This window comes from Huijunlia imazamoxiresistens (assembly GCF_037132455.1).
GTDB classification, from domain to species: domain Bacteria; phylum Bacteroidota; class Bacteroidia; order Chitinophagales; family Chitinophagaceae; genus Flavisolibacter; species Flavisolibacter imazamoxiresistens.
The window spans coordinates 1-56,585 of the sequence record NZ_JBBBEI010000012.1; the positions used below are offsets into that span (position 1 = coordinate 1).

55 protein-coding genes (1 of these 55 running past the window's edge) are annotated in these 56,585 nt (G+C 55.4%); 19 read left to right on the forward strand and 36 right to left on the reverse strand.

Annotation, left to right across the window (positions count from 1 at the left end):
- The 3 genes from V9K67_RS15185 to V9K67_RS15195 form a co-directional block, all read right to left on the reverse strand.
- Positions 1-649: DUF1016 N-terminal domain-containing protein (locus V9K67_RS15185; protein WP_336723845.1), on the reverse strand; the 649-nt coding region annotated here is incomplete at its 3' end.
- Positions 650-1,353: 704 nt separating this feature from the next.
- A complete protein-coding gene (locus V9K67_RS15190) occupies positions 1,354-1,641 on the reverse strand; it encodes a hypothetical protein (RefSeq protein ID WP_336723847.1) in 288 nt (95 codons plus the stop codon).
- A gap of 634 nt (positions 1,642-2,275) precedes the next feature.
- Positions 2,276-2,617, reverse strand: coding sequence for a hypothetical protein (locus V9K67_RS15195; protein ID WP_336723849.1), 342 nt, complete (start codon positions 2,615-2,617; stop codon positions 2,276-2,278).
- 1,571 nt (positions 2,618-4,188) lie between these two features.
- On the opposite strand from V9K67_RS15195, the gene V9K67_RS15200 reads away from it, so the two are divergent.
- Complete coding sequence (locus V9K67_RS15200; protein ID WP_336723851.1) at positions 4,189-5,040, forward strand: universal stress protein; 852 nt, start codon at positions 4,189-4,191, stop codon at positions 5,038-5,040.
- A gap of 770 nt (positions 5,041-5,810) precedes the next feature.
- Here V9K67_RS15200 and V9K67_RS15205 read toward each other — a convergent pair.
- From V9K67_RS15205 to V9K67_RS15220, 4 genes are read right to left on the reverse strand one after another with little or no spacing between them, the layout of a single operon-like run.
- Positions 5,811-7,007: a DUF3570 domain-containing protein gene (locus V9K67_RS15205; protein ID WP_336723853.1), complete on the reverse strand. Its 1,197-nt coding sequence runs from the start codon at positions 7,005-7,007 to the stop codon at positions 5,811-5,813.
- A gap of 12 nt (positions 7,008-7,019) precedes the next feature.
- Entirely contained in the window at positions 7,020-7,244 is a 225-nt protein-coding gene (locus tag V9K67_RS15210) for a DUF4266 domain-containing protein (protein ID WP_336723855.1), read from the reverse strand.
- A complete protein-coding gene (locus V9K67_RS15215) occupies positions 7,245-8,219 on the reverse strand; it encodes an FAD:protein FMN transferase (RefSeq protein ID WP_336723857.1) in 975 nt (324 codons plus the stop codon). It abuts the gene before it with no gap.
- Entirely contained in the window at positions 8,185-8,628 is a 444-nt protein-coding gene (locus tag V9K67_RS15220) for a thioredoxin family protein (protein ID WP_336723858.1), read from the reverse strand. The genes V9K67_RS15215 and V9K67_RS15220 overlap by 35 nt, the downstream gene beginning before the upstream one ends.
- Positions 8,629-8,638: 10 nt before the next feature.
- On the opposite strand from V9K67_RS15220, the gene V9K67_RS15225 reads away from it, so the two are divergent.
- The 3 genes from V9K67_RS15225 to V9K67_RS15235 all read left to right on the forward strand — a co-directional run bounded on the left by V9K67_RS15225 (position 8,639) and on the right by V9K67_RS15235 (position 11,743).
- Positions 8,639-9,598, forward strand: coding sequence for a helix-turn-helix domain-containing protein (locus V9K67_RS15225; protein ID WP_336723860.1), 960 nt, complete (start codon positions 8,639-8,641; stop codon positions 9,596-9,598).
- 129 nt (positions 9,599-9,727) lie between these two features.
- On the forward strand, positions 9,728-10,111 hold the full coding sequence (locus V9K67_RS15230; RefSeq protein ID WP_336723862.1) for a hypothetical protein: 384 nt from the start codon (positions 9,728-9,730) through the stop codon (positions 10,109-10,111).
- A 387-nt stretch (positions 10,112-10,498) separates the two neighbouring features.
- Positions 10,499-11,743, forward strand: a complete 1,245-nt coding sequence (locus V9K67_RS15235; RefSeq protein ID WP_336723864.1) for a sensor histidine kinase — start codon at positions 10,499-10,501, stop codon at positions 11,741-11,743.
- Between the two features lie 89 nt (positions 11,744-11,832).
- Here V9K67_RS15235 and V9K67_RS15240 read toward each other — a convergent pair whose 3' ends face one another.
- The 3 genes from V9K67_RS15240 to V9K67_RS15250 form a co-directional block, all read right to left on the reverse strand.
- A complete protein-coding gene (locus tag V9K67_RS15240) occupies positions 11,833-12,387 on the reverse strand; it encodes a YceI family protein (protein ID WP_336723865.1) in 555 nt (184 codons plus the stop codon).
- A gap of 141 nt (positions 12,388-12,528) precedes the next feature.
- Positions 12,529-13,143, reverse strand: coding sequence for a hypothetical protein (locus tag V9K67_RS15245; protein WP_336723866.1), 615 nt, complete (start codon positions 13,141-13,143; stop codon positions 12,529-12,531).
- Between the two features lie 174 nt (positions 13,144-13,317).
- Positions 13,318-13,701 (reverse strand): hypothetical protein, encoded by a 384-nt coding sequence (locus V9K67_RS15250; RefSeq protein ID WP_336723867.1) that lies wholly within the window; start codon positions 13,699-13,701, stop codon positions 13,318-13,320.
- 1,198 nt (positions 13,702-14,899) lie between these two features.
- Here V9K67_RS15250 and V9K67_RS15255 point away from each other — a divergent pair.
- On the forward strand, positions 14,900-15,301 hold the full coding sequence (locus V9K67_RS15255) for a c-type cytochrome domain-containing protein (RefSeq protein WP_336723868.1): 402 nt from the start codon (positions 14,900-14,902) through the stop codon (positions 15,299-15,301).
- A gap of 251 nt (positions 15,302-15,552) precedes the next feature.
- On the opposite strand, the gene V9K67_RS15260 is transcribed toward V9K67_RS15255, so the two are convergent.
- Complete coding sequence (locus V9K67_RS15260) at positions 15,553-15,999, reverse strand: SBBP repeat-containing protein (RefSeq protein WP_336723869.1); 447 nt, start codon at positions 15,997-15,999, stop codon at positions 15,553-15,555.
- A gap of 113 nt (positions 16,000-16,112) precedes the next feature.
- The gene (locus tag V9K67_RS15265) at positions 16,113-16,502 is read right to left on the reverse strand and encodes an SBBP repeat-containing protein (RefSeq protein ID WP_336723871.1); all 390 of its coding nucleotides are present in this window, start codon (positions 16,500-16,502) and stop codon (positions 16,113-16,115) included.
- A 178-nt stretch (positions 16,503-16,680) separates the two neighbouring features.
- Here V9K67_RS15265 and V9K67_RS15270 point away from each other — a divergent pair, with 178 nt between their 5' ends.
- On the forward strand, positions 16,681-17,136 hold the full coding sequence (locus V9K67_RS15270; RefSeq protein ID WP_336723873.1) for a pyridoxamine 5'-phosphate oxidase family protein: 456 nt from the start codon (positions 16,681-16,683) through the stop codon (positions 17,134-17,136).
- 409 nt (positions 17,137-17,545) lie between these two features.
- The gene (locus V9K67_RS15275; RefSeq protein ID WP_336723874.1) at positions 17,546-18,841 is read left to right on the forward strand and encodes a PAS domain-containing sensor histidine kinase; all 1,296 of its coding nucleotides are present in this window, start codon (positions 17,546-17,548) and stop codon (positions 18,839-18,841) included.
- Here V9K67_RS15275 and V9K67_RS15280 read toward each other — a convergent pair.
- The 7 genes from V9K67_RS15280 to V9K67_RS15310 form a co-directional block, all read right to left on the reverse strand.
- Entirely contained in the window at positions 18,838-19,221 is a 384-nt protein-coding gene (locus V9K67_RS15280) for a hypothetical protein (RefSeq protein ID WP_336723875.1), read from the reverse strand. The two genes, V9K67_RS15275 and V9K67_RS15280, sit on opposite strands and share 4 nt — an antisense overlap.
- Before the next feature lie 184 nt (positions 19,222-19,405).
- A complete protein-coding gene (locus V9K67_RS15285; RefSeq protein ID WP_336723876.1) occupies positions 19,406-19,558 on the reverse strand; it encodes a hypothetical protein in 153 nt (50 codons plus the stop codon).
- Between the two features lie 121 nt (positions 19,559-19,679).
- Positions 19,680-20,510 carry a universal stress protein gene (locus tag V9K67_RS15290; protein ID WP_336723877.1) on the reverse strand — a complete coding sequence of 277 codons (831 nt, stop codon included), beginning with the start codon at positions 20,508-20,510 and terminating at the stop codon, positions 19,680-19,682.
- 80 nt (positions 20,511-20,590) lie between these two features.
- Positions 20,591-21,421, reverse strand: a complete 831-nt coding sequence (locus V9K67_RS15295; protein ID WP_336723878.1) for a universal stress protein — start codon at positions 21,419-21,421, stop codon at positions 20,591-20,593.
- Positions 21,422-21,522: 101 nt separating this feature from the next.
- Positions 21,523-24,063, reverse strand: coding sequence for a cation-translocating P-type ATPase (locus V9K67_RS15300; protein WP_336723879.1), 2,541 nt, complete (start codon positions 24,061-24,063; stop codon positions 21,523-21,525).
- A 40-nt stretch (positions 24,064-24,103) separates the two neighbouring features.
- Positions 24,104-25,240 (reverse strand): baeRF3 domain-containing protein, encoded by a 1,137-nt coding sequence (locus V9K67_RS15305; protein WP_336723880.1) that lies wholly within the window; start codon positions 25,238-25,240, stop codon positions 24,104-24,106.
- A gap of 26 nt (positions 25,241-25,266) precedes the next feature.
- Positions 25,267-25,392 carry a hypothetical protein gene (locus V9K67_RS15310; protein WP_336724050.1) on the reverse strand — a complete coding sequence of 42 codons (126 nt, stop codon included), beginning with the start codon at positions 25,390-25,392 and terminating at the stop codon, positions 25,267-25,269.
- A gap of 201 nt (positions 25,393-25,593) precedes the next feature.
- On the opposite strand from V9K67_RS15310, the gene V9K67_RS15315 reads away from it, so the two are divergent.
- Positions 25,594-26,265, forward strand: coding sequence for a BON domain-containing protein (locus tag V9K67_RS15315; protein WP_336723881.1), 672 nt, complete (start codon positions 25,594-25,596; stop codon positions 26,263-26,265).
- A gap of 139 nt (positions 26,266-26,404) precedes the next feature.
- Here V9K67_RS15315 and V9K67_RS15320 read toward each other — a convergent pair whose 3' ends face one another.
- The 9 genes from V9K67_RS15320 to V9K67_RS15360 form a co-directional block, all read right to left on the reverse strand.
- Positions 26,405-29,377, reverse strand: a complete 2,973-nt coding sequence (locus V9K67_RS15320) for a T9SS type A sorting domain-containing protein (protein WP_336723882.1) — start codon at positions 29,375-29,377, stop codon at positions 26,405-26,407.
- Positions 29,378-29,532: 155 nt separating this feature from the next.
- Complete coding sequence (locus V9K67_RS15325) at positions 29,533-32,463, reverse strand: SBBP repeat-containing protein (RefSeq protein WP_336723883.1); 2,931 nt, start codon at positions 32,461-32,463, stop codon at positions 29,533-29,535.
- A gap of 379 nt (positions 32,464-32,842) precedes the next feature.
- Positions 32,843-33,109 (reverse strand): cation transporting ATPase C-terminal domain-containing protein, encoded by a 267-nt coding sequence (locus tag V9K67_RS15330; protein WP_336723884.1) that lies wholly within the window; start codon positions 33,107-33,109, stop codon positions 32,843-32,845.
- A 28-nt stretch (positions 33,110-33,137) separates the two neighbouring features.
- Complete coding sequence (locus tag V9K67_RS15335; protein ID WP_336723885.1) at positions 33,138-33,485, reverse strand: hypothetical protein; 348 nt, start codon at positions 33,483-33,485, stop codon at positions 33,138-33,140.
- 25 nt (positions 33,486-33,510) lie between these two features.
- The gene (locus tag V9K67_RS15340; protein ID WP_336723886.1) at positions 33,511-33,897 is read right to left on the reverse strand and encodes a hypothetical protein; all 387 of its coding nucleotides are present in this window, start codon (positions 33,895-33,897) and stop codon (positions 33,511-33,513) included.
- Positions 33,898-34,459: 562 nt separating this feature from the next.
- Positions 34,460-34,879 carry a hypothetical protein gene (locus tag V9K67_RS15345; RefSeq protein WP_336723887.1) on the reverse strand — a complete coding sequence of 140 codons (420 nt, stop codon included), beginning with the start codon at positions 34,877-34,879 and terminating at the stop codon, positions 34,460-34,462.
- Complete coding sequence (locus tag V9K67_RS15350) at positions 34,866-36,551, reverse strand: L,D-transpeptidase family protein (RefSeq protein WP_336723889.1); 1,686 nt, start codon at positions 36,549-36,551, stop codon at positions 34,866-34,868. The genes V9K67_RS15345 and V9K67_RS15350 overlap by 14 nt, the downstream gene beginning before the upstream one ends.
- Before the next feature lie 77 nt (positions 36,552-36,628).
- A complete protein-coding gene (locus V9K67_RS15355; protein WP_336723891.1) occupies positions 36,629-37,072 on the reverse strand; it encodes an Hsp20/alpha crystallin family protein in 444 nt (147 codons plus the stop codon).
- Positions 37,073-37,202: 130 nt separating this feature from the next.
- Complete coding sequence (locus tag V9K67_RS15360) at positions 37,203-37,373, reverse strand: hypothetical protein (RefSeq protein ID WP_336723893.1); 171 nt, start codon at positions 37,371-37,373, stop codon at positions 37,203-37,205.
- A gap of 229 nt (positions 37,374-37,602) precedes the next feature.
- On the opposite strand from V9K67_RS15360, the gene V9K67_RS15365 reads away from it, so the two are divergent.
- From V9K67_RS15365 to V9K67_RS15395, 7 genes are all read left to right on the forward strand, one after another.
- Positions 37,603-38,097, forward strand: a complete 495-nt coding sequence (locus V9K67_RS15365; protein WP_336723895.1) for an RNA recognition motif domain-containing protein — start codon at positions 37,603-37,605, stop codon at positions 38,095-38,097.
- Between the two features lie 32 nt (positions 38,098-38,129).
- Positions 38,130-38,783 (forward strand): Crp/Fnr family transcriptional regulator, encoded by a 654-nt coding sequence (locus V9K67_RS15370; protein WP_336723896.1) that lies wholly within the window; start codon positions 38,130-38,132, stop codon positions 38,781-38,783.
- Positions 38,784-38,828: 45 nt separating this feature from the next.
- Positions 38,829-39,641 carry a sulfite exporter TauE/SafE family protein gene (locus V9K67_RS15375; RefSeq protein WP_336723897.1) on the forward strand — a complete coding sequence of 271 codons (813 nt, stop codon included), beginning with the start codon at positions 38,829-38,831 and terminating at the stop codon, positions 39,639-39,641.
- A gap of 103 nt (positions 39,642-39,744) precedes the next feature.
- Positions 39,745-41,166, forward strand: coding sequence for an MBL fold metallo-hydrolase (locus tag V9K67_RS15380; RefSeq protein WP_336723898.1), 1,422 nt, complete (start codon positions 39,745-39,747; stop codon positions 41,164-41,166).
- A 42-nt stretch (positions 41,167-41,208) separates the two neighbouring features.
- Positions 41,209-41,772: a YeeE/YedE family protein gene (locus V9K67_RS15385; RefSeq protein ID WP_336723899.1), complete on the forward strand. Its 564-nt coding sequence runs from the start codon at positions 41,209-41,211 to the stop codon at positions 41,770-41,772.
- A 61-nt stretch (positions 41,773-41,833) separates the two neighbouring features.
- Positions 41,834-42,373 carry a DUF6691 family protein gene (locus tag V9K67_RS15390; protein ID WP_336723900.1) on the forward strand — a complete coding sequence of 180 codons (540 nt, stop codon included), beginning with the start codon at positions 41,834-41,836 and terminating at the stop codon, positions 42,371-42,373.
- Positions 42,374-42,461: 88 nt separating this feature from the next.
- Positions 42,462-42,962: a sensor histidine kinase gene (locus V9K67_RS15395; RefSeq protein WP_336723902.1), complete on the forward strand. Its 501-nt coding sequence runs from the start codon at positions 42,462-42,464 to the stop codon at positions 42,960-42,962.
- Between the two features lie 240 nt (positions 42,963-43,202).
- Here V9K67_RS15395 and V9K67_RS15400 read toward each other — a convergent pair whose 3' ends face one another.
- A complete protein-coding gene (locus V9K67_RS15400; protein ID WP_336723904.1) occupies positions 43,203-44,615 on the reverse strand; it encodes a polysaccharide lyase family 20 protein in 1,413 nt (470 codons plus the stop codon).
- 487 nt (positions 44,616-45,102) lie between these two features.
- Between V9K67_RS15400 and V9K67_RS15405 the strand changes: the two genes are divergently transcribed.
- Together V9K67_RS15405 and chrA are read left to right on the forward strand one after the other, a co-directional pair.
- The gene (locus tag V9K67_RS15405; RefSeq protein WP_336723905.1) at positions 45,103-45,528 is read left to right on the forward strand and encodes a DoxX family protein; all 426 of its coding nucleotides are present in this window, start codon (positions 45,103-45,105) and stop codon (positions 45,526-45,528) included.
- Positions 45,525-46,646 (forward strand): chromate efflux transporter, encoded by a 1,122-nt coding sequence (chrA, locus tag V9K67_RS15410; protein ID WP_336723907.1) that lies wholly within the window; start codon positions 45,525-45,527, stop codon positions 46,644-46,646. Before V9K67_RS15405 ends, chrA begins: the two co-directional genes overlap by 4 nt.
- A gap of 193 nt (positions 46,647-46,839) precedes the next feature.
- On the opposite strand, the gene V9K67_RS15415 is transcribed toward chrA, so the two are convergent.
- From V9K67_RS15415 to V9K67_RS15445, 7 genes are all read right to left on the reverse strand, one after another.
- Entirely contained in the window at positions 46,840-47,226 is a 387-nt protein-coding gene (locus V9K67_RS15415; protein WP_336723908.1) for a hypothetical protein, read from the reverse strand.
- Between the two features lie 180 nt (positions 47,227-47,406).
- The gene (locus V9K67_RS15420) at positions 47,407-49,479 is read right to left on the reverse strand and encodes a heavy metal translocating P-type ATPase (protein ID WP_336723910.1); all 2,073 of its coding nucleotides are present in this window, start codon (positions 49,477-49,479) and stop codon (positions 47,407-47,409) included.
- Positions 49,480-49,620: 141 nt separating this feature from the next.
- Positions 49,621-52,212, reverse strand: coding sequence for a multicopper oxidase domain-containing protein (locus V9K67_RS15425; RefSeq protein WP_336723911.1), 2,592 nt, complete (start codon positions 52,210-52,212; stop codon positions 49,621-49,623).
- A 42-nt stretch (positions 52,213-52,254) separates the two neighbouring features.
- Positions 52,255-52,839, reverse strand: a complete 585-nt coding sequence (locus V9K67_RS15430) for a DUF3347 domain-containing protein (protein WP_336723912.1) — start codon at positions 52,837-52,839, stop codon at positions 52,255-52,257.
- An 84-nt stretch (positions 52,840-52,923) separates the two neighbouring features.
- A complete protein-coding gene (locus tag V9K67_RS15435) occupies positions 52,924-53,391 on the reverse strand; it encodes a DUF3347 domain-containing protein (RefSeq protein WP_336723913.1) in 468 nt (155 codons plus the stop codon).
- 70 nt (positions 53,392-53,461) lie between these two features.
- Entirely contained in the window at positions 53,462-53,956 is a 495-nt protein-coding gene (locus V9K67_RS15440; RefSeq protein WP_336723914.1) for a hypothetical protein, read from the reverse strand.
- Positions 53,957-54,077: 121 nt separating this feature from the next.
- On the reverse strand, positions 54,078-54,683 hold the full coding sequence (locus V9K67_RS15445) for a DUF305 domain-containing protein (RefSeq protein ID WP_336723916.1): 606 nt from the start codon (positions 54,681-54,683) through the stop codon (positions 54,078-54,080).
- Between the two features lie 338 nt (positions 54,684-55,021).
- Between V9K67_RS15445 and V9K67_RS27260 the strand changes: the two genes are divergently transcribed.
- Together V9K67_RS27260 and V9K67_RS15455 are read left to right on the forward strand one after the other, a co-directional pair.
- Positions 55,022-55,357 carry a four-helix bundle copper-binding protein gene (locus V9K67_RS27260; RefSeq protein WP_489753312.1) on the forward strand — a complete coding sequence of 112 codons (336 nt, stop codon included), beginning with the start codon at positions 55,022-55,024 and terminating at the stop codon, positions 55,355-55,357.
- 631 nt (positions 55,358-55,988) lie between these two features.
- On the forward strand, positions 55,989-56,585 hold the 5' portion of the coding sequence (locus tag V9K67_RS15455; protein ID WP_336723918.1) for a Fic family protein. The gene runs 126 nt beyond the window's last position; 597 of the gene's 723 nt are visible here — the first part of the coding sequence; the start codon lies at positions 55,989-55,991; its stop codon lies beyond the right edge, outside the window.

Sequence of the window (56,585 nt, forward strand, 5' to 3'; positions counted from 1 at the left end):
AATCAAACTTGTACGGGTCTTTTAAGAGTTCCCGGGCAAGGTCGCTTTGCGGGGCGGGAAGGGTTTGACCGAAATTGGTAACGGCTTTACCCTGTCGACGATACAGGTCGCTTTCGACCTGGTGAACCAGCACATTTCGGCTCCAGCCATGTTCTGCGGTTTTAGACACATAGAACAGGGCTTCTTCAACGCCTTTGCACTTCGTAATAATTTGCAGGTGGTGCCCCCAAGGAATCCGGGCAAGAAATTCCGGAATTTGGCGAACAGCGTCCTGACTATTTTGTTCCACGGACTGTGAGACAAACCCATTGTGATCCAGCAACTTTGGATCAGCAAATTGTGCAACAAGTTGTTGCACAATTTGCTGATCAGCCGTATAAAAGGCAACGAACTGACGGACATAAAACAAGTTTCGCTTGGAAAACCCCTTTATTTCTGGAAACTCAGTTATCAAGTCCTTGGCTAATTGCGGGATCAGTTTATCGCCCCATTCAGCAGCCTTTTCTTTCTCCAGAATTTCCTTTCCCAGCTCCCAATACAGGCCAATCAACTCGGCATTTACTTTAAGAGCCGCCTTGATCTGAGCCGAGCGAATACGCTGCTTGATTTCTGAAAGCCATTTCTTATAAGAAGAGTCTTGCAACTGCATTGAAAGTTTTTGGGTAATGGAAAAACAAATTTAGGAATTGTCAGAATACAGAAATCTGTCCTTAAATAGGACCTCCTTGATTACAATAGAGGCAGCCTATAATAAAGGAACGGGGCAGAGGTAGATTCTGCCCGTTACCAGTCGCACGGGCAGAGTTAGTCTTTTCGCTTACTTCCCTGCGCTGCCAAACTCTTAACACCATTTACCGAAGGAGTATCCATCTATAAAAGTCCGGCATTCACCGATTTGGGGCGAAAAAGCCTTCCGGACGACGGTATCTTTGACTTGTCAAACGATCCGATGACTGCTGAAAGCCTTTCAAAAAACAATATCCAAAGTTTAAACCGACCGATGCCATTATCCAGAAAAAGCCCGTTTTATCCGTAGTACCTTTTAAAAACGTCCAGATCCTGAAAAACCCAAGGCGTCCTTATCCTGACCAAACTAATCATCCAACGCCTTATAAAGTTGCCCCTCCTTCGCGAGGGGATTTTTATTTCTGAGGCAGACCTGAAGCAACAAACCGAACTTCAGAAAACATTGCAAACTTCAGAGGACACTACAGCGACAAAAAGACACTTCCAAAAGAAAAGGAAAAAAAAGACGCGAAGATAGCGGCCGGGCCTGCAAGAGCGAAAAGCTTTCTATATAACTAACTCCATGCGACCTCTTCAGAAGGAATTGCTCTGTTGGAACAACCTTAGTTATCGTTCTGGAAGCATTGACTCGTCAATATAGTTATTCCGGCATAAAGCTGAGGTATCAGTTTGGAGCATAATGTCCTGCACGGGCAGCACCAAAAGTTTGCGGCGGCATCCATCCACGGATTTATTCCTTTTCCATTTTGCCCTTTTGGCCCTGGGCCGCTGATCCCGGAGGCTTTCTTTTTTCCCTTTTTCTTCTGAAAAGGTCAATTTAAGAATGATGAGTAAGCTGAAGAGGTAACCTGGAATGTACCCCATTTTCATGGCTGTTTGCGCTTTATTTAGCATGGGGGTTTCTTTTGGGAAGTGTCTAATATCCCCTACCCTATTTATATAGAAATACTTCTTCGGGCGGATAACAAAATTGACTCCGTCGTCCTATCTTCTGGCAGATCGATAGGCGATTTGACTCTAAAGCCGTTCGCGGCGCTTGGACCAGACTTTTCTTTTCACCCATCCTTTGAACAGGTCGGGCTTAGAAACAAAAAAGTAAGAAACCGGTTGGATATAAAAGAGTGTTTAAGCTGAAGTTCAGCCTGGTAAAGGCTTTCAATAATGCTCATGTGTTTTTTGGGATCATGAAATGCCGGCAGTTTTGAACCCTTACAATGGGAGCCAATGGCTATGTTTGTATCAGCAAGCGAGCCGGAGATCAGGAAAGCAAAAAAAGAAGCACATAACTGGCAGTCGCTGCGCATCAGCAATTCGGGACTATTTCCAACTTTTTCATATGGCAAGCAATCGTTAGTCGCCCCTTGTTTCTACTCGGGGCTTTTTCATGCCCCATAATGGTTCCAGAACATTGCAGTTATGAAGTCGCGGACGGGCTTTAAATACGAACGCCCACCGGGGCGGGGAGGGTTCGTCTTAAATTTTATCCTTTTTATCCTAAATTTTTCATAGGGGTATTGAAGCAGCCTGATCATTGCTGTTCCCTCTTGCTGTTCATCTTCCTGTAGGAAGTGTTGTTGCTGTTATAAAACTTCTCGTTAACTCTCCGGATCTTCCGGTCCCGCTTTATTTCCAGGTTGCCCACCTGCCAGCCTTCATCCCTGCAGCTCAGCCCACGGCTGCTTTTTAACTCCCTGATGCCGTTCTCATAATCCCGACGGATAGTCAAGATCTGCTCGTCCCGCTCCCGTTCCGAAAAGGAGAAGGTACCGTGATCGGTGGCAATTATCTTTATCGGAGAGTTGGACGATTCCACAGCAAATACGGTAGTTAACGTGCTCAGTGCCAGTACGAGTGTCAAGATCTTTTTCATGGTTAGGTTATTTTGTTTTTCTGTATTAGCGGTTACGCATCTATGAGGCACAGAAGGCTGTAGTGTTTAAACACGGATTGTTAATTAAAGTGAAAGTCCGGAACAGGCCCCAATAGCCTTAACTCGAGCTCCTCCTAGCGGGAAAGCATAACGTATCAGTAACCAGTAGTTTAGGCGGAAGGTACAATCCGCTGGCGCCGGGCGCCTATGCCCGGCAATCAGCTCCCTACACCGGCTCACAGCCCTTTTGTAGGGCCGGTTAAGTGATCGAAGAGCAAATTCCTACCCAAGATCCCGGAAAGTAAGCACCCATAGCCTATGCCTGTATGGGATCACCGCCATGTAGGCGCCCTTTTTTCGGCAGATAAACAGGGCTTTACATAAGGCACCTCCAAAATCTTTAAAGCCCAAACGGCAGAAAGAAGGGTGGAACAAATTTTGCAGCTCATCAAATAGTTTTCATAGGGTACGGATTTAAAACGGGTTGGGGTTTCTACCCCGGACCCTTTTTTTGCAGCATACAGGAGCGGCTGCCAATTATGCAAAAGTGCAGGGGAGATCCAGGACAACGCCTTTACTAAAAGGTAAACCTGGTGCGCTTTTCTGTAAACTGCCCGGGAATTATATCCTGGCTTTAAGCTAAGGGCATCCGCATTTGGTTGCGGGCTAGCGAAGGACTTACAGTTGTGCTTGTTAAACGAAGGCGATCACGATACCTAATAGATGACCTGATCCCGCAGGATTCACCTACAAGGGCAAACCACTTTTTGTTTCAGGACGCCCTAAAAGACGACGAACCTGGAGCGGTACAATTCCCGGGCGCACTAAAGTTAACGCCCGGACAAAACCTTTACCGGGTGAAGTGCAGATTTTTTACCATTAGAATTGATGAGAAGCGCCTTGTAAAGGCAACATATCAAACAAGAACATAGGACCTAAGTGGGATGGCCGCATAGGTAAATTCCTGGTACCTGCCTGCAGCGTAAATGGTAGCAATGGTCCCTAAAAACATTCGACGGTGGTTGCGGCGGCTGAGCAGTTCCCATTGGGGCTCCGAGCCCTGATTGAGTCCGGCAGCCGGTACGAAACAATAAAGGAATACCGCAGCAGGTATTCCTTTATTGTTATAAAAGCACTTATGAAAAAGGTAGAAACAGGTCTAAGGTCGTCAATGCTGACCGTCCCGCCCTCAGCCTTCCTTCAACTTTAATTTGATTTTAATTTTCTCTTAAGAAAGGCTGGATGGGCCCCTGCCGGACGCTATGCCCCCGGTTGCCTGCACTTCCCTGCCTTATCGTTCATTTCCTGGCTTTCCGCCGAACAGGCTTTCCAAAGCGCCTAGCCCCAGACAGGTGGTGCACCTGCTGAAAACCATCTCTTCAAACCTTATTCATGGGTTCGATGAGCAAACGGAGCGCGGGCAACTGCGCTCTTTTTACAAGATTTACCTGGCCAAAAAAGACCAGGCTTCTGCAGTAGGTATGGTTGGGCTGCCAGGATCATATAAAGTGATGACTGTCATCAACTGTCTCCTAAAAGGATATTATTAGCTTAAGGGACAATTAAACAGCATGAAAAATATTTTGGTACCCACAGACTTCTCCCCCTGTGCGGATGCAGCCCTGAACTATGCATTGGAACTTGCTAAAAAAACAGACGCCGAAATCATTTTATTGCACTGTTGCGAACTGTTTGAGCCCGACTTTTCCAGTATCAAAGAATTAGTCAAAGAGCACAACGCGTCCCTGAAGAAAGAGCTTTATGGCCAGTTGAATTTTATAAAAGAGGGGATCACGAAAGCCTCCTCCCTGCAAGTAACCGCTTTGCTGTATGGCGGAGGCCAAAGCGTCCCGGATAGCATCCTCGAGGCAGCCCTGCATCATTCGGCAGACCTGATCATTATGGGCACAGAGGGCGCAACCGGGTTAACGAGGAGGCTGTTTGGCACCAAAACCGCAGCGGTGATCAACAACAGCCGCACTCCGGTTCTGACCATCCCACCTCATTGCAAGTGGTCTGAACCAAAAAGTATTTTACTGGCCATTGAGGAGCGCGAGCAGGCAAATGAAACACTGCAGCCTGTCTTTGAATTAGCCAGTTTATTTGGTGCAAATATATGCAGCGCCGTTTTTACGGAGGAAGACGCAGAGGTTTTCGAGGTATTGACCCATACCAGGAACCTTTATGTGACCCAGAAAAAATTGCAAAATTCCTTTGCAGGAACTCCTGTTGAGTTTATTCATCTTACAGGGAAAGACTTTCATGGGACCTTGCAGGAATTTGTGGCCGAAAGGCACATGGACATGCTGGCCATGATCACCCATAAAAGGAACTTCCTGCAAAATATCTTTAATAGCAGCAGGACGCAGAAAATGTCGTATCTGTCCAGAGTTCCTTTGCTGTCTTTACAGACCCGTCTGTAACGTCCCTCCCCAATAGTTTGTTGAAATAAAGAGCACCTACCCTAATTACCCTGAATGGAGAAAACAAGGATTCTTTTAGTCCTTTCTGCGAAACGCTGACAAGTATGTAGTGAATAAAACCGGAATATCATAACAGAAGCTTTATCGTTGCCATACAGCTACTCCTGACTCGAACTGATTAGAAGGATAGCGGGAAACCTTATTCGTATTTTCAAATTCCTATATTTATCTTCACTTTCGCGTAACACTTGATCTTCTAAACAAGTTAGTTTTAGTTGCGACTCCTGTTTCTACAGGAGTCTTTTGTGTATTGGGAACGGTCGCGGGGCCATCCTTTTCCATTTCATCCGGGACTTCTCGGTTGCCCGGATTGTTGCGACGGGTGCGGTGGTTTCAGAGGTCTCCTCAGGTATCTGTATTCATCCGTTACGATGTAGGCCGCGGCGATGGCGGGGCTGACTGTAATGCTGCGGGAAGTTTGGCTGGTCGATCAGTTATACCTGCCCTCCCGGGAAGCTTTCGGCTTAAAGGGGCCGGGCGGCAGGCAGGGATTTTTTTCTTATGGAAGCTGGACATGAAGATAACGCGGCCGGCAAGGGTGCTGTTCATACGCAGAAACCTCGCATGCAACCGGTTGGACTGTACTTTCAGGAACATGGATCCTCCTTCGGAAAAGACAAAGGCCGGGTCTTATGCAGAAGATCCGGCGATGCAACAGGGCCTTAAGTGCTCCAGGCTCTCGTAAAGGTCATGTATTAGCCATGCTTCTCTTATTTAAATTTGGCACTCAGCGATAAAATGTCCGATTGCAGCCCATCGCTACGCCTGTAGTGCCCATACCGCAGTTCCAGGCTGTTCCAGCGGTTGATGCCGAAAACGCCTTTGGGCGGCGACAGCCGTAGGCCTGTGCCGAAAAAATTACTGTTTACCTGGGACAGGTCGTAGTCGCTGGTGAAAAATGCTTCGGTGATCCGGTGGGCGTATTTGGGCGCAAAATAGTCCGCGGCGGTCTGCGAATAAAAGCGATAAAACGGGCTCAGCGAAACAAACGAGGTCAGCTTGACGGGGAGTTCCAGCTCCGCGGTATGGGCCCTTACGCCCCAGTCGTCCAGGTAGTAGCGGTAAAAAGAGCGCAGGATGAACCGGTCGCCCCAGAAGTAGTTGGCCCGCAGGCCCAGGGGCAGCTTCAGCCGGCTGCCGGGCAGCTCCTCCACACCCACGGCCGTGCCGGCAAAATACACTCTCTGGTACTTGGTGGCCAGCAGTCCTTCCTGGTAGGTGGGCTCGGCCAGCACCAGCACCTGCAGTTGCTCGTTGACCACCTGCGACAGGGAAAAGGAGGCACTGTAGGAGCGGCGGGGTTCGTGGGACCCTATTTTCGTTCCCGGCGCTCCGGTGGCCCCTCTCAATTCGATCGGCAGGATCACCTTCCAGCTGTCGAAGAACCCCTGCAGCTTAGCGGTGAATTCCCGGTTACGGTCTTTCGAGGTTTGGGTCACGTTCACCCCCGCCCCCAGGGAGTTGTAGTCGTACTCATTGGAAAAGGAGGCATTCAGGCCGAAGGCGAAGCCCCGCTTTTCGTTTTGCACGTTCCAGGAAAGGGAAGGATAGATGCGGTTATCGGAATAGGAAGGGGAAGTTACCTGGTAGGGGTCGATATTGTCCGAGGAGGCGGAGGTGTAATGGTCCACGCCCAGCTCGAAGGCCCAGTTGTGGCGGCGGTCGTGGCGGTCGTATTTCAGCAGCTTCAGCTCGATGGTAGTGGCCACGTCCGATAATTTTTCGGTCCCTTCACCGCCGGTAACGGCTGAATGGCTGCCGTCCTGGTGGTAATAGGCCGAAACGAAGTTGACCTCCTCCAACTTCAGCTTTCGGGGTTTGTAGGCCGCAGTGTCGGTGCTGTTTTGCGCAAATGCGCCGATCATGCCCAGGTACATTCCTAAAACAGACAGGTAGATTTTTTTCATAGATTGCTGCGTTTAGTTACACCCGCACCCGCCGCCGGTTTTGCCGCCGTTGGCCCCCGAGGCGCCCTCGCGGTACAATTGGAAACTTTGTTCGAACTTTTGGGTCTTACGGGCCGACAATTCCATTTCGGTATCATTGAGACGGTTCTTCTGGTATTCCTTCACCGCCTTGCAGGAGGGAAGCAGCAGGAGCAGTGGAACCACGGCAGGAAGTATAGAAGGAAGCCTCTTTTTCATTTATACCAGTTTAACGTTGTTGGAGGTAAACAGCCGGTCCTGGTCGTCAATGAGGATGCAGGCCAGGTGGTGCATCTGGTTGATCAGGTCCAGCCCGGCTTGTCGGCCCATCACCATCACCGGTGTGGTCAGGGCATCGGCAACTTCTGCATGGCTGCTGATGACTGTTACACTTTTAATGCCCGTTACCGGGTAACCGGTTTTCGGGTCGATGGTATGGGAATAGCGTTTGCCGCCGATGAGGGCAAACTTTTCGTAGTTGCCCGAGGTAGCGATGGCCTGGTTGCTGATATTGAGGTAAGAGAAGGGGTAGAGTTTGGCAGCCGGGTCGGCAATGGCCACTGTCCAGGGCTTGCCGCCCGGCTGTTCCCCCCAGGTGACGAGGTCGCCGGAGGCATTGACCACTCCCGAGGAAATGCCCCGTTGCTGCAACACTGCCTTAGCCCTATCTGCGGCATATCCTTTTCCGATGCCGCCAAATCCAATCCGCATGCCTTTTTCTTTTAAAAAAACAGTGCCAGCGGCGGCATCAAGGAGGATGTTGCGGTAATTGATGAGCCGGACCAGCTTGCGGGCAGTAGCCGGGTCGGGCAGGGAGGTCATGTTCGTGTCAAAGTTCCAGAGGCTTTTATCCAAAGAACCATAGCTGAGGTCAAAAGCCCCCTGGGTAAGGGCCGATATCTTCTGGGAGCGGTAAATCAGGTCAAATACTTCCGGATCCACCCGTACAGGGGCGATGCCGGCATTTTCGTTGATACGGGCGGTCTGACTGCTGTCGCTGAAAGTGGTCAGCAGCCTTTCGATGCGGCTGATCTCGGCCACGGCGGCATCGATGCAGGCACCCGCCTCTGCGGCATCGGTATGCACCACGCTGACCTCAAAACGGTTGCCCATCAGGCGCAGGCTGCGCTTATGCAGGGTGGGCGGCTGCCTATTGGCCTCAATGCCCGCTATGGAGGAGTGTGTTGATTTCATCTGCAAATTGCCGGGGAGTTTCTTCGGGATAACCTTCCCACTGCTTCAGGACCTTCCCGTTTTGATCCACCAGCACCGTTAACGGGAAAATGCCCTTGGGATTGTATTGGTCGGCCAACGCTTCGTTGCATTTTACCTGTTCCTTGGGCAACTGGTGCTTTTTAAGGCGCGGAAAGTCGGCGTTCACCAGTACCAGGTCTGCTGACGCCTCCTGTTCAAAAGCCCCGGATTCAAAAATTTCCTCGTGCATACGGATGCAGGGACCGCACCAGTCGGAACCCGAAAAATTGATCAGGATGGCCTTGTGCGACTTAGCCGCTTCTGTTTTCGCAAGGTTGAAGTCGGTCAGCCAGGGAGTGGTAGAGAGCAGGGAAAAAGCCGGATACAGAAGGAGCGCCAGTAATTTCATGGGATGTGGTTTGGCCGTAAATTACCCAAAACGGCGGAAAAGCATGCCAAAGAAAAGGTTATTTAACAGGATATCCATTCAGGAGCAGGCTGATTGGAATAAGGATTCCATCCTCTTTATCTTGGGGGTAAAATATGTTCTATCAATGCCTCAGCAAATCCCCATATACGACAAAAGCGAAACAGGACGCCTGATAAAAGTTGAGCCGTTTAAAAAAAGCATCCGGAAAACTACCCCCCATAAACACAATAAGTACCTGGAGATCATTTACCTCTCCCAGGGCAGCGGTATCCACTCTATTGATGGGGAGAATTATCCAGTCCAGCCCCCGGTAGTTTTTGTCGTCCGCCAGGACCAGGTACACTGCTGGGAACTCGAGGCAGAAGCGGAGGGTTATGTGGTCATCTTAAAAAAGGAATTTGTTGAAAAGGTCCTGGACAAAGAACTCAAATCATTGCTCGTTCACCTTTCTACGCGCTGCTGCCGGTCCTTAAAGAAGGCGGACCTCATCGAAATTGTGTTCCAGCTGCTGGCGGAGGAATCCAATACGGCCGGGGAACAGCCTTCACTCCTGCTGGAAGGCCTGCTAAAGGCCCTGCTGGCGAAAATGCTGGACATGGCAGAACCGCTTCTACCTTCGTCCGCTTCCCGGGAGGACCTTTATAATGCCTTTATCCAGCTACTCAACGCGGATGCCGGTATACAGAATAAAGTAGCCGTTTACGCTGAAAGGCTTCATACCTCTCCCCAGAACCTGAACGCGGCCTGCCGCAGGGCTGCCAACCAGTCTGCCCGGGAAGTGTTGTCCGGCTATGTGCTTAGCGAAGCCAAGCGCCTGCTACTCTACACAGGTAATACGGTTTCGGAGATCGCCGCCACCCTGGAATTTACCGATCCGTCCCATTTTGTAAAATTCTTCAAGCGCCTGACCGGAACAACGCCTCAACTCTACCGGACCGGAGGCGCCTGATACCATACTATTTTCAAAGATACCATGACGCCCGCAGCTTAATACTTAACTTTAGAAGCCCGGGTTCATGGATGTGCTATAAATACATGATCCTAAATTCTCCAAACGCTATATCCAGGAAAAAGAAAAGTGCAACGCAGGATCGCCATATTTCTTTTAGTCCTCCAGCTGCTGACCGGCATGGAGTTTTGCCAGTTTTTAAAGTTGCCGGTTTTAGTACAGCACTACCGCGAACATAAAAGGGGGGATAAGGACCTTTCTCTTCTTGCATTCCTGAAGACGCATTATTGCGTCGATGATTCAAAGAATGCGGACTACGCACGGGACCAGCAACTGCCCTTTAAAGCCGGTACCGCCATACAGGTCCTTATGCAACAGTCATCCCTTCCCGAGTCCCGTCTTGTCCTTGAGGTAACTTTCCTGGAAATAAATCAGGATCCGGTTCCCCGCTATACGGAAAACCTCCTTTCCGGCCTTCGAACCGAGATATTCCAGCCGCCCAAAGTTTGCTGATACTTCCTGGCCGCCTTACGGTGGATGGCCCGGGCTTACAGGCTCTCCCGGTTTCTTTTATAGAGATCGAGCACCCTTTTGCCCTGCTTACCAGGAGTCTTTTCTTATTTATCCGCAACCACTGCATTGCGCGGAGGGGCGCTTGTTCCCAGGGGAGGAGATGCCTGCAGCGCCGGAATCATCCTGATTCCGGGAAACGGAAGCAGGAGGATCGGATCCTTCCTTACCTGCCTTGCGGTTAAAGTTCTGTGGCCGGCTTCTTTTATGGAGCCAGAGCCTTCATTTTTCCTGCACTCCAGGATCGATTCGCCGTGGCAACTGCAGAAGGCAACCAGCCTTCAGCACGCTGCTGTACGGCCTGTTCTTTCACTATGTAAAACAAACAGCATGAAGCTTCTGGAACAATACAAGCGCCTGGCTTTTATGTCCGGACTCTCCGTGCTGCTGCTGGGCGCCCTAATTTATTATTTTGTCCTAAGGACCGCCCTGCTACAGCAGCTGGACCTGGCCCTGGAGGTAGAAAAGGAGGAAATTCTGGATGGGGTAAACAAGCGCCATACGCTGCCCGCCCCCAGCGTGTACCAGGACCAACGCATTTCCTTTGAAGCCGGCAGCGGCCTGTTTCCTGCGTATTTTATCTCTTGTCAGCTAACCCTGCCTGAAGAGCACCGGCAAGAGCTGAGCCGCCAGCTGGTGTTCCCGGTAACCCTAAACGGGCAGGTCTATAATGTAACGGTGAGCAAATCGCAGGAAGCGACCGAAGAGCTGGTACGCCTGCTGGTCGGCATTACGGCCGGCCTGGCATGTTTGATGGCCACAGTCCTGTACCTGGTGAACCGGCTGGTGCTGAAAACCTTGTGGAAACCCTTTTACAGCCTGCTGGAGGCCCTGAAAAATTTTGACCTGAATGCCCCGGCCCCTTTAGCGGCAGTAAAAACAAAGATTGTTGAATTCCGGGAGCTCCACGAAGGTTTGCGCCTGATGAGTGAAAAGGTGTTGAGCGATTACCGGGCGCTCAAGGAGTTCACGGATCATGCCTCCCATGAAATGAAAAATCCCCTGGCCCTCATCAATTCCAAACTGGACGTGTTCATCCAGGACCCGGCACTCAGCGAGGGGCAGTTACGGCAGGTGCAGGGCATTTATACAGCTGTGGGAAGCCTGTCGCGGATGAGCAACGCCCTGTTGTTGCTGGCCCGCATCGAGAACCGTCAATTTAAGACATTGCAGGAGGTGCACCTCAAAGCATTGGTACAAGACAAAATAGACGAACTGGACGAATGGATCCGGGCCAAAGCGGTAACCGTTACCCTGGACCTGCAAGAAGGAAGTCTATCCATGGACCGGGAACTGGCAGCCATCCTGGTCATCAACCTGGTCAGCAATGCCATCCGGCACAGCGAAAAAGGGGCGCAGGTCCGGATCGCATTGTCGGATCGGGAGCTAACGATCAGCAACCCGGGCCGCCAGGCGCTGGATGGACAACACCTCTTCGACCGCTTTTACCGGGCGCAGGGGTCAAAAGGCACTGGCTTGGGATTGGCTATTGCCAAACAGATCTGTGACCAATACGGCTATATGCTGCGCTATGATTTTAAGGAGCGGCGGCACCAGTTTACCCTGAAATTTTAGAAGGAACTTCAACGGAAGCACCTGCTGCCGGGCGGCGGCATGCCGGGAAACAGGTGCCCAAGGGTATTTGCCGGGATGGGCTCCTGCCGCTATTTGGCCTGCAGGGGAAAATCCATTTTGAAATCGACTTTCATTTCGTTGTCCACCGGCATCATCAGCAACGAGGGCCGGTCGATCTTGTGGTCGGTGAGCAGCACGGTAAAGCCTCCTGTTACAATGCGGTGGCCTTTGACATCCTGCTCGCTGGCGTCAAAGCTGATATTCTTTCCCACGCCGTGGAAGTTCAGTACGCCCTGAACGGTGAGGCGGTGGTTGGCTTCGGAAACGGAGGTGCTGGAAAAAGTGACATTGGGGTATTTGAGCGCCTCGGTGGCTTCCAGCATATGGGAGTCGCGGTTGGAGTTGTCGCTGTCGAAGCTCGACACCTTGGCCAGCACCGCCACCTTCCGGACGGCTCCGGCCCCTTCGTCGTACTCGATCACCGCATCCACGTTGCGGCTGGTCGCCTTGAAGCTATGCAGGGGATGGCTCATATGGTAGGTGATGGTGGAGGTTTTCTTATCTGCGCGGATCGTTTTTACGGCGGTGTCAGGCGCTGCGGAAAGGAGCAGGAGCACCGGGAAAAATATGGTTGCAGCATTCATGATGATTTGCTTTAAAAGGGTTTAATGAATTAGGGACGCGGGTTTGCCCCCGGCTGGGGCAGCAAAAGAAGTTTTTTACAAGTGCCCCGGAATGCCGGGACACTTGTAGAAAAGGATGAAGGTCAACTAAAAATGGTTGCCTCAGAACTTGATGACCACGATGGCCGCGGTAAAGGTGCCAAAGGTGCCCAGGGCGGCCGCACGGTGGTAGGGTTTGAGGTCGGGGTTGTCCTCGATCTTGCCGGCCAGCACATTGGTGACGACCATGCCGGTCAGGTGGGCGATGGCCAGCCACTTGTGCAGGCGGATGGAGGTCACGCCCTTGTCGCGGTTGATGAGCGGTGGCGGGGCGGTCAGCGACATCAGCGCCGTCAGCGTGTAGGTAGTGATGATGCCGCCGGCCAGGGCCTCGTGGGTTTCGAGCATTTTCTCATTGCCCTTGTAGAGTTTGTACCCGACCACCCCCTGGGCCGCCATTTCAGCGGCGGTGATAAAGCCCAGCACCTGGTGCAGGGTGAGCATCGTGCGGCGCAGGCGCAGCTCTTTTTCCCGCCCCTGCGGGGTGAGGGGCGCCCAGCCGAGCTTACGGTACAGGCCGCGCTCGCCCCAGAAGGCACGTTGGGTAAAAAGCATTTTTTGGGGAAGCAGCGCTTCCCTGGACGTATCGCTTTGAAGGGACTGCAGCAGGGTGTCCGCCTGGGCAAAGCTCTGGGCGCTCAGCAGGATCAGGGACAGCAGCAGGGGTATTTTTTTCATGCTGTTTGTTTTTGGCAATGAACGAATGGGGCATGGAACAGCGTGCTGAAGGCCGCTTGCCTTTTGCTGGCTGCCATGGTTCATAAATAGAGAGGGTGTAAGACGCCTTTCGCCGTTCGTTTGTGAACGACGGGCCGTCCTGTAGGCGCCAGGACTGCGGGCAGGCATAAAAGTTCAGGAAACACGGGGAGGATGGAAGATGCCGTAGTGTGGAGGCGAAAGCAGGTTACGCATATAGTGGACGAAAACTGCCTGTTTTACCGCTCCGTAGGGAACGCGCAACACAGGGGGAGAAGCCGGAATAAAGGGAAGTTGTAAAATTACCCGTAAAGCGGTATCCGTTTTAAAGGGCAGTTGCTGGTCGCGTGCGTAGTCCGCGTTCCTGGTATCATCAATGAAATAGTGCGTCTTCAGAAACGATAGCAAAGACAGCTCTTTATTGGTCCGTTGATGCTCATAATAATGTTGGGCCAGGACAGGAAGCTTCAGGAGTTGATACAGCCCCACATGCGTCAGCAATTGTAGCGACAGAAGCAATATGGCAGTAATGCGTTGCACGGTTTCAGGTTCTTAAAATTAAACAATTTGCTTGCAGGGGAGCTCGTGCGCTTCATTTTTTTCTTTTCGCTGCCTGCGCTTACTAGTCCTTTCCGCTTTCGGCAATGCCGCTCCGGCCTGCGTTTCCTTCACTTTTATGATGAAGGTCAGGTTTTCCCCGACTCCTTCTTTGTAGTATTGTGCCTTTCCGGTTTCGAAGAGAAATGCGGCTTCATTCTTCCTGGGCTGTGGAAATATAGGAATACCAACCCGGGCCGGCAGCAAATCAGCGGGCACTTAGATGGGCTTGCCTGTGGAGTGGAAATGGTAAAGATGACTGTGCTTTCTTTTCACGGAAACCTATAGTCGATTGTTGCGAATGGCATTGCTGCCGTGCCTGCCTTATGTACCCGTCAACAACTAACGATTCATACCATGTTAACGAAAAGCCGATCCACTGTTGCGAGGCCTGCCGCCTTGCCTTTGCTGCCTGAAGCTCGGTCCGCCGGGCAACGGGAGAAAACAATAATAGAAAAAATAGTGTTTTCGCCTGGCGCGCCCGGACCCAGCCGGGAGGAAGCCCTGTCCCCGCAGCTTAGAAAAAGAACCCTCACCAGGGACTTGGGCAATTTCAATTGCCTGTAAGGAGCGCTGCTCCTGACCGGGATTTTTCTTCCCATACCATACTCCGCTGTTCGTCCTCTGGCGAAGTGTTGTAAATTTATCAGGCGCCGGGTAGCCCTTTGCAAAAAAAACTGCCGATGCAGTTTTCTTGGGACTTTAGCGCTGGGTATTCATTTTACAGAGCTTTAGGATATATATGGCTGTAGGAACAGCGATGAGTACGGTTCCATGATGTTGCAATGGTTGTTCTCGGTAGCTATCGTCCGGTAGGGCGGCCGATGTGATGAACGACGGATGAGTGCAGCAGCACAGCGACGCTTCGAAGGACCGGTTTTTCAAACAGCCCCGGGCATTGCAAGGCCCTTTGATTACCGCTGCTATTTTATATGATATAAACCAGACCAATAGACGCTCCAAAAAGAACTCTTCTTTTTGCCGGGATCGTTTTGTTCCTGCTCCTGCCGCCCGCCTGGCGCGGAAAAAGGTGTACGGGCTTTCCCAGGCTTAAATGGAGGGGCACTGTTGGATGCCGTAGGGGTGCTCTCATACGGACATCGCTTAATGAAATATCTAACGGAAACCTAAATACAGCGATATGAAACAGATATTTTCCTTCCTGCTGGCAATGGCGGTTACCGGGCTGGTCGTTGTGTCCTGTTCCAAGGATGACGAACAAACCGTCAGCCCCAAGCCCCCGGCCCCTGAGAACCCCGACAGCGGCAACACCTGCGCCACCGCCAACATGAAATTTTCCACCGATATCCGGCCCATCCTGGTGGCCAATTGCTTTGAATGCCACGGAAACGGGGAAGAGGAAGAAGGTGTCAATTTCGATACCTACGAAGGGGTACGGAAGGTGGCCAAAAATGGCGAACTGGTCGGCACCATTTCCCATGCGCCCGGGTATAAGAAAATGCCCTATAAGCGCGCCAAACTTCCCGATTGTGAGATCGCCAGGATCAAGGCCTGGGTGGACCAGGGATACTTGAATAATTAAAGAAACCTTAGACTGGGGTTATTCGGCTACAAGGAGCAACAATCGCCAAATAAGAGCCTCTCCAGTATGCTCCTAACCGGCGGAACCATAACCGAGTGCCCCGGGGCTAAGGCTTATTTTCCCATGATTTCCAACTTATGATCGGTCCACCGCCAGGGAGAAGGCTTTGGAAGATTTGCGCAACAACAGGATCGTCAGCACCATCACTCAGAGCAGGAAAACTCCGATAAGGACGCATTGCCCGGCGGGCGTTACCGCAGCACGGCCATCTTTCCCGTTAGCATCCATACCTTACTTTTCCCTTTCAGGCTGATGCGGTAATAATAGCTTCCCTTGGGATGGGCGGACACATCCACGTATTTGCTGTAGGTGCCGGCCCTGGCCGCTTCATGGGCGATGGTGGCCACTTCCCTGCCCTGAGCATCAAACAGCCCGATGGAAAGCTTCCCGTCCGCCGGCAGTTCGTACCGGATCAGCGAGGTGGCCGAGACCGGGCTGGGTACATGGAACAGATGCAGGCCATCCTTTTCCTGCCGCGCAGTTATGGCGGCAGCAGCGGGTGTGTACTTGAGGGTGACAACGTCGCCCAGGGTGCCGGCGCCGGTGCTTTCGCCGGTCACGTACACATTGCCCCTGCCGTCCACGGCTATGGCGGTGGCCTGGTCATTGTAATTGCCGGTTCCGTTAAAGGTTTGCACCCAGCGCTGGTTTCCTGCTGCATCGTATTTGATGGTGACGTAGTCGTCCCGGGCGCCGGTAGAGTAGACCCTTCCGGTAACATAGATGTTTCCCGGGGCATCTACCGCCAGGGCTATGTGCCGGAGGCATTGTATTGCAGGGTGGCATAATCATGGTCGGTGGCGCCGCCATCGCTGGTGCCGGTCACGTACACGTTACCCAGGGCATCCACGGCCAGGGCACGGGCCGAATTGTAATTGGTGGGGCCGCCATAGGTGGCCATCCATTTCTTCGATCCGTCCGGCCCGTATTTTACGGTGCCGAACTGGTTGCCGCTTTCCCCGGTAATATAGGTATTTCCGGAGCCGTCCACCGCCAGGGAATAAGCGATGTCGGAAGACAGGGCCGTGGAAAAATCGTATCGCTTGGTCCCGGCCGTGCTCACCTGGGCAAAGGCCAGTGCGGGCAGCAGGAGCAGGCAGGTAAACAGCCATTGAAGGCAGCAGGGATTTCTTTTTTTCATAACCCGGCATTTAACAGGTGAAAGAAATAGGTACCAGCCCCATAGGATGCGGGAGTGGAAGATGCCTGTTCAAGCAAAGAAAGGCAGGCGCCCGGAACAGAGGAACATTAAAGAAGCCTATGATAGTAATCACCTTTTTATATATTGTAAAATGATAATTTTAATCAAAACCTAGCATATGATCTCCCGACTGAACAATGAACAGATGGAAGAACTGCTGAAGCAGCAGTGTATTGGACGTATCGGGTGTCATGCAGACGGAGTGACTTATGTAGTACCGATTAGCTATGCATATGACGGCCGGTATATTTACGCCCACACCCATGAAGGAATGAAGGTGCAGATGATGCGGAAAAATCCACAGGTTTGCTTTGAAGTGGATGATACGGCAAACATGGCCAACTGGAAAAGCGTGATCGGATGGGGTGAGTTTGAAGAATTAAATGAACCCCAGAAACGCATCCAGGCACTGGACCACCTGCTCGGGCGCAAGCTGCCCTTTAATTCCAGTGCTACGACGCACCTGGGCCCCTGCTGGCCATTTTCCGGAAGTGACCCTGGCGAAATCAAGGGAATTGTTTTTCGCATTCTCTTACAGAAAAAAACCGGCAGGCTGGAAGTGCCGGATAACTAAGGATGCCCCCAAGAAGTTATAACACCGCTCCTGCGGTTTTCCTCAAAGCAAAGGACGCACCCGGGAATGGGGCACGGACGTTCGTGCCCCATTCCCGGATGCTCCTCCTTTCCATCCTGCAGGGCATTAAGGTGCTGCACCCGGTTAAATCTCCCCGCCGGCAGCGTTGCCCCCTCCATCAATACGAACACTCCCCAACAAGAGGCCAGCAACCGGAGCACAGGTAGCTGCAGCGGAACCCATAAGGAGTGCAGCGCAGTCCCCATTTCAGGCGCCGCCTTGCAGCAGGCCCATTTGCTTTTTTGCACCGCGGCAGCGGAGCCTTACAGGCAAATTTTTCTTTTTTCAGACTTTTTTCATAATATAAATATGGGATAACTTTAGGCCCGTTAACCTCAATTGGCCGGCTATGGGTTGTCCAGCACACATTAATAGTAAGTCCGGCGCCAACAGCACCGAACAGCTCGAAGCCTTGTTCCATAATGCTGCTATTGGCATTGTGGTCACCAACGGTAAAGGCGACATCATCAATTTTAACGAGCAGGCGGAACAGCAATTTGGCTATCCAAAGGAAGAGGTCCTGGGCCGTCCCGTGGAGTTGCTGATCCCTGCCCGCCTCCGGTCCCACCACCACGCCTACCGCGACAACTTTTACCAGGACCCTCAAATGCGCATGATGGGTTCCGGACGCGACCTGTATGCCCGGCGAAAAGACGGCAGCGAGTTCCCGGTAGAGATCAGCCTTAGTCCCTACAAGGTGGAAGGGGAATACTTCGTGATTGCCTTTGTGGTGGACATCGCCGTGCGCAAAAACGACGAACTTACCCTGCGCCGCCAAAAGAAAGAGCTGGAGCAGCAGGCCGCACAGATCCTGCAAATGAATGGGAAACTGGAGCGGATGGTAGAGGAACGCACCAGCATGCTGAAGGAAACGCTGATGGAGCTGGAGGATTCAAAGGAAGAACTAAGGCAGGCGCTGGAAAAGGAAAAAGAGCTGGGGATGCTGAAGTCGCGCTTTGTTTCCATGGCGTCGCATGAGTTCCGCACACCGCTAAGCACCATCCTTTCTTCGGTCAGCCTTGCCCGTAAATACAATACGCCCGAAGGGGAAGAAAAGCGCCACAAGCACCTCACCCGCATTCATGATGCCGTGCGCAACCTGACCTTTATCCTGGAGGATTTCCTGTCGCTGGGCAAGCTGGAGGAGGGACAGGTGGAAGCCAGGCCCGAGGTACTGTCCCGGGACGAGTTTGCAGGGGAGCTGGAAAACCTCATCCAGGAAATGCGGCAGATCCAAAAGGACAACCAGCGCATCGAATTCCGCCACCAGTTGGAGAAGGACATAACGGTGGACAGAAAACTGCTGCACAACATCCTGGTGAACCTGGTTTCCAATGCCATCAAGTACTCCCCTGAAAACGCCCTGGTCCGGGTCGACTGCGCCCAGGAGGCCGGGCAGCTCAAAATCGCGGTCAGCGACCAGGGCATCGGCATTCCGGAGGCGGACCAGAAGCACCTGTTCGAGCGCTTTTTCCGGGCCCGCAACGCCCAGAACATCCAGGGAACCGGCCTCGGCCTGCATATCGTCGGTCGCTACCTTCAACTGATGAACGGAAACATCGGAATTACCAGTAAGGAAAATGAAGGAACTACCTTTACCCTTTATATTCCCCAACTCCAGTCCCCCGCTGCCAGCCGCCCTTAAGCGTTTCCCCAGGTTCCGCCCCACAGGATCTCATCGCCTGCGGCGTTTTGCCGTTCCAGGGTCCAGTCATCGGTCAGGGAAATGCCCACCCACACATTGCCGATTCTCCGCAGCAGCCGCGCCCGCAGTCCGAAGTTTTCCCGGATCTCCGTTTTTACCTGCGCCACGGTCCGGTCCTTATCAATATCAATGTCCCATACCTTGGTGAGGCCGGCGGGGGCAGGTCCGTTCAGGGCCTTGTCCGGGTTCAGCTTACAGCCGGACAGGAATAAATTATCCCTGCCGCCGTCTCCGGAATAAAAATCAATCCATAAAGAAGGATAACGGGCGTTAAACTCCTTCTGGATATCCTTGATGAGGGTTTTATATGTAATATGCATCAGGTACATAAACGAACGAATGGGAAGCCCGTAAGGGAACGATCCTGGAAAGGCGGCAATTACGCACTGAGGGGTACATGCCTGGCACCAGTACGAAAGTAACGGAAGCCGCCGGCACTATCCCTGACCAAGCTCAAAGCGCTCCATAATCCCCCTTAACTCCGGCGTGATGCACCATCGCCCCTTATTTGGGATGGCTTTGCCGGTTCAGCCAGCCCATCAGTTCCTGAAGGGGGCGGGCCAGCTCGTTGACATCCGGGAAAGCGGAAAACGCAGCGGCAGTGGTGGCAAACCTATCCGGAATACGGATGCCTTTGGACGACAACTGCCCCAGCATTTCCCCAGGGAGGCATTTTTTTCGCCTACCACAGCTACATCGCTGAGGCGGACCTGGCGGAAAGGCAGGATATAAGGAGCCATAAGAAAAAGTTGAACGGTTTGGGAATAGCCGCGTTTCCTTAGCAATGTGCCAGGAACAGGGGCTGGTCTATGGTGCGAAGCACGTTATCCGCGCTGCTGTGGTGCAGCAGGCTCGACAGCTTGCCCCGGCCGTAAGCGCCCATAACGATGAATTGCTTTTGCTTTTTCAGGAAATAAGAAAACAGCCAGGTGCTGGCCGGGCCCTTTTCCACTTCAAACCCAATTTCCGAGTAGTGCGCCTGCAGCCAGGCCCGCACCTTTGCCTTGTCCAGCAGCACCTCGCGGTTTTCTTCCACCAGCTCCAGCACATGCACCCGCTTGTCGGACATTTGGGGCAGCAGGTAGGTGAACAGCTTCATGGCCTGGAGGGCTGAAGGGGTGCCGTCGTAGCAGAACACCACTTCGTCGATGCCCAGGAACTCAGCCGGGGGAACGATCACCGGGCAGCCGGCACTGCGGAAAACTTCCCGGGCAAAGTCCGAAGGAAGGCCTTCTCTGCCTTCATAAAGGGTAGTGCTGGCATCCAGGAGCAGCAGGTCGGCATAGTGGCTTTCGGCCAGCAGGCCTTCCAGCGGAAGGTCGGGCAGGCGGAGCGTTTCGTAGTGCAGCCCCCGCTGTTCGCAGCCTTCCTCGAAATAATGGATGCATTGGGAAACGTCCAGTTTAGCGGTTTGCATCTGGTAGGCGGCGGTCTCGGCCCCGGCAAAATACGCGGGCCCGGGAGCCATACGGCGATGACCGTCATCCGGATCCGGGTCCAGGAATACGCCGGTGAGCTTGGAACGGGTCAGGCGGGCCATGAAGGCGGCAAAATCCAGGGCGTTTTTTGTTGCCGCACAGGGGTTGACAACCCATAAGATCTTTTCCATACGTAAAGTTTTAGCGTGAAAAATGTATCATAAGGGCCGGAGCAACAGTGGCTGCAAAAGAGGAGGAAGCTTGAAGGGTTTTACCGGTGGGCTATAAATACCGGCAGCCGGTGTTCCCGGATTACCTCCTTGACAAAGCTGTCGTGCACAAATTCCGACAGCATCGAACGCCCGTACGAGCCGCAAACCAGCAGGGCATGGGGGTTCTGCGCCAGCCACCGGCCGAACTCCCTGCCCGGGTGGGTGTCCAGTTCCATAACCGTCAGCCGTTTAAAGTGCACGGAGGCCAGCTCACGGATATTTTTTTCTTCAGGCACCTTTTTTTCCCGGCTCTTCGGGTCCAGGTAGATCAGCACGGTTTCCCGGTCCGCCAGTTCCGGAAAAAGGTAAGCAAACTGCCGGATGGCATAGACCGAGGATTTGCTGCCGTCGTAGGCCAGCAAGATCTGTTGGGGAAAATGCACCTGTTCGGGCACCACCAGCACCGGGCATTCAGCGGAGTGCAGGGCCACCTGCAGATAGTCGTTTACCCCATCTTCCTGGTCGAGCAACTGGTAAAAACGTTCGCTACCAATGAGCAGAAGGTCTGCAAATCGGCTTTCCCGCTCCAGTTCAGGCAGGGCAAAGTCAAAAACCTCCTTATGCACGATATACGTCATGTGGCAGCTGGCGCACAGCGCCTCAAAGCGGGCGATATTCCAGTCCAGTTCCCGTTCATTGCGTTCATCGAGCAAGGGAATGTCTTCCGGCAATTTCCCAGCCTCAGAAAAGCTCCAGAGATTGGCGTAGGTGACCTGTGGGACGAACAGACCGGTCAGCAACAAGGGCTGCAGGCGGTTTAGGGAGCAGGCAAATTTGATGGCACCTTCGGAAAAATGGGTGCCGTCAAAGGGAAGCAAAACCTTTTTCATGTTCAAATAGTTAAAGGGTGATCAATGAAAAAGACCCACTCAAGTTCGCAGAATCCTCCCTTCTTTCCCCTGACGGGGGCCAGCTCCGGGGCTGATTGTTGTCAGGAATCGGCGGCCAGTCTCTTATTTCCGGAGCCCGCCATCATGTTGCCCGCCCCTGCAACTCCTTTGTAGGCTTCCACCCAGCCCACCCCAATCAGGGCGGCAGCCAGACAAACCGCCCCGTCCGCCAGGCCCAAAGGGGCAATCCGGAACAGATCCCAGGCAAGTGGTGCCAGTTGCAGGAAGGCCAGGAAGGCCAGGGATATTCCGAATACCGGAAGGACAAGGGGATTTCGGTACCGCAGGGTTTGGAAAAGGGTTTCGGTCAGGGAACGGCCTGTAAAGGTGAGCAATATATTGCTGAGGATCAGGGTGGTAAACACGACCGACCGCACCACGGCCAGCGGATATCCCCCCTGCATATAGCGCCAGGCCAGGAAAAGCACTGCCAGGGTGATCATACATCCCTGCACAATACTGAGCGCCAGCGTACGTCCGGCAAACAAGGGCCCCTTGCGGTCCCGGGGCGGCCGCGCCATGGCCCGCTGCTCCATGGGTTCCTGTTCAAAAAAAAGCGAGCAGGTCGGTCCCATGATCAGTTCCAAAAAGATCACGTGTACCGGGGTCAGCAGGTTGGCGTACTTCCAGGAAAACAGCAAGGGCAGGGAGGCGGTAAGGATGATGGGAATGTGGATGGAAATGATATACCGAAAGGCATTGACCAGGTTGGTGAAGATCCGGCGTCCCTGGGCGACAGCAGTCACCACCCGCTCCAGGTTGTCATCGGTCAGGATAACATCCGCCGACTGGCGGGCCGTTTCGGTGCCCTTGCGGCCCATGGCTATGCCCACGTGGGCGGCCTTGAGGGCAGGCCCGTCGTTGATGCCGTCGCCGGTCATGGCAACGACCTCGCCCCTGGCCTTCAGCGCCTCGATCACCTTCAGTTTGGCATCCGGGAACATGCGGGCAAACACGACCGTATCACCGGCGGCCTGTTGCAGCGCTTCCGGGCTCATTGCCGCCACTTGTTCGCCGGTGAGGCACCGCTCTGCGCCGCGCAGGCCCACCTGCTTCGAAATACTGCGGGCCGTCTCCGGATGGTCACCGGTGATCAGCTTAATGGCAATCCCGGCCCCGTACAATTGGGCCAGCACCGGGGCAACGTTGGTCCGGGGCGGGTCATACAAGCTGATCAACCCTTCCAGCTCCCAGGAAAAATCATCCTGAAGGGGCGGAAAGGCGCCCCCCGGGTGCCGGGCGCTGGCCACGGCGATCACCCGGCAGCCCTGGGAGGCAAACCCCTTCAGTAGGTCCCGGACCTTTTCCGCCCCGGCCGCCGGCAGGGAGCAGACCTTCAGGATCCGCTCCGCCGCTCCTTTACCCGCCACCACCGGGGCAGCCTCCGGCCCGTACACGTGCGTCATCATGGGTGGCCGCCCTTCCAGCGGGTATTCGTGGATCATTGCCGGTAGCGACGATCCCGGGAACGATTGGGCGTAGGCCCGGTGGATCGCCTGTTCCATGGAGTCGAACGGCTCCCGTTCACAGGCCAGCACGCCATACCACAACACGCCTTTCGGAGGCAGCTCCCCGAAGGCCCCAGGCCCCAGCAGCCGGCCGGTGCGGTAATCGTAAACCGCTTGCACCGTCATGACATTTTCAGTGATGGTGCCGGTTTTATCCAGGCACAGGACGGTGATGGCGCCGAGGTTCTCTACCACCTGCGGCTGCCGGGTGATCACGCCCAGCCGCGACAGGTAAAAGGCGCCCAGAGCCATGAAGGAGGAAAAGGCCACGGGGATCTCCTCGGGAACGGCCGCCATGGCCAGGGTCAGGGCAAATAATAAGCTGGAAAAAACGTTCTGGCCACCGGTAAAATTCAGCACGAAAATGACCAGGAAGGCACAAAGCCCGAAGAAGGCCAGCCGCCGGACAAATGCGTTTACCTGCTGCTGCAGCGGGGTGGGCGGCGCCACATAACTGCTGATGGAGCGGCCCAGCTTTCCCAGGAAGGTGTTCGTACCAGTGGCCGTAATCACGGCATAGCATTTACCGGAGTCCACCAGGGCCCCCTGGTAAAGAACATTCAAGCCTTTTTCGGCCTTTTTTTCTACGGGCAGCGATTCGCCCGTCACCAGCGACTCGTTGACGAACAGGTCGTTTTGCTGCACGACCTCGGCATCTGCCGGTACCCGGCAGCCCTCCTCCAGCACCACCAGGTCGCCGGGAACCAGTTCCTCGGAAGGTACTACCGCCAGCCGGTGGTTGCGTACCACTGCTACCTTTGGTTCGGTCAACTGCCGCAGGGCCTGCAGGGCTTTGGAGCTGCGGACTTCCTGGTACAGGGAAATGGCCGTTACCAGCACCATGGCCCCCAGCATGATCAGCCCTTCCTGCACCTGCCCTAATAAAAAATAAAGGGTGCAGGCCGCCACCAGCAATAAAAACATGGGCTCGCCCAGCCCCCCCCGAAGGATGGGCAGCAGGCGGCCGGAGGAGCCGGCTTCCAGGCGGTTTTTCCCAAACTCCTGCTGTCGCGCCCCTACCTCGGCATCCGTTAGTCCGGACCAGTTTTCCGTATAACCTATTTGTGTGGGCATTTGTTTTTTTGGGCGGGCGGTTACGGGCCCGCTCCGGCCATTAGTAATGAGTGAACAGCGCCATGTGCTGGAATTCCTCCAGCTGGCCATTTTCCACAAAAATGACCTCCCCGTCTTTTTCCAGCACCCGGTCGATCACCCGATCCACGGCATCCGGCAAGGGGCTACAGGAGGGGGCGGGAGGATGGAGGTAAAGTCCTTCCTGGTGCTCATCGCAGTAGGCAGAAACGGAGCAATCTTTTTCCAGCAATAACCGGAACGCTCTTCCCTGTTGGGTGGCCTTCCAGACCTCTTCAATACCCCAAACGGTGGCGCTGGTTCCGGCTTTTTCCCTGAATTCTTCGATCAATTGGCACCGTTGTTCCTCCAGGTCCATTTTCAACGCCGGCCATACCCGGCCGGCGAGTTCCTTCCGGTCCAGGTGCTGGAAATTACCGGCCAGGAAACTGCAGATCTGTTTGCTGAAACGGCTGATCTTTTTAAAATAAGCCACCAGTTTCAGCTCCCCGCAGACGACCAGGGGACTGTGGTTGATCCGATAGGCATGTAACCGCCGGTCCGCCTGCTGCAGGAAGTTCCGGCACCGGATCTCCTCCAGGATGGAGGGGTCCTTTTCAAAGCCCTTCAGGCAGGCCCTACCGGTTTGTGACGAAGCGCGTGCCGGTCGGCTATATTCATAATCATCGGTTTGGCAAAAAGGAAAGTGCTCATCCTGCACCTCGGAAAGGGTGTGCAGCTGCCCTTGAAACAACCGGACTTTCTTTTGCGTCAGGTGCAACACAAAATAGGGAAAGGTATAGCTGAGCTGAAACAGGGCATCCCGGATCAGGAACCGGTCGCCCACAAATAGTTTTTCGGTAACGGGGAAGGAAAAACGGACCAGTATCCTGGTGTCCGGGGAAAAGAAAAAGCCCAATCCCGCTCCGTTGGGATGGTGGTTTACGGGCGGGAATACCTGTTCGATCCCGGAATAGCAGGCATTGGCCATTTGGGTTCCGTACCTTGTGATCAGCTCCACTCTTGCGCGGTGGAAGAGTTTTTTGGCCACCAGGTGGTCCAGGTTTCTATGGGGAGAATAAGGGCGGGTGGGCATGATGATGGAAACACAGGGGCAGCGGCCTTCCCTGCGCAGGAGCGACAGGCTGCCGTCGAGGAAACTTTTGTTGAGGAATTGCATGGCATCAGGTTTTAAAGGGTTCACTCCTACTTTTCGAACACCACGTTCCGTCCTCTTGGCCCCAGGGTAAGGATGACCGTTCTGGCCAGGTAGTCGACGCCGTTTTTCAATTTCTTCCGGGCGTCCAGCTCGTAGTTGATTTGTTTTGCCATGACACACAGTTTAATGAAAAAATTATCGCGTCAGGAGATGCTTCGCTCCAATGGAACCTTGAATCTACCCCTCTTCTCCCGTTTTTTCCCTGACGGCGGTCACCGCCCCACCCTGTTTCTGCTCATGGCCCCGGGCAGTCGGGGGAAGTAAATTTGGGGTTGCTTTTTTTTGATTTTCCTTCATCAGTAAAAGATTGCGTTATGAAAAGTGATGCAGCCATTCAAAAGGATGTAATGGACCAGTTAATGTGGGATCCATTTTTAAGGGCCACGGAAATTGGCGTGGCCGTAAAGGATGGGGTCGTGACCCTTTCGGGCATTCTGGGCAACTGCGCCCAAAAGCTGGCCGCCGAAAAAGCCGCCAAAAAAGTGAGCGGCGTGCGGGCGGTGGCCCAGGACATACAGGTGGGCGAATCGCCGGAATACTGCCTGAGCGATACCGAGATTGCCCGGGCCGTTTTAAGTGCCCTGGCATGGCACAGCGCCGTTCCCCAGGAAACAGTGCAGGTGAAGGTGGAGGACGGCGTGGTGACCCTGGAGGGGGAAGTGGAATGGGACTACCAGCGCAGCTCGGCCAAAACCGCCGTTTCCAACCTGATCGGGGTGCGGGACGTGGTCAACCGAATCTGCCTGCGCTCGGCCGCCACCCCGGAGGATGTGCGGCAAAAAATCGCCGCTGCGCTCCAGCGCAGCGCCCATATTGAAGCCTCCGGCATCGAGGTGGAAGTTGTTGGCGATACGGCTGTGCTGAGAGGGCTGGTACGCTCCCTGCCGGAAAAGGAAGATGCCGAGGAAGCGGCCTGGTCGGCCCCGGGTATCACCCGGGTGGAGAACCACCTCGAAGTGGAAGCAGCCCGGGAGTATGCCCTCTGAGCCCAGGTGCCGGCAGCACCGTTCAACGTTCCGGGCCTTCATTCTTCCCGCCCCGGATCCACCGACCTGCGGAATACCTGCAGGCCGGTGGTCCGGGATTTCCTCCTACCGGCAGCGGTGGCTTGAACATCCGTTTCGCCTAATTCCGGATGAGTTTCACTACGGTCCGCTGGGTTCCCTGCACTACTGCTGCATAATAAATACCCGGCCGCAGATGATGACCTGCCTGTAGGCGGCCACTGGCGGCAAGTCCCCTCCTTTGCTCGACCAACCCGCCCGAGGCATCCGTAATCCGAATGCTCACCGGCCCATCGCCGCCCTGCCATTGCAGGGTGAACGATGCCGCAAACGGATTGGGGTAAGCAACTGCCTGAAGCGGTACAGATGGCAGCTTCCCTTCATTGGTCAAGCCAGCCGCTTTCCCGGTCGCCAGCGTGGTTATACCGTTCATGCTTTCGCCCAACGTGACGGTCAGGTAATCGTTGGGCTCCAGCAGGCTTCCATAACCCTCCACAAACAGGTAAACGCCCAGGGTTTCCCCTGCCGTCAGGTTTAGGCCATATTGGCCCAGCCTGGGGAGCACCAGTTGGTAACTGGACCAACCGGAGCCGGATTTTGAAACTCCGGAGAATCCTGTTACCGGCAAAGCCGAGATAATAAAATCCCGCTGATCGCCGGCCGGGACAGCGGCAGCATTATACAAATTGACAGCAGCAATGGTATTGCCGTTCAGCCGCACTTCAATGTTGTCACTGCCGTAAAACAGGCCATCATTATTGGCGTCGATCACCAGTTGTACCGGCTTTAAGCCGGAGGGGATTTTCACTCCCACGTAGAGGTTGCTCGCCGAATAACCCAGGTGCAGGGAAGCGGAAGCTCCATCGGGCTTGTCAAAAAAGTAATGACCGGACTGGGGCCATGCCGTAACGTCCTGCGCCAGGGTCAGGTTAGCGGCGGCGGGGACCTTCGTTTTCAGCGGGTAGACCGGCTCGGAATCGGAATTGTCCGGAAAGCCATCGCTATCCGAGTCGGTGCTCTGGGGATTGGCCCGCGTAAAGATGCCCCCCATGGCTTCCTGCAGGTCGGCGAGCCCGTCGCCATCCGTGTCCTTCTTTGCGGCGCTGCTGCCCTGCCTGGTTTCATCCAGCGGAAGGGCGGCCTCACTGTCGGGAATGGAATCCTGGTCATTGTCCGTGAACGTTTTGGCGGTGCCCCATTTTCCTTTTACGCCCAGGTCCAGCCACAGGGACCGCTGCCAGTTCTGCAAAATACCCCTGTTCAGGTCCCAGTCGGTTCCGCTATGCGGTAAAAACTCGTTCAACGCCCGTGCGGCACCCGGGTGGTTGTGGGGGTATTCGGGATGGCCGGAATGGGCAAACATGGCATCCACCACATGGTGGAACTCATGGACAAAGAACCAGGAAAACAGCAGTTTTTCTCCCCACCAGGGCACCTGGCAATAGCCGCCTTTACCCAGCACGAGATTGACGCCCCAGCCATAAGCGCCGCCGCCGCTCACCACGGCCACCACGCCATCATAGGCGTCGGCGGTAAAGCCTCTGCTTCTGAGGTCGGCATCCACTTCGGCCGGCAACACATAGCCATTTTCCCGCACCCGGGGAAGGGAATCGTTGATCACAAAGACGGTCCACTTGATATGCAGGCCCATAAAGGAGTGGCGCCAGTAAAATAACCGGGCTTCCTCCAGGGCGGAATGCAGCAGGGTGGCATAGTTGTCGGGGATGCGGCCCCCATTGGTATGCCGGTAAACTACCACCAGGTTATTAAGCTCCTGGTAAGCGCTGGTTAGGACGGACACCGGAGGTTGCTTATATTGGATGGTGACCAGGTCGTCGCCCGTGCCGCTGCCGGCGCTGGCGCCGGTGACAAACACGTTGCCCACTCCGTCCAGGGCAATGACGTTGGCCCCGTCATCACCATTACCGGTGCCGTTGAACCGTTGCAGCCATTGCTGCACACCGCTGTTGTTGTATTTAATTGTGACATAGTCGTAGCGGGTGCCGACACCATAGTTCCCGCTAAAGCCGGTTACATATACATTTCCCTGGCCGTCAACGGCAATATCCCGGGCCACTTCATGGCTGTTCACGTCCGATGGCCTGTCGGCGGGCCCCTCGAAAAGAGCCAGCCATTGCTGTACGCCGCTGCTGTTGTATTTGATCGTCGCGTAGTCAACGTCGGTCCCGTCGCTCACATCCGTCCGGGTGCCCGTGACATACACATTGCCCGCCGGGTCTATAGCCATGGCGTTGGGATCGTTCCCGTTTTCGTGGCCGGGGCCGCTAAACTTAGCCACCCATTGCCGCGTGCCGGCAGCATTGTATTTTATGGTAGCCCATTGGTGGTCCGGCGTTTCGACGCCGGTACCGCTGAATCCGGATACATAGACGTTGCCTGTGGCATCCACTGCGATGTCCTTACCCTCATCATCGGTGCGGTCGTTATAAACGGCCACCCACAATTGTTGGCCGTTGGTGCTGTACTTTATGGTGGCGATGTCGCTGATTCTTACGTACTGGCTGGCCGTGAGGGAAAACCCGGTTACATATACATTGCCCGATGCATCCACGGCCAGGGCGTTGGCCCCGTCGGTCCCGTTTGCCCCGCTGTTGTAGGTTTTCACCCATTTGCGGCTGCCGTCCTTATCATATTTGATGGTCAGAAAGTCGTTCTGCATCTGCCCGGTAACATATACGTTGCCCCAGCCGTCCACGGCAATACCGGTGGCCCTGTCAGAAAAGTTGCCCGGCCCGCTGTATCTTTTTGTCCATTTGGTGCTGCCGTCCTTGTTATATTTGATGGTAACGAAGTCCACGCCGCTGCCCTCGCCTTCACTCTCGCCCGTTACATAGACATTGCCGGAAGCATCAGTGGCAATGGCGGTGGCTTTATCCCTGCCCTTGGCAGTGCCGTTGAATTTTTTGGTCCACTTCCGGGAGCCGTCCGAATTATTGTACCGGATGGTAACAAAGTCGCCCCCGCTTTCGCCCGTGGCATACACCCGGCCGGAAGGATCCACCACCAGGTCGTTGCCCGCATCGACAGAAGCAGCGTTGGAGCCGGTGTACCTTTTAATCCAGCCGGTACTCACCTGTGAAAAACAGAAGAAGGGGAAAAGCAATAGTGCGTTCAGAAGCCATGGCCTCTTAATTCGGGGTTGTTTTTTCATGGCGCTTGTTTTGGATGAATAAAAAGTTGATCATTCTTCCCTGCCCGGCAAAGCTATTTCGGGAAGCGTGCTGCCGCTTAACGCACCACCGTCATCTGACCGGTTTGCACCCACTCCCGGGTTCCGGCCTGGAGCCGGAGCCGGTAGAAATAAACTCCTTTTTGCAGCCCGGAGGCATCCAGTTGCCGGGTATACAGGCCCGCTTTAGCCGTTTCGTTGGCCAGGGTGGCCACCTCCCTGCCCTGAGCATCATACAGTTTAAGGGCGAGCTGTCCGGAGGCGGGCAGTTCGTATACGATGCGCGCGAAAGTGGAAACCGGATTAGGCATATGAGAAAGACGGAAACGGGGGCTGTAGATTTCCCTGTTGTCCACCCCAGTAATGGCAGCCGGGGCGGCGCCGTACTTGATCGTCAGGTAGTCGTTAGCGGTACCCAGGCCCAGGCTGGTTCCGGTGACATAGGCCTTCCCGTACTTGTCCACCACCAGGGCTGCAGGCACATCATCGCCACCACCCGTGCCGTTGAACCGGTCGGCCCACAGCTGTACGCCGTTCTTATCATATTTGATGGTGGCATAGTCGTCGTTGTTTCCACCGGCCCCACTCCTGCCCGTCACGTACACATTGCCCGAGCCGTCCACCGCCAGGGCCGTTGCCCAGTCATTGTTGCCCAGGCCGGTGTAGCGTTTTACCCATTGCTGGGCCCCCGAGGTGTTGTACTTGACGGTGGCATAGTCCTGGTTGAAACCGATGGCGGCGGTGCTGAATCCTGTCACCACCACATTCCCGGAGCCGTCTAAGGCTATAGCCATGGCCCGGTCGAAACCACTGTTGTAGATGGCTACCCATTGCTGCACGCCGCCGGTGCTGTACTTGATGGTGGTATAATTATCCTGGTCATCATCCGAGCCGCTCCACCCGGTGATGTACACATTGCCCCAAACATCCAGGGTCAGGTCGGAGGCATGGTCGATATCATCGGAGTGGTAGGTTTTCACCCACTGCGGCACCCCGGCCGCATTGTACTTGATGGTGGCCATATCGGTCCAGTCGAATTCCTCGGCCTGCAGGTCCACGGTGATCTCCCCGGTCACATACACATTGCCAGAGCCGTCCACCGCCAGGTCGTAAGCGGCGTCGTCGCCGGCGGGGCCGGCATAGCGGGCCGCCCAGAGCTGCGTGCCGCTGCTGTTGTATTTAAGGGTGGCATAATCGTAGCCCGTCCCATTGCCCTTGCTGCGCCCGGTCACGTACACGTTGCCGGTGGCGTCCACCGCCAGGGCCAGCGGTTCATCGTCGCCAAAACCGCTGTTGTAGCGTTTGGTCCATTTTACCGCCCCATACGTATCGTACTTGATTACGGCATAGTCCAGGTCGGTTTCACCCGCGGGGCTGCGCCCGGCCACATACACGTTGCCGGAGCCGTCCACGGCCAGGGCCGTGGCCACATCATCGCCGTTGCCCGGCCCGTTGTAGGCTTTGGACCATTTAAAGCTGCCGGATCCGTCCAGCTTCAGGGTGATGAAGTCGAGGTTACCGGCACTGTTGAGGCCCTGCCCGGTCACCAGGACGTTGCCGGAGCCGTCCACCCCCAGGGCATAGGCGCGGTCGTCGCCGTTGAGCAGACCGTTGTGGCGCACTGCCCATTGCTGGGCACCGTCTTTATTGAACTTGATGGTATAATAATCTTCCCGGGTGCCGGTGCCCAGGCTATAACCGGTCACCTGCACATTGGCGGATTTGTCCAGGGCGAGGGCCACCCCCACATCTTCACCACCCGCCGTACCGTTGTGCCGCTTGGCCCACAGTTGGGTTCCTGTTGCACTGTACTTAAGGGTGATGTAGTCCAGGTTGGTGCCCGTACCGGTGCTCTTCCCGGTCACATAGGCATTGCCCAAGCCATCCACCGCTATATCCATGGCTTCGTCGTGGTCGTTCCCGGTGCCGTTGAACCGTTTGGCCCACTGCTGCACGCCAGCTGCGTTATACTTTACGGTGGTATAATCCGGGTTCTCATCGCTGGCGTTAAGGGTCGCCCCTGTTACCCAGGCATTGCCCGCAGCATCCACGGCCAGGCCGTTGAGGTAGTGGCTGTAGGTGCCGCTCTGGTACAAAGAAACCCATTGCTGCACACCGGAGGCGTTGTACTTGATGAGGGTGAAGGACTCGTCGTCGTCATCGTCCCCGGTCCGACCCGCCACATACACGCTGCCCGAAGGGCCCAGCGCCAGTTCGATGGCGGTATCGTAGTTGGTGGCGTTGTAGGTGGTGGTCCAGAGCTGTGCTCCCGACGAATTATACTTGATGGTCACGATGTCGTATTCGTTCCCCTCGGTACCGGGCATTGTGGTGCCGGTAACGTACACACTGCCGGAGCCGTCCACGGCCACATCGATGGCCCGGTCGGTAACGCCCTCCGCGCTGTTGTAACGGGCCACCCACTGCTGCACGCCCGAGGAATTGTATTTGACGGTGGCATAGTCGTAATGCTGGTCCATTTGGTTGACGCTGCCTTCGCTCTGACCGGTAACATATACATTGCCGGCACCGTCCAGGGCAATTGCCCAGGCCCGGTCGTCGCCGTTGGCGGTACCGTTGTAGCGGGCCACCCACTGCTGTACGCCCGAGGAGTTGTATTTGACGGTGGCATAATCCTGGTCCGAGCTACCGCCATCGCTGGTGCCGGTGACATATACGTTGCCCGAGCCATCCACCGCTACCCCAAGGGCCCGGTCGCCCCCGGATTCCGGGCCATTGTATAGGGCGGTCCATTTTTTACTGCCATCCGGGCCGTATTTTATGGTAGTATAGTCGCCGGCGCTTTCTCCCGTCACATACACGTTGCCGGAAGCGTCCGTGGCTATGGAAGCCGCCCGGTCGGAAGAAAGCTGGCTGGTAAAGTTGTAGCGTTTTACCCATTCGCGGCTGGCCTGGGCGAAGCCCAGGGCCGGAAGCAGGAAAAGAGCGGCAAGGAGCCACCGCTTCCCAAGGAGTTTACTTTTTTTCATCAGTATGTGTTTTCGTTAAACAAGAACAGGTACCTGTTTCCACTGGAGTAAGGCACAGGTAGGTGCAGAAAGCCGGGAGCACCGTCGGCTTTCCAACAGGATTTGGCACCGGAAAAGTCTGTTTATAACCATCGGTTATAAACTCTTCGGGAAGCGGTTGCACGGGCAATGGGCAGGGATAGAGGCCATCAGAGGGAAACAGACCTTCAACAGGAAAGAAATGCATCCGGACTTTAGATCGAAAGCCAACACGGATAACAGAAGGATATAGCTATGCCATTCCGAATGAAAAGGCTATAATTCAGCAATATAGGCATGTAGCTTAAACATCATAAAGCTAAAGAAAATCTGCGATGCCATCCATGACTAAGACCACCTCCTAAGAACTTCCGATAGGGGGCCGCAGCCCTTTCGGCCCTTCCGGCAACAGCAAATACAGGCCCGCCCCCAGGCTGATGGCATACCAGTCCCGTAAGGAAAGGGCAAGGGTATAAAACGCCCGGTTACAGGCAGGCCAATAGCAACCCACCGCCAAAAACAGCAGCGACAGGAAAAAGCCCGTGAACAGCCGGCCGTTGGAAAACAGGCAGGGCTGGAAAATATTCCGGGAGGTTCGGCTGGAAAGGATGGCTACAAGGTTGGTCAAGAAACGGGGGCAGAAAGCAGGCCTGAACTCAGCGGCCAACAGGCCCGTTCAACTCCTGGAGCGTCCGGTCTCCCTTTCCCCGGATCCAGTGGCTGTTCTGCTGGCGGAATACCTGCACGTTCAAGCCGAACTGTTCCCGGAACGCCTCCTCCACCCGGGCGGCTTTGTACCAGGATTTAATGTCCATGACCCCGGTATTATGTTGATTCCGGATGCTGCCCAGCAGCGTCTGGGACGCCAGGAAATGAGCGTGTCCGCCCTGTTCACCGGTTTCGGCCCCATTGGCCATAAAACGAAGGTGCAGACAGGGAAAGCTGTTGTTGAACCGATCCTGCAGGTCACCCACCAGTATGTTGTCATCAATAGGAAGAAGCATACGAAAGCGTTTTGGGAACCACTGCTCAAAAGGCCGCCTTGCCCTTGAGCTGGTCCGAGATTAAGATAATCAGGATACCGGCGAGCAGGTAAACCAGGTGCAGCCAGTGAAAGGCGCCCACCAGTAAAAATTGCCCCAGCATCCAGCCCACCAGTATCCAGCCGGCGGCCAGGGAGGCCGAATATGCCCGGGGATGGTGCCCCACCAGCAGGAACACCGTCGCCAGGCTGCAGCCGCCCACCAGGCCGGCCAGCAGCATGCCGGGAAAAAGATAGGTATGGAAGGGCGTGGCTTGGAGGAGCCCCGGCGGCAACCCCAGCAGGCCACCCTCAGGGTCAGCCACCAGCAGCAGGCCTGAGCAAAGCGCTGTTACGGTAACAAATGCCACCAGCAATGTCAGGAAGGATCTCATGGTATATCCATTTTAGAGTGAAAAAGATAATAGGCTCAGGATAGGGGTATACCCCAGACTGCTTTAAAGCCGGAAGGATAACCGTTGAGGCAGGTAAATAAAAATGGGGCGAGAAACAAAACCGAGCTGCAGGCGACGTCTGTAACATCCTTCCGGAAAAAGGCCGGAGGGGGCTTTCCTTTATCTGTTCCAAGCTCCGCTAAAGGATTCCTGCCCGGCAGTGACCCTTGATTGCGGGGAGCTTTCCAACCTGTCGAATGCCCATCTTTTGGAACTGTTCTCCTCATATTCTATGGTAAATAAAGCTGTATAGATCCGCTCGCTATTCCACCTGCCCGCATCCTGGAAAGGCGGGCTCTTTACAGGTGGCCGGATCCTGAATTGAATTTTATAAGTGCTATCCTGGACCTCGCAGGGATTAGGAAGGTATTGGCGGCACTCCTCTATTATTTCTTTTTCTTTATGGCCGCAATTAAAGTAAAGCATAATATCAAGGGATTAAAGGATTAAAGGTTCAAAAATGCAACGCTAAGCATGCTCTTCATCGTAGCATTATTGTAATTTACCCTGATTTACAGACGCTTTCCCGTAATAAAAAACAGCTCTTATTTTGATTTTCGTCAGGACTTCCCGTCCACCAGTTCGTCCTTCTTTGCGGGCTTTTAAAAAACAGCCGCCGGGTGCGGATCACCAGCAGGACCAGCATCTCGGTGAGCAGCAGCACGATCAGCACAATCAGGCTATCGGAGTATTCGTGCAACAGCAGGGACAGCCCTACGGCAAATACCAGCAGCAGCACCAGCGGGCTTTTGTACTGGGCCAGCAACAGGCGCAGGTCCTTGTACTTCCTGCTGCCCCCGGAGGGCGCTTTCCGGCACAGCCGCGTTGCGGCCTCTTTGCTGCTCAGGCCGGAGGCTGAGGTATCCAGTTCCCGGAAAAGCGCCTCGGCAGAAAGATTCCAGAAGGATTCATTGGGCTGCATGCCTGTGGTTTAAGATGGCGGGAAGAAGGTTGCAGGAGGCCTGTGGACCAGTCCGTGGTAAACCGGCCGTGTTCCCGGAGGGAAAGGACCAGGGAGTTCCGGTAGCTACGCGGGCATTCCCTGCGGACGGCCACCGTCCGTACACATCGGGGAAAAATACCACCCGCCCGGAAGGGTCGTACCAGGCTGTGCTGTACAGGACCAACAAAGGCACCGGAGCGGTGGCCGGCAGGGTCACCGGGCTTTGGTGGACCAAACAATTTCCCGTTAGCGTATCAATGGCCCCCGTATGGCCCTTCAGCAGCATCCGGGCGAGCTCCAGGGCCTTTTCTACCCGCATGCAACCATGGCTGAGGAAGCGCTGGCGCCGTAGGAAGCCCCCCTTCCAGGGCGTGTCGTGGAGGTAAACGCTGAAGGGGTTGGAAAAATTCAGCTTCACCAACCCCAGCGAATTATCGCAGCCGGTGGATTGCCGGATCATATAGGGAAAATTCCCCCGGCCCAGGGTCTGCCAGGGAACCGCCAGAGGGGAAACCAGCCGGCCTTGCTTGTCCAATACCTGGAAGTTATTGGCCTCCAGGTAGCCGGGATCCTGTTGGATCAGGGGCAGCAGTTCGCCTACGGCAATCTTTTGGGGCACATTCCAGTAGGGGTACAGCACCACCTCGGTGATGGCGCTGCTCAAAGTAGGGGTGGGTGTGGACGGTTTGCCGGCAATGATGCGGGAGGCCAGCAGCAACCGGTCCTGCCGGTAATAAAACAACGAAGCGGAAGGAATGTTTACCAGCACCAGGGCCCCTTTCTGCCGGGCTGTGTGCAGCCAGCGCAGGTAAAGCAGTGCGCGCTGCAGCGCTTCCCGGCGCCGGCTGAGGGGTACATCCAGGGCCCGTCGGGTTTCGGCACCTACCCGGCCGTCGGGGGGCAGGTTCAGCAACCGTTGTGCCTCCCGGATCAGGCCGGTAAAGGGCGGACCTGCGGGGGTGGCCACCGGGCGCGGGGTGATCCCGAGCTGGTAGAGCTTCTGCAACAGGGCCGCAGTATCGCTTCCCTTTTTGCGGGGATAAATCCGCACCTCCAGGAATGAACTGTCCCGCATGACCTGTTCGAAATGGACCAACAGTCGCTTCAGGGCCCGGTATTCCGTTGAGGTAGGCTCTAAGGAAGGGGGCAGAGCTGTAAAACGACCGCTTTCCAGCGCGGCCACGAGCAGCCCCGGCAACCTTTCGGTACCGGGCTGGTACCGCAGACCCTTATACGAAAGTGCAGGTGCCCCTCCCTGTTGTATATCCGCCAGGAAATGCAGGGCGGCATCGGTAAGGCGTAGATCGGCGGCCATGGAATCCCGGACCGAAAGAAGGGGCTGGCCGGTCACCACCGCAGGGATAAGGCCCTGCCGGTAGTCCGATTCCTGCAGGCCGAAGGAAGCGGCGTCCGCCAGCGCATGGAAGAGCTGGTTGCGAACGGCTGCCTGCCCGGGCCGTACCCAGGCTAACCGGAAATGGTAAAAGGCATAGAATTCCTTTACCCGCTCAGGGTACTTTAACCCCAGTGCTCCCGGTCCGGTTAGCCCATCGAGATATTGCCCCAGGCTTGCCGCGGTTACCTGGGCGCCGGCCGCATGGGAAAGCAAAAGGAGGAGCAGCTGGGCTGCCCCTAAAGCAAGGTGTCTCATTTTTTTTCGTTGCCGCCGGAGGAGCATGGCCCAAGGTCCTGCCGCTCACGGCAGGACCTTGGCGCAAAGCCCGCGGGCTATTGCACGGAAATTTGTTTCTGGGCTGCTTTTTTCAACGCCTCTTCCTTCTTGGGAAGCGTCATTTCCAATACCCCGTCGGTATAGCGGGCGTCGATCCGGTCCAACTGCACGTTGTCGGGAAGGGTAAAGCTGCGGCTGAAGGAGGAATAACTGTATTCCCGGCGGCTGTACTTTTCGGCTGCCGGTTCGGGAGTTTGTTCCTTTTCTGCGCTGATGGTCAGCACATTGCCATCGACATCGATGCGCAGGTCCTCTTTTTTCAGCCCGGGGGCCGCCAGGGACAGCTTATAGTCCTTCTCGCTTTCGGTAATGTTTACGGAAGGGACCGTCAGCATACGGGCCAGCCGCCCGCCGTTGGTGAACCATTCACTCCAGGGCTTGAAGAAATCGTCAAATACCGAGGGCAGCATGCCGCCTGTCCGGGTGATTTCGCTGGGCATAAAAACCTCCTTTTATTGGTGAATAATGAAGTGCCAGAGAACTATTCATCAGGGCCACGGTAAACCAGGTACGGAGCAGGCGCGTGGGACCCGCAGCAGCAAAGCATATATAGCCGCTCGACGGAAGCCGTTACAGTCCCAATGCGTTTCGCTGGATAAAAAGCTCATACAGCTTTTCCAGGACAAAGAGGAGCGCCTGTTTTACCAAACGCCAACCCAGCATCCCTGCCATCAGGGTGGTTACCCAGGCAAAGAAGGTAGGCGCGTCATAAGAAGGCAGGTGTTTAACGGATAAGCTCATAAAACAACGCTTTTAAATAGTAAGAAAAAGGCTGTTATGAAGGTGCCCGGTCGGGGGCACCGGTTCAGGGGGTACAAGGGAATGGTCGTTCAAAGAGAAGCTTTTCCTGGCCGGAATTCCCTGACTCCAGTCAGAAAGTTCCCTGACTGCACTCACCGCCAGCCTGCTGCAATTTTCTTATCTTAAGGGAACCTTCTGTTCCCTATGGAGCACTAATAAGCGCTGTAATATGGAACTGTACGTATCTGATCTGGCAGAAAGCACCACTCCACTTCACCTGCGCCGCCTGTTTGCCGTTTTTGGCAGGGTTCGCTCCGTCATGATCAGCCTGGAACCGGCCACCGGCCACTGCCGGGGCTTCGGACTGGTGGATATGCAGGAAGAGGAGGCCGCCACTGCCGCTCTCGGGAAGCTGCACGGTTTTTTACTGGCGGAACGGCACCTCAATGTACGGCCGGCCGGGGAAGCGGACAAAGCTTCGGCAGGGCCTGTTATTTGTGTATTGGTCCCTTTTGCCGGGATGATGGCCTTGTACCGGATCACCCGGACGGCCGCCAACCATTGCCTGGCCCGGTTGACGGCGCCGGGTGATCCCGAACACACGGCCTTTCCCTTCTTCTTGGAATTTCACAAGGAGAAGGGTAACTGGAAGTGCAGTACCCCCGACCACCCGGTCGCGCCCCTGATCTGCAAAGAGCTCAGCTTTGCCCTTACGTACGCATAGGGAGAAAGCCGGAAGCTTCCTAATTTTATCCCATGAACCCCACCCCACAGGAACTGGCCCGGCGCTTTCCCACCTTCGAAAAAGATTTGCTGGCTGAAATGGCCGAAGTAGGCGAAATCAGGTTTTTTAAGGAAGGCGACGCGCTGCTGCGCACCGGCCAATACATCCGCTCCACCATGCTGATCCTGGAGGGACTGGTCAAGATTTACCGCGGCGACGAGGAAGGCGTTGAGTTCTTTATGTACTACCTCGACAGCGGCAAGCCCTGCGTGCTTTCGCTGATGTGCGCCCTTAAACAGGATACCTCGGAACTGATGGCAAAAGCGGTGACCGATGTGACGGTACTGGTCATCCCGCTTTCCTACATGGACCAGTGGATGAGCCGGTATAAAAGCTGGAGCCAGTTTGTGCTGGGGGCTTACCGGGAGCGCTTTGAAGAACTGCTGCAAACCATTGATCATATCGCTTTCCGCAACATGGACGAGCGCCTCGTGTTTTACCTGCGCCGCCACCAGGAAACCCTCAAAACCAACCTCATTACCCTCTCCATTACCGAAATCGCCCAGGAGCTCAACTCTTCCCGCGAAGTCATCTCCCGCCTGCTGAAAAAACTGGCGGAAAAGGGCGTCATCCGACAACACCGCTCCCATATCGAGCTGCTCAACCTCGGCGCCCTGCCCTCGTGACCTGGGTCACGAAAAGCCTCGGCCCTGCTCCGGAGCTTTGCCGACATGAATAGCGCAACAGAAATCTGGGGTTATCTCGCTTCCGCCTTGATTGGTATTTCATTGGGGCTGATCGGTGGTGGCGGCTCCATCCTCACCGTTCCGGTCATGGTTTATTTATTCGGGCTCCAGCCCCTGCTGGCCACCTCTTACTCGCTGTTCATCGTGGGCGCCACCAGTATGATCGGTGCCGTCACTCATTACCGAAAGGGCCTGGTGAACGGCAAGGCCGCCCTGTACTTCGGCCTTTCCTCTATGGTCACCGTTTTTCTTACCCGGAAGTTCCTTCTCCCTGCCCTGCCCAAAGAAATCGCCACCATTGGCGGATTTACCCTGACCCCATCACTGCTGACCATGGTGCTCTTTGCCATCCTGATGTTGGCAGCCTCCATCAGCATGATCCGGGGCGGCAGCAAAGAAGCGCCGGAAACACCCTGTACCCACTGTGAACGGTTCATTAAACTGCTGGGTTATGGCGTGGCCATTGGGGGGATCACCGGCCTGCTGGGCGCCGGAGGGGGCTTTTTGCTGATCCCCGCCCTGGTCTTTTTGGTAAAAATGCCCATGAAAAAAGCGGTCGGCACCTCGCTGCTCATCATTGCGGTCAACTCCCTGGTGGGCTTTGCCGGCGATACCGGCCACGTTGCCATCAACTGGTCCTTTCTGCTCACCATCAGCGCCATTGCCGCAGGGGGCATTTACCTGGGCGGCCTGCTGGGTAAAAAGATCGACGGGGCAAAACTGAAAAAGGGCTTTGGCTGGTTTGTGCTCCTGATGGGTATTTACATACTGATCCGAGAGCTCTTGCTCGTCCCTTAACCCCTCCATCTTCCGGATATATTCCCCGTGACCAAGGTCACGAATAATCCCTGTCACCATCCGCAATTTTACATCCTCAAACAAAAACAGGAAAAAATCACTTATGAAAATAGAACAGATTTATACCGGCTGCCTCGCCCAAGGCGCTTATTATATCGAAAGTGAAGGCGAAGCCGTGGTCATCGACCCGCTGCGGGAAGTGGCGCCTTACATCCAAAAAGCCGAAAAGGCCGGCGCGAACATCACCTACGTGCTGGAAACTCACTTCCATGCCGACTTTGTTTCGGGACACGTGGACCTTGCCCGCAAAACCGGCGCCGCCATCGTTTATGGCCCACTTGCCAACCCGGCCTTCGCCGCGCATATTGCACAAGACGGGGAGGAACTGAAGGTAGGAAACCTAACCTTCAAGGTGCTGCATACCCCAGGTCACACCCTGGAAAGTACCTGCTACCTGCTGTGCGACGAAAGCGGTAAAGAAGTGGCCCTGTTTTCCGGCGACACCCTGTTCATCGGTGATGTAGGGCGGCCTGACCTGGCGCAGAAAGCGGCCCACCTGACCCAGGAGGAGCTGGCCGCCACCCTGTACGATTCCCTGCGCAGCAAGATCATGCCGCTGCCCGACGACCTCATCGTGTACCCTGCCCACGGTGCCGGCAGCGCCTGCGGCAAGAACATGAGCAAAGAAACCACTGATACCCTGGGGAACCAGAAAAAAACCAACTACGCCCTCCGTGCCGATATGACCAAAGAAGAATTTGTACGGGAAGTGACGGAGGGACTGGCGGCTCCGCCGGCCTATTTCCCGTTGAACGTACTGCTCAACAAAGAGGGGTACGACAGCATCGACGTGGTGATGAAGCGGGGCCGGCAGGCGTTATCCCCGGAAGCCTTTGAAGCGGCAGCCAATGAATCCGGCGCCCTGGTCCTCGACACCCGGGATCCCGGTGTTTTCGCAGAAGGCTTTATTCCTAATTCCATCAATATCGGCATTGACGGAGGATTTGCCCCCTGGGTCGGCGCGCTGATCCCCGATATGGGGCAGCCCATCCTGGTGGTGGCCGATGCAGGCAGGGAGGAAGAAGTGATCACCCGCCTGGCCCGTGTAGGCTATGATTACACCATCGGCTACCTGGAGGGAGGCTTTGCCGCCTGGAAGGCCACCGGAAAGGAAATGGACAGCGTTACCTCGGTAAGTGCGCAGCAGCTGGCCCAAAAGTTACAGGAAGGACCGGTCACCATCCTGGACGTGCGCCAGCCGGGCGAATACACGAGCGAACATGTACCCGGTGCCCACAACCTGCCCCTGGATAATGTGAATGAGCACCTGTCGGGGTTAGACAAGGACGCGCCTTATTATGTGCACTGTGCCGGCGGCTACCGCTCCATGATCTTTAATTCCATTTTAAAGGCAAGGGGATTCCGAAACCTCATTGACGTCCGGGGTGGGTTCAAGGCCATCAGGGAAAGCGGCAGCATTCCCGTAACCGGCTATGTTTGTCCCACCACCCTCCATAAAAAGTAATCCGGCAAATGATCATGGAACTTAAACTTTAAAATTTCCTGCATGCTTGAACTCATAAGGCAACCCTGGCCCTGGTATATTGCCGGCGCCCTGATCGGACTCATTGTTCCCGCACTGCTCGTTCTTGGGAACAAGCACTTCGGTATTTCTGCCAACCTGCGCCATGCCTGTGCGGCCTGTTTTCCCGCCGGTATCCCGTTTTTTAAATATGACTGGAAAAAGGAAACCTGGAACTTCTTTTTCGTGGGCGGCATCCTCGTGGGCGGTTTTCTGGCAGCACAATTCCTTTCCAATCCCGGACCGGTGCAGGTGCACCCGGCCCTGGCAAAGGAACTGGGTGCGTACGGCATCCGGGATATGGGCCACCTGATCCCTCCGGAGATCTTCAGTTTCGAAAGCCTGCTTACCCTGAGAGGGCTGATCCTGCTGGTGGGTGGCGGCTTTTTGGTGGGCTTTGGCGCCCGCTATGCCGGCGGCTGTACCTCCGGCCATGCCATCATGGGCCTGAGTAACCTGCAGCTGCCCTCCCTCATTGCCACGATTTCTTTCCTGGCAGGCGGTTTCCTGATGGCCAACCTGATCCTGCCTTTATTGTTACGGCTGTAACGGCCGTTCAACCGCAAACCCGTTCTTTTCCTGATTCTTAAATACACAAAAATTTAGGCAAATGACCCTGACCAAAATACCCCCGGAACCTTCCGGATCCACCCGGGCGGAAAGCCGCAGCCCTACAGATTTTGAAGTCCGTTCCCCCGACACGGTAGGCGGGAACGAATTCCGCAGGCAGCCCCCCTGGTGGTACCACCTCAAATACGCCGCCGTTGGCCTTGTGTTCGGCCTGGTGTTCGTCAAGGCGGAAGTGATCTCCTGGTTCCGCATCCAGGAAATGTTCCGCCTGCAAAGCTTTCATATGTACGGGGTGATCGGGACCGCTGTATTGGTCGGCATCATTTCGGTGTGGCTGATCAAAAAATTCAAGATAAAAACCATTCAAGGCGAGCCTATCGAGTTCCATCCCAAAAAATTCCACAAAGGCCAGGTATACGGCGGGCTGCTCTTCGGTCTGGGCTGGGCCATGACCGGCGCCTGTCCCGGCCCGCTGTTTGCCCAGATTGGCACCGGTGCGCTTGTTGTATCGGTGGTACTGGGGAGTGCTCTTGCCGGCACCTGGGTGTATGGTTATATCCGCGAAAAGCTGCCGCATTAAATAAGCCGGGATGAGAAAAGGCCGATGGAAAACGCAACATCCTCCATTGGTTTTTGTATACGTTTAGCTATAAGTTCGTTTGTACCCTGTGATAAAAGTCACGGTGAAGCATTCCGTGATGCCGCGGATCCACGGGTCGCTTCTATTGCTGGCCGGGATCGAAAATAACCGGTTTAAAGAGCGGCAGGTAATAAACATCAAATCCCTGGTACAAAACAAAATTGCCGAACTGGACGAATCGATCCGGTCAAAAGCCTTAAACGTAGACCTTGACCTGGAGGAGGAAAGGGTGGGCATGGACCCGCAACTGGCCGATCTCCTGATGGACAAATTGCTGGGCAATGCTATCCGGCATACCGACCAGGAAGGTTCCATACGCATTATCTCGTTGGAACGGTTACTCTTCATCTGTAATTCAGGCCAGCACCCATTGAACAAAGAACAGCTTTTTAACCGGTTGTATCCACCGGAGGTGCCCCGCAAGCCAGGACTGGGCTTGGCCATTGCCCGACAGATCTGCGACGAGCATGGATTTGCCCTCGATTATGATTATAAAGAAGGCCAGCACCTCTTTTTTATTAATTTTTAAGGGGGCGAAGCGGCAGGCTCCTGTTGCGGAACAGGTGGGGCATAACGCTGAGGAAAACCGTGTTGTGGCGGGCGCTGTCCCTTTGCATATAGGGCCGGATGATGCTGGGCTGCCCCTGCCCTTGGCTTAACTGATTCCAATAAATGGGAAAAGATACCAGAAAGGGACTGCCTCCTGTGTGTAAAACAGGAGGCAGTCCCTTTGCTTTATGATTGCTGACGGTTTGCCGTCAACCTTTGCTTATTTGACAATGGTGAAGCTCACCGAGTAGGTCGAACCGATGGCAGCGCCCATCTTGGCCTTGGTACCCGAGTAAGGGGTGGACTTCAGGGTATAGCTTCCGGTGCCGGCGCTCCAGGAGTAGTAATCGCCGTTGCGGTTATCGCCAAAGAGGGCATAAGGGATGGCATCATCATAACGGGTCTCGCTCTTCGAACCGCTCAGTACCATCTTCACCACGCAGGAAGTACCATTGGCCAGGTTGGCGCGGATGCTGAACTTGTTGGTGCCTGCTTTGGCAATGCTGATGGCTGCACCGGGAGCAATGGTCATGATGTCCTTATCGGTATCCGCGTTGACCAGGGTATAGCTCACTACCTGCTGCGTACCTGTTGTGGTGGTAGTAGTCGTAGTGGTGGTAGTAGTCGTAGTGGTGGTAGTGGTCTTTGTGGTATCGGTAGTGGGGGTTGTCGGGGTGGTCACTACAACTGTATCCGTAGTCGGCGTTGTGGGTGTGGTAGTGGGCAGTGCGGACCGCATGTCGGCAAGGGTGGCATTGGCGTTACCTACACGGATGTTGTCGAAATAAAGCACCCGGGAAGACCTGCTGGAGGATTTATCCAGGAAGGAAGCTTTGTACAGGCCGATCTTCCATTTGGGAAGCTTCAGGTGCATGTTGCGGCCCACGATGTTGTGGATCTTCACGCCGTCGCGCCATACTTCGATCAAACCGTCGGAACCGGTGGAGTGTACAATGTGGAATACGAACTCGTGCCATTTGTCCTTGTCGATCTTCTGGAAGGTAGCAGGGCCGTCGGTGGCTACGCTGCCCGAAGCGCCGAGGGAAGCGGCGAACAGGTCATATTTTTTCAGGGTGGAAGAGCCGGAAGGAGGCGTTACTTCCAAAAATACTTTATCGCTCTGGGCGCGGATGGTGGTTTCGTCGGAGCCGTCCTCGAACCACTGGTTGATACAGTCGCGGGTGTCATCCAGTTCAAAGCCTGTGGAAGGGAAATAGGCGGCAAAGGAGTACCAGGCGTTCTTGGTAAAGCCCGGCCATTCCGAACCGCGGATGATGGTGACTTCAGAACGGATTTTCCCGGAGGAGCCTACGAGGGGCTGGTCCTTGCGGATCTCGAAGCGAACGGATTTGTTGCCCTGGAATGCGGGGTTGGTGGGGAAGGAGAAGGTCCAGTCGGTCAGGCAGTTTTCGATGCCGCCGCCGAAAGCGGTGAAGGGGCTGGTGCCTTCCATGGTTTCTTCCAGGTACAGGTTGGCGCTGGGGCTGGCATAGGCCGAAGCCACGGTATTGGCGGCGTCCAGGGAGGCCGGTTGCTGTGTGTCTTTTTTAGAACAGGCAAACAAGGAAGCAGCTACGAGTACGGAGGAGATTACGGTTTTTCCTTTGGAAAGCAAATTTCTTTGGTTTTTCATGAGGTCGATCGTTAGCGAATTTTCAAATAGGGTTGTAAGTAAACTATTGATGCTCAGTTGCTTTCAGGGTATCGGATTGTTTGATGACTCAAAATTACAATGGACGAGCTGACCTCAGCCGTATGAATCGGTGAACCGGGGATTGTGGGAGTTGGAAAAGCGCTACCATACGCCGGATAGAGCAGGACGGCTGGAATCGAACTCTGCAAATATGAGCGCGGAATGCCTGACAAGAAACTTATATGGAAAGTCAGGGATCGGATGCTTCTAAATCCCGCCTGCTGTACCCACCGTGCCGCATAGGGTTTCCTGCCCGGGTTGATCGTATATTCGGTGCCTAAGGCCTATGCGACACGGCAAAATATGCCGGCTTCCCAAGGATTTTGGAAATTGCCGGTACTGCCCTGTTGCAAAAAGAGCGCCTCCAGGCAGTGCCTCCCCGGACAGGAGTACCGCCGGTAATGTTTATCCATAACCGATTATATCTATGTTCCAGAGCATTATTCGTACAGACCGGCAGGAGACCACGGTTTTGATCCGCCTGATGGTCGGGGCGGTCTTTTTTTCGGAAGGAATCCAAAAATTTTTATTTCCCGACAAGCTCGGTGTAGGGCGCTTTACCAGGATAGGCCTGCCCCATCCCGGCTCCCTGGCTCCGTTCGTCGGCTCCTTCGAGGTGGTCTGCGGGTTGCTGGTTTTCTCCGGGCTGCTGACGCGGCTGGCGGCGGTTCCGCTCATCGCCATTATGCTGGTAGCGATAACTGTTACCAAGATCCCGATGCTGGCCAGCGAAGGCTTTTGGCATATGGCCCATGAAAGCCGTACCGACTGGGCCATGCTGCTGGGCAGTATTTTTTTACTTATAAAAGGGGGCGGTGCCCTATCCGCTGACCGCCAGCTGCAACGATTATGAGCAATCATTCTTCCTTGCGGGAAGTAGCCCGCCTGTTCCTGAAACTGGGGGTGATCGGCTTCGGTGGCCCTGCCGTGCACATCGCCCTGATGGAAGAAGAGGTGGTGCGCAAACGCGGCTGGATGGACCACCAGCACTTTCTCGACCTGGTGGGCGCCACCAACCTCATCCCCGGGCCCAACTCCACCGAGATGACCATGCACATCGGCCACGAGCGGGCCGGCTGGAAGGGGCTGGTGGTGGCGGGCTGCTGTTTTATTTTCCCCGCGGTGCTCCTTACTGCCGCCTTTGCCTGGGCCTACCGCGTCTACGGCACGCTGCCCGCGGTACAGCCTTTTATTTACGGCATCAAGCCCGCCATCATTGCCGTCGTGGTGGCGCTGATGATCGGCCTGGGAAGAAAGGCCCTGAAAAGCATTCCACTGGGTATCATTGGCTTGGGATCGGCCCTGGCCGTTCTGGCCGGGTGGAACGAGATCGCTGTTCTTTTTGGAGCCGGACTTATAGGCGCCTTGCTGCACCTGGCAGCTTCCCGCAGGGACCGGGCGAATGGCCTGCTTCCTTTTGTGTTGTTGCAGGCCCCCGGCTCCCTGGGTATATCAGCAGCGAAACTGTTCTGGATCTTTTTGAAGATCGGTTCGATCCTCTACGGCAGCGGCTACCTGCTGTTTGCCTTCCTGGACGCAGAACTGGTGGGCAAAGGCCTGCTCACCAAACAGCAGCTGATCGACGCCATTGCCGTGGGGCAGTTTACCCCCGGGCCCGTTTTTTCCTCCGCCACCTTCATCGGCTGGCAAATCGGCGGCTTTCCCGGAGCACTTGCCGCCACCGTGGGCATCTTCCTGCCCTCCTTCCTGTTTGTCGCCTTCCTCAATCCCCTGATCCCCCGGCTGCGGAGCTCCCCCCTGATGTCCGCTTTCCTGGATACCGTCAACATCGCGTCCATCGCCATTATTTTATCAGTGGTAGTGGAAATGAGCCGGGCTACCCTGCTGGACTGGCGTACGGTGCTGATAGCCGTGCTCAGCTTTATTGTTACGTTCTCTTTTAAGAAGTGGAATACGGCCTTTATCATCCTGGGCGGGGCAGTACTGGGATATGTCTTATCCCTGCTCTGAGAGCAACGGGGCATTTCCTGAAAAAGGGGAGAAACCTCTGCGGCGCATTTTCCCTTCCCCGGGTCCTTTTATTCCCGGTCCCATCCAAGGCAGCGCGCAGTCCGCGGGCCAGCTGCTCCGCAGGGTCTAATACTTGCTTACCCAAGTGGGCATAGGAACAGTCCGCATGCTACGGCAACTTTTTCCGGACGATTTAATTTCCAACTGAAAAAGAGGCGGAACAGCAGCATGTGAATGCGGTATTTCCCGATGCCGTATCGGCAGTTTTCGAACCGCTCCCGCTGTTTCCGGACAGTCGTGCACTGGCACCAAACCATGTTTTTATAGCGGAAAGAGCGACGATTTTGGGATTATATTGGACCGTCACCAGGGCTGAGTCCTCGTCCCAGTAAGCGGATTTAATGCCCTGCTGTCCCAGTACCCTGATGACGGTTCTTTTCATCATTGAGGCCGCGCCCCTGGCCTCGAAAGTGTCGATGGTGAATATCGGGGTAAAGTTCCGGAGCGAACGCTTTGTGTCCTGGGCCTGGCAGAGCAGGGAGAGCAGAAGACCAAGGGCCAGCAATGGGAAAGGTTTCATGTTCCTTGTTTTAATAGGCAGGCATGGATAATGTAGGTAAGCTCCTGTTCTTTCCTTTTATACAGAGGGAAACAGGCCCTAATAAAAATACAAATCCTGCAGGGGCCGGAACATGACCCTATCCCCTTTCCCGGGCAGACATTTATCAGCCCGTATTTCTTGCAGTGCCCTGCGGCCTCCTTATTTCAGCTGTAACAGGCCGGCATTGAACGCTACGATAATGGTACTTAAGCTCATAAGCACCGCTCCCATGGCGGGACTCAGCACAAAGGCCGGGTACAGCACCCCGGCCGCCAGCGGCAGGGCCACCACGTTATAGCCCACCGCCCAAAACAGGTTCTCCACCATCTTGCGGTAGGTCGCCCGGCCAAAGGAGATCAGCCGCACCACCTCCTGCGGGTCGCTGTTCACCAGGATGATGTCGGCGGTTTCCGCCGCCACATCCGTTCCCGAACCCACTGCGATGCCCACGTCGGCCTGCGCCAGCGCCGGCGCGTCGTTGACCCCGTCGCCGGTCATGGCCGTTACTTCACCGCGCCCCTGGAACTCCCGCAGGATCTCCTGCTTCTGGTGCGGCAGCATGCCGGCCCGGTAGCCGTCCATGCCCAAGGCTGTGGCCACCGAAGCGGCAATCCGCTCATTGTCCCCGGTGACGAGCCAGGACTTGATGCCCATCTTTTTGAGCGTGGCAATAGCGCCGGCCGAACTTTCCCGGATGGCATCGGCCAGGGTGATCAGCCCTGCTACCTCCCCGTCCACCAGCACGTAGACCACGGTTTCGCGGTCCCCATCCACTTCCGCGGGCAGAGTCGGCAGCTGCCGGTGCTCCTTCCCAAAATAATTGGGCCCTGCGACCACCACTTTTTTACCCCTGACCGTTCCGGAAACCCCTACGCCCTGCTCATAGGAAAAGCCTTCCGACTTCTCTAAAGGAAGGCTTTTCTCCTTCAGTTTTCTGAGGATGCCCCTGCCGATGTAGTGTTCGGAGTGCTGCTGCACGGCGGCGGCATACTGCAGGACTTCATCTGCCGAATACTGGTCCGACAGCGCCAGCAGCTTTTGTACCTCGTGCGCTCCTTTGGTCAGGGTGCCGGTCTTGTCAAAAATGATGGTGGTGAGTTTCCGTGCCTGTTCAAAGGCGGTGCGGTTACGGATCAGCAGCCCGCTCACCGCCGCCCTGGTGGTAGAAATGGCCACCACCAGGGGAATGGCCACGCCCAGGGCATGGGGGCAGGAAGTGACCATGACCGTTACCAGCCGCTCCAAGGCAAAGGCCAGGTCTCCCTCACGGTAGTACCAGTAGATGAAGGTGACCAGCCCCAGCACGATGGAAATAATGGTGAGCCAGCGGGCCACGCGGTCCGCCAGGTTCTGGGTGCCCGATTTGGCACTCTGGGCGGAGGTGACCAGCGTCACCACCTTTTGCAGGTAGCTCTCCGGCCCCACACCGGTAACGTGCAGGCGCAGCATCCCGTCGCCGTTGAGGGAGCCGGCGATCACTCCCGCGCCCTTTTCTTTTTTCACCGGTACGCTTTCCCCGGTCAGCATGCTCTCATTCACATAGGACTCCCCTTCCAGCACGTGGCCATCGGCGGGAATCTTTTCTCCCGGCCTCACCACCACCACCTCGCCGCTTTTCAGCTCCTGCAGATGAATGTCCTCCACGGCGCCATCCCTTTCCACATGGACCGTGGAGGGCAGCAGGGCAATGAGGGATTCCAGGGCCTGGGAGGCGGACATCTGGGAGCGCATTTCCAGCCAGTGGCCCAGCAGCATGATGTCAATCAGGGTGGCCAGCTCCCAGAAAAAGTCCATGCCCTTAAGGCCGAAGACCACGGCCACGCTGTAGAGAAAGGCGACACTGATGGCCACGGCCACCAGCGTCATCATGCCCATCGCACGGTGCCGCAGCTCCTGCACCATCCCGCGCAGGAAGGGAGCGCCGCCATAGCAGTAGACTATGGTGCCGAGCCCCAGCAGCAAAAAGGTATCGCCCCGGAAGCGGAGCTCAAAACCGGCCCACCGCTGGATCATTTGCGACAGGGCCAGGATGGGAACGGTCAGCACGAGGCAGATCCTGAAGCGCTTTAAAAAGTCTTCGGTGTGGTGGCCCGCATGCTTGTCGTGCGTACCGCCCGGCGCGGCTCCGTGCTGCCCGCCGTGAGCGGTAGGACCCTCCCCTTTCGTGGCCGGCGTATCTCTGGCCCCGGCTGGGTGGTGGGAATGATTTTGGTGGTCGTGTTCGTGTTCCATAAAAGAGGTTTTATGATGCCCTACGGTGTACCAATCGGTTTAGGATTCCTGTTATACTTTCGGCTGCCACCTAATTACCCGGCGGGCGGAAACGATCCTTTTTGATAAATCGCTGCGGTCCTGTCCGGTAAAGGGACGGTGTCAATAGGTCAGCGTTACCCCCGCGCCCAGTCCCATATCGCTGTCGTAATGAGCGGAAAGCGCCAGCCATTTAGAAAGAATATAGCGCAGCCCCGCCATATATTCTTTGTCGGTATTGCCCATGAAGTTCATCCGCAGCCGCCGGGTGAGCGGAATATCTTCACGGCTGAGCTGGAACCGGAACTTCCCGTTCCCGTCCACCCGGGCATCGGCCTGCACCAGCCAGGGCAGGGTGTATTGTACCCCTGCCACCACTGTTTTGCGGTTGTTCTTGTTGCTGGCCTGTCCAATCAGGTTCGTGCCTTCCGCGGCATCGTGCCCTTTGCCGTCCAGTTTCTTATAATGGTAATCGAAGCCCACGTAGGGAAACCACCACTGGTTGACGCCCAGGTAGCGGCCGATCATGGTTTCGCTTTCAAAGCCGTGATGGGGATTAAGGCCCATGTGCCAGATCTGCTGCAGGGCATAGCGGTTGGAAGAAAGCATGGCCTCGCCGTCGCTGCCGTTAGACTCGATACCAGCCCGCACCATCAGGTGGCGCATGGTATTATCCTTTTTGAACATCCGGTAGGCTTTGGCTTTATCGGGCAGCTCGGGGTTGGGCGGCGAATTTTCATACGTAAAGACCCGGCCCATGCCGGCCATCATGTGAAAGAGGATATGGCAGTGGAAGAACCAGTCGCCGCTTTGGTTGGCAGCAAACTCGATGGTGTCGGTTTCCATGGGCATGATGTCCAGCACGTTTTTGAGCGGGGCGTATGCGCCCCCGCTGTTCACCACCCGGAAGTCATGGCCGTGCAGGTGCATGGGGTGGCGCATCATCGAATTGTTGGTCAGCACCAGGCGCAGGACCTCTCCCTGGCGGATCAGGATGCGGTGGGATTCATTGACGGTTTTATTGTCCAGCGTCCAGACGTAGCGGTTCATATTGCCGGTCAGGGTGAAGTGCAGGGTTTTGAGCCCCAGCCTGGGCAGAGTGGTCTTTACCGGGGACCGGAGCATATCGTAGTTCAGGGTGAGGAAACCGGAGCTGCCGCCGATGTGGTGCTGGTGTTCCTGCTCACCCGAAGAATCCACGGGCATGCTGTCGCCATCGGTACCCGGGCCAGCGAGTTCGGGGTACATGACGGCATTCATGTCCATTTTCTGGTTGCTCATCTGCATGCCCATATCCTTCATGGTGCCATTGGTGCGCATCATGGCGTTCATCATCTGCATGCCCTCGAAGTACTTCAGCCGCGGCAGCACGGGCGCCGGCATTTTCATGCCCTCGCCCAGCCAGAGCGAGGCCGCGCCGGTCCGGTCTTCGGAAGTGGCCCGCAGCTCATAGCTCCTATTCCCCGGCACAGTCACCAGCAGGTCCACGGTTTCCGCCGGGGCCACAATCAGGCGGTCTACCGCAACGGGCACCACTTCGTTGCCGTCATGGCCCACCACGGTCACCTTGCCCCCGCTGTACTGCAACCAGAAGTAGGAAGAGGCTCCCGCGTTGACCACGTGCATCCGCAGCTGATCGCCCGCCTTCAGCCCCGCCACCGAATTCTGGGGCCGGCCATTGGCCAGGAAGCGGTCGTAAAACACGTCGGAAACATCCATGGCCTTCATCCGCTTCCATTCGTTGAGCAGCTTGGTGCGCAGGTGGCCTTCCCCTATGGCTTCGGCATAGCTCTGGGTGCTGCCTTTTTTAATGGAAAACCAATCGTTGGCCGTGCGCAGGCGCCGCTGGATTTGGGTGGGCCGCTCGTCGGCCCACTCGCTCAGCACCAGGGTATAATGCTGCTCTCTGTCCTTTTTGCCAGCGGTATTTTGCCCCTCCTGTCCTTCTCCCCGTGGCTTGAAGATCAGGGCGCCGTACATGCCGGACTGCTCCTGCAGGGCGGAATGCGAATGGTACCAATAGGTGCCGTTCTGCACTACGGCAAACTTATAGAGGTGCGTTTCGCCGGGCCCGATGCGGGCAGTGGTCAGGTAGGGAACCCCGTCAAATTGGTTGGGCAGGATCACGCCGTGCCAGTGGAGGGAGGTCTCTTCCTTTTTCAGGCGGTTGTGCAGGTAAATCTCCGCCGTATCGCCTTCGGTAAAGGTGAGGGTCGGCGCGGGAATGGAGCCGTTGATGGCCACGGCATGCTTTCGCTTGCCGGCAAAGTTGACCAGCGTGTCGGTCACGTACAGGTCGTAGCGCACCGTTTTTCCTTTTTGCAGAAAAACTGCCGGCTTTTCTGTTTCGGCCCCGCTGTCCTCCTCCTGCGGCATCTGATGCATATGGTGTTGATGCGCCGCGGCAGCGGTGTCCGTTTTCATATCCTCTTCCTTACCCTCCTTTTCCCGGTGCAGCGAGTCCGCCGGCGGCTTTACTGCCGGCTTTACCTCCTGTTTGGCAGGGGCGGCCCGTTTCGGCGCGGCGGGCTTTGGAGCCGCCACCCGGATGGTCTTTTTCACCAGGTCCATCCCGCAAATGGGACAGGTACCGGGGCGGTCCTTCCGAACCTGCTCGTGCATGATACAGGTATAGATCACCTTCTGAATCGTTTTCTGTGCTCCCGCAAAAAGGGAGACGCTTGCCAGCAACGCCACCAGGATCATCTTTTTCATGTCTTTTCTTTTTGGATTCATTGATTATTGCCTCATGCCCGGTTACCTGATCTCTTCTTTGACAGTGCCGCACGTAAGCATTTCCTTTCCGAGGTAGGGGTTGCGGATCTCTTTGGTTTCGCTCACCCAGCCGGCCCCTTTGTTCTTGTTGTACATGGGGCAGAAATCCAGGTACAGGGTGCCCCCGGTGCCTCCTGCCCTGGCCAGCTCGTACACCTCCTGGCTGAGGGTTTCGAAATGCTCCCGCTGGTGGTGGATGTTGCCCCCGTTGGCCCCGATATGTTCCGCATGTTCTTTCATGTCTTGCTGAACCTCGGCAAATACTTTTTTCTGCTCCTCCTTCAGGGCCGGAATCGCTACATTGCCAATGACGACCGCAAGGTCCGTTCCTGCTACCGCAGCGCTCTTTCCATTGTCATCGGCCAGGGCATTTTTGATTTTAAGATAAGCGGCGATCACCTCTCCGGTGGGTGCCGTTACCGCCTGGTCCGCCGTGTCGAGGGCGGTGGGGGTGCCGGCGGTATCGGCACTGCCGGGGGCGGCTTTGTTGGAGGTGCCGGAATTACTGTTGCAGGCGGTAAAGCCCAGGGCGGCTGCCGCCAGGGAGATCATCAGGAATGTTTTCATGTTGCTGTGAATGATTAGGGGATATATGAAATAAAAGCATAGGGTAAAGCCTCCGGGCCAAAGGCCCCGGACCGCCCCTTAACATCAGGGTTGCAGGGTGGCCACCACCTGGCCGCAGGTAAGCATGCTGCTGCCGTAATAGGGGTTTTGAACGGCTTTTTCCGCGCTGAGCCAGTAGGCCCTTTTCATGGGACAGTACAGCTTATAGACCGGCTGGGCCGTCAGCCGCACCGATGCGGCCACAGCCGCCAAATTTTGGGAAAGGTTCGCAAACAGCGAGCGCTGCTTTTGGAGGTCTTTGGTCGTGGACAGGGCCGTGGCATCTTTCAGCAGGGCATTGATATTCCCTTCCGAAATGAACTTGTAATCAACGGTATTCAGCGTCTGGAGTAATTGCCCGGCGGTGGCCGAGGCAGTGGCGGCATCGCCGGCTACCAGCGCGTTTTTCAGGTGGTAGTAATGCAGGAGCAAGCCGGAAGCATGCCCGGTAGTGTCCTGCGCAAAACCCAGCAGGCCGGTGGCCATGAGGATAGTAAAGAGGATCTTTTTCATTTTTATTGATTTTCTGTTGGAAATAGGGCGATTACGGGCAGGGCAAAGCCTGCCTTTTCCAGGCAGAAAATCAAATCTGGAAGGAGCGGATGGTGATCCGGATGTCGGTATCGTTGAGAAAACAACTTCGTCGGAAAAATTGGAGGCGGGAACCTACGCCGGGGTCCTGTGTTTCCGGGGCGGATAAAAACAGCAGGCTAATGTCCGAGAGCCACAGCACCGGGACCTCAGGCGCCGGGGTTTCGCCGGAAACCTGCTTATCCTGTTGGGCTAGCCGGGTCACATCTCCTGAACAGCAGTCTTCTTTCCCTGCAGCAGAAAAATGGGCCACTGCCCCAATGTCCTGGTGCCGGCCGTGGGCAGCTGCTCCGTGCACGTGCCGTTTGCCCTGCTCATGCCTTCCAGGAACAGGTTTGCTCTGGGCATGCCCAGCCTGACCGTGATGGTGCCCGCTGTTATAGCCCAGGTCCATGCCCACCGAACAGGCAAAGCCCGCCAGGGTATTTAAGGAAAATACCAGCAGCAGCACCAGGGCCCTTATCCTATTTTTTTGTGTGCGGGTCATTGAACGAGCTCCAAAGGTATAGGGAGAAGAAGGATATGCTGTTATAAAATTCTGCTGCGGTTTTATATCTTATTGAGCTTTGGGGGCACCCTTCTGGAAAAGGGTAACCCCTTAGCCAGTTTTATCGTTTGTTGGCCTTCAGCCAGTCAGCCATTTCCTGGATCTCCTTGGTCTGGGTCTCTACCATATGGTTGGCCATGGCCTTCAGCAGGATGTTGTTACCGTGGTGCAGGTAAGCCGATGCGTTGTCGATCGCCGCTTCGTGGTGCACGATCATCAGGGTGGCAAAATCATTGTCAATATCGCCGGTGATGAGCTGCACATCAGCGTTTTTACCCATTTTCATCATGCCTTCATGGTGCTCCATGGTAAACTCCATATCCGTATTGTCTTTGACCAGGGTGAGCAGGATCGCACTGAGCTGCTGGATCTCCGATTGCTGCTCGTTAATGATCTTCTGGGCTACGCGCTTGAGTGAATCGTTTTTCCCTTCCTGCAGCTCCAGGTTGGCCATGTCAATGGCGCCCTGCTGGTGCACCCGCATCATACGGGCAAAGTCGATTTCCGGGTCATTGGCAACGGGCACGGTGTCCATACGGCTCATCATCTGGTGCATCAGGGTCATCATTCGGTTGGCGTCGTGGTCCTGCAGCTCGATGCCGTCATCGTCCTTGTTACACGCAAACAGGAAGGCTGTGGCCAGCAGGGCAAAGAAGAGTTTTTTCATCATCTGTGATTTTATGGTTCCGAAAGGATTGCCGGGGATGTGCCCGGCAGCCGTTCTCCTGTATCCCTTCATGGGAAGAGAAAGCGGAGGGTTCGGGGACGAGGCCTAAAAAACATGCCATTTCAGAATAGGGCAGTGGCCGGCGCCCGGGCATACTGGTCCTTTGGTGACCCTAAGGCGCGGGCATTTTCCCTCTTTCCGGTCAGAAAATTTTCCCCTTGGGCCCTCCTGGCGAAAATATACCCGTGGGAATCTAATATAATTTTAATAGCCACTCCTTCCCTGCCGGTACGTTACTTGTGCCCGTCTTTCATTGCCTCACTTTAAATGGACATAATATGGCAGAGAATCGATCTTTTCAGAGCTGTATCGAGGCCTGCCTCCGGTGTGTAGCTGCCTGCAACAGCTGTGCAAGCGCCTGTACCCGCGAGGAAGACGTGAAGATGATGGCCCGCTGCATCCAGCTCGACATGGAATGTGCTGCGATTTGTTACGCATCGGCCCAGTTAATGAGCCTGGGCAGTTCCCAGGCGGCAGCGGTCTGCGGCATCTGTGCACGGCTCTGCCAGGAGTGCGGCGAAGAATGCGGCCGGCATCAACACGCTGAGCATTGCCGTCACTGTGCGGAAATGTGCCGCCGCTGTGCCGAAGAGTGCCGCAGGATGGCGGCTTAGGCTCCTTTCCTTTAGGCTTTACAGTTTAAGGATCCTCCCGCCTTTGGCGGAACCAGGGCTTCCCTTGTTGCTGCCCGGCGCTTTTTCCCAGCTCCTGGCCGGCCTTTTATTCAAGAAAATACAGCAGGCGTGGTCGTAAGCATTATTTCAATCCCCCGCCGCCTTAAAAGCCCGGTTTAACCGGTAAAATCAATGTTTAAACATTTATTTGGTGGATCGTTTGCGCCGGTACGCTATTTTTGAACCCTCAACTGAAATACACCAACCTGAAATTAGGTAAACGGCCCGACACCTTTACCGTAAGAGATTTAAGTGTTTCATATGGCAAGCAATCGTTAGTCGCCCCTTGTTTCTACTCGGGGCTTGTTCTTTTTTACTCTATATAAATTCGTGGTGATACCGCTTGTTTACCTACAGGGCCGGTAAAAACAATGGCCCCCGCCTGGCGCGCTATTAACTTTTCATTCTGTCCAGATCAGGCGTTCTACTCCGACGAGGGCTTTTCCAACAGCTTACACAAAATATTTTACAGTCTCAACTTGGTTGAAGAATGGTTGGCCCGGTTGCGACGCCAATGATCGGTTTCACCATGAGCTCCACCCTACCTTCCTGAGCCAATTATTCGCAATTTATGGCTCATTTTATCCTTAATTTTGAGCCAATTAAATTAAGTATTCGGCTCATGAGCTACAACAGGCAGCAACCGGATTGGCCCCACTTTCAGTATAACCTACAGGCTTTGGAGGATGCCCTGTTTCAGTTTGCAGAACAGGCAGGATATGTCAGCGGCCTTTTGGAAGCCATGCCAGAAGGTACGCAAACGGAGGCTCTAATCGACCTGATGGTTGCCGAAGCCATCAAAACATCGGAAATTGAAGGTGAATACCTGAGCCGGCAAGATGTGGTTTCCTCCATTCGTAACCACCTGGGCCTTAGCCCCACTCCCGAACCGGTCAGGGACCGGATGGCCGGGGGCGCGGGGGAATTGATGGTGGATGTGCGCCGTACCTACGAGGAGGAGCTGACCGAAGAAAAGCTCTTTGCCTGGCACCAGATGCTATTATCGGGGAATATAAAGATTAATACAGGGACCTGGCGAACAAACGAAGCCCCCATGCAGGTGGTTTCCGGCGCGATAGGCAGGGAAACCATTCATTTTGAAGCGCCTCCCTCCTCCCGGGTTCCCGGAGAAATGAAGGCCTTCTTGCGGTGGTTCAATGAAACCGCG

What these genes read in the sequence shown, in the direction of transcription:
- V9K67_RS15190 (WP_336723847.1), bottom strand. Translation starts at nt 1,641, where the DNA reads ATGCTAAATAAAGCGCAAACAGCCATGAAAATGGGGTACATTCCAGGT.
- V9K67_RS15195 (WP_336723849.1), bottom strand. Translation starts at nt 2,617, where the DNA reads ATGAAAAAGATCTTGACACTCGTACTGGCACTGAGCACGTTAACTACC.
- V9K67_RS15200 (WP_336723851.1), top strand. Translation starts at nt 4,189, where the DNA reads ATGAAAAATATTTTGGTACCCACAGACTTCTCCCCCTGTGCGGATGCA.
- V9K67_RS15205 (WP_336723853.1), bottom strand. Translation starts at nt 7,007, where the DNA reads ATGAAAAAAATCTACCTGTCTGTTTTAGGAATGTACCTGGGCATGATC.
- V9K67_RS15210 (WP_336723855.1), bottom strand. Translation starts at nt 7,244, where the DNA reads ATGAAAAAGAGGCTTCCTTCTATACTTCCTGCCGTGGTTCCACTGCTC.
- V9K67_RS15215 (WP_336723857.1), bottom strand. Translation starts at nt 8,219, where the DNA reads ATGAAATCAACACACTCCTCCATAGCGGGCATTGAGGCCAATAGGCAG.
- V9K67_RS15220 (WP_336723858.1), bottom strand. Translation starts at nt 8,628, where the DNA reads ATGAAATTACTGGCGCTCCTTCTGTATCCGGCTTTTTCCCTGCTCTCT.
- V9K67_RS15235 (WP_336723864.1), top strand. Translation starts at nt 10,499, where the DNA reads ATGAAGCTTCTGGAACAATACAAGCGCCTGGCTTTTATGTCCGGACTC.
- V9K67_RS15240 (WP_336723865.1), bottom strand. Translation starts at nt 12,387, where the DNA reads ATGAATGCTGCAACCATATTTTTCCCGGTGCTCCTGCTCCTTTCCGCA.
- V9K67_RS15245 (WP_336723866.1), bottom strand. Translation starts at nt 13,143, where the DNA reads ATGAAAAAAATACCCCTGCTGCTGTCCCTGATCCTGCTGAGCGCCCAG.
- V9K67_RS15255 (WP_336723868.1), top strand. Translation starts at nt 14,900, where the DNA reads ATGAAACAGATATTTTCCTTCCTGCTGGCAATGGCGGTTACCGGGCTG.
- V9K67_RS15265 (WP_336723871.1), bottom strand. Translation starts at nt 16,502, where the DNA reads ATGAAAAAAAGAAATCCCTGCTGCCTTCAATGGCTGTTTACCTGCCTG.
- V9K67_RS15270 (WP_336723873.1), top strand. Translation starts at nt 16,681, where the DNA reads ATGATCTCCCGACTGAACAATGAACAGATGGAAGAACTGCTGAAGCAG.
- V9K67_RS15275 (WP_336723874.1), top strand. Translation starts at nt 17,546, where the DNA reads ATGGGTTGTCCAGCACACATTAATAGTAAGTCCGGCGCCAACAGCACC.
- V9K67_RS15280 (WP_336723875.1), bottom strand. Translation starts at nt 19,221, where the DNA reads ATGCATATTACATATAAAACCCTCATCAAGGATATCCAGAAGGAGTTT.
- V9K67_RS15285 (WP_336723876.1), bottom strand. Translation starts at nt 19,558, where the DNA reads ATGCTGGGGCAGTTGTCGTCCAAAGGCATCCGTATTCCGGATAGGTTT.
- V9K67_RS15290 (WP_336723877.1), bottom strand. Translation starts at nt 20,510, where the DNA reads ATGGAAAAGATCTTATGGGTTGTCAACCCCTGTGCGGCAACAAAAAAC.
- V9K67_RS15295 (WP_336723878.1), bottom strand. Translation starts at nt 21,421, where the DNA reads ATGAAAAAGGTTTTGCTTCCCTTTGACGGCACCCATTTTTCCGAAGGT.
- V9K67_RS15300 (WP_336723879.1), bottom strand. Translation starts at nt 24,063, where the DNA reads ATGCCCACACAAATAGGTTATACGGAAAACTGGTCCGGACTAACGGAT.
- V9K67_RS15305 (WP_336723880.1), bottom strand. Translation starts at nt 25,240, where the DNA reads ATGCAATTCCTCAACAAAAGTTTCCTCGACGGCAGCCTGTCGCTCCTG.
- V9K67_RS15310 (WP_336724050.1), bottom strand. Translation starts at nt 25,392, where the DNA reads ATGGCAAAACAAATCAACTACGAGCTGGACGCCCGGAAGAAATTGAAA.
- V9K67_RS15315 (WP_336723881.1), top strand. Translation starts at nt 25,594, where the DNA reads ATGAAAAGTGATGCAGCCATTCAAAAGGATGTAATGGACCAGTTAATG.
- V9K67_RS15325 (WP_336723883.1), bottom strand. Translation starts at nt 32,463, where the DNA reads ATGAAAAAAAGTAAACTCCTTGGGAAGCGGTGGCTCCTTGCCGCTCTT.
- V9K67_RS15335 (WP_336723885.1), bottom strand. Translation starts at nt 33,485, where the DNA reads ATGCTTCTTCCTATTGATGACAACATACTGGTGGGTGACCTGCAGGAT.
- V9K67_RS15340 (WP_336723886.1), bottom strand. Translation starts at nt 33,897, where the DNA reads ATGAGATCCTTCCTGACATTGCTGGTGGCATTTGTTACCGTAACAGCG.
- V9K67_RS15345 (WP_336723887.1), bottom strand. Translation starts at nt 34,879, where the DNA reads ATGCAGCCCAATGAATCCTTCTGGAATCTTTCTGCCGAGGCGCTTTTC.
- V9K67_RS15350 (WP_336723889.1), bottom strand. Translation starts at nt 36,551, where the DNA reads ATGAGACACCTTGCTTTAGGGGCAGCCCAGCTGCTCCTCCTTTTGCTT.
- V9K67_RS15355 (WP_336723891.1), bottom strand. Translation starts at nt 37,072, where the DNA reads ATGCCCAGCGAAATCACCCGGACAGGCGGCATGCTGCCCTCGGTATTT.
- V9K67_RS15360 (WP_336723893.1), bottom strand. Translation starts at nt 37,373, where the DNA reads ATGAGCTTATCCGTTAAACACCTGCCTTCTTATGACGCGCCTACCTTC.
- V9K67_RS15365 (WP_336723895.1), top strand. Translation starts at nt 37,603, where the DNA reads ATGGAACTGTACGTATCTGATCTGGCAGAAAGCACCACTCCACTTCAC.
- V9K67_RS15370 (WP_336723896.1), top strand. Translation starts at nt 38,130, where the DNA reads ATGAACCCCACCCCACAGGAACTGGCCCGGCGCTTTCCCACCTTCGAA.
- V9K67_RS15375 (WP_336723897.1), top strand. Translation starts at nt 38,829, where the DNA reads ATGAATAGCGCAACAGAAATCTGGGGTTATCTCGCTTCCGCCTTGATT.
- V9K67_RS15380 (WP_336723898.1), top strand. Translation starts at nt 39,745, where the DNA reads ATGAAAATAGAACAGATTTATACCGGCTGCCTCGCCCAAGGCGCTTAT.
- V9K67_RS15385 (WP_336723899.1), top strand. Translation starts at nt 41,209, where the DNA reads ATGCTTGAACTCATAAGGCAACCCTGGCCCTGGTATATTGCCGGCGCC.
- V9K67_RS15390 (WP_336723900.1), top strand. Translation starts at nt 41,834, where the DNA reads ATGACCCTGACCAAAATACCCCCGGAACCTTCCGGATCCACCCGGGCG.
- V9K67_RS15400 (WP_336723904.1), bottom strand. Translation starts at nt 44,615, where the DNA reads ATGAAAAACCAAAGAAATTTGCTTTCCAAAGGAAAAACCGTAATCTCC.
- V9K67_RS15405 (WP_336723905.1), top strand. Translation starts at nt 45,103, where the DNA reads ATGTTCCAGAGCATTATTCGTACAGACCGGCAGGAGACCACGGTTTTG.
- chrA (WP_336723907.1), top strand. Translation starts at nt 45,525, where the DNA reads ATGAGCAATCATTCTTCCTTGCGGGAAGTAGCCCGCCTGTTCCTGAAA.
- V9K67_RS15415 (WP_336723908.1), bottom strand. Translation starts at nt 47,226, where the DNA reads ATGAAACCTTTCCCATTGCTGGCCCTTGGTCTTCTGCTCTCCCTGCTC.
- V9K67_RS15420 (WP_336723910.1), bottom strand. Translation starts at nt 49,479, where the DNA reads ATGGAACACGAACACGACCACCAAAATCATTCCCACCACCCAGCCGGG.
- V9K67_RS15425 (WP_336723911.1), bottom strand. Translation starts at nt 52,212, where the DNA reads ATGAAAAAGATGATCCTGGTGGCGTTGCTGGCAAGCGTCTCCCTTTTT.
- V9K67_RS15430 (WP_336723912.1), bottom strand. Translation starts at nt 52,839, where the DNA reads ATGAAAACATTCCTGATGATCTCCCTGGCGGCAGCCGCCCTGGGCTTT.
- V9K67_RS15435 (WP_336723913.1), bottom strand. Translation starts at nt 53,391, where the DNA reads ATGAAAAAGATCCTCTTTACTATCCTCATGGCCACCGGCCTGCTGGGT.
- V9K67_RS15440 (WP_336723914.1), bottom strand. Translation starts at nt 53,956, where the DNA reads ATGACCCGCACACAAAAAAATAGGATAAGGGCCCTGGTGCTGCTGCTG.
- V9K67_RS15445 (WP_336723916.1), bottom strand. Translation starts at nt 54,683, where the DNA reads ATGAAAAAACTCTTCTTTGCCCTGCTGGCCACAGCCTTCCTGTTTGCG.
- V9K67_RS27260 (WP_489753312.1), top strand. Translation starts at nt 55,022, where the DNA reads ATGGCAGAGAATCGATCTTTTCAGAGCTGTATCGAGGCCTGCCTCCGG.